The following is a 57671-nucleotide window of genomic DNA, read 5'->3' on the forward strand; positions in this document are numbered from 1 at the left end:
AGCCCCCGCTGAAGCCCCCGCCACCGCCGCCGAAACCTCCACCGCCGAAACCGCCCCCTGAACTGCCTCGGCCACCGCCGCCGCTGGGCAGGATACCGAGCATCTGGCAGACGAAAATCGTCAGGATGAACAGCAACACCAGGAACACGAACACGCCCGGATGGCGGGATACGAAATCGTCGCCCTCATCCCCTCTCGGCTCATAAACCGTCGACGGTTCATCCAGCGGATTGCCGCCCAGCACCACCAGCATCGCGGCGACCCCGTCGCTGATGCCCTTGCTGAAGTTGCCGGTCTTGAACGCTGGCGTGATCACCTGGTTGATGATCACCGAGCTCTGCGCATCGGTCAGGCGATCTTCCAGGCCGTAACCGACTTCGATGCGCAATTTACGATCATCGCGCGCAACGATCAGCAACGCGCCGGTGTTTTTATCCTTCTGGCCGATGCCCCAGTAGCGCCCCAGCTGATAGCCGAAATCGGCAATGTCGGTGCCCTGCAAGTTCGGCAACGTCACCACGACCAACTGCTCGCCCGTGGCTTTTTCATGGGCCTGGAGCTGCTGCGTCAGTTGCTCACGAACCGACGGCTCGATCATCTGGGCGTTATCCACCACCCGTCCGGTCAGCTGCGGAAACTTCAACTCGGCCTGGGCTGTCAGGGCAAACACCCACAGCACCAGCACCAGGCCCACTTTCAACACGCGCATTGGCAACCTCATCCGTGGTGATGCGTCAAGCCGATCAGAACTTCACTTCTGGCGCTTTTTCGGCATCGGGGCTGGTGGCCTCGAAGGTTTCGCGGATCGGCAAATCGCTGTACATCACCGTGTGCCACAGGCGACCCGGGAAGGTGCGGATTTCAGTGTTGTACTTCTGCACCGCGAGGATAAAGTCGCGACGCGCCACGGCGATGCGATTCTCGGTGCCCTCGAGCTGCGATTGCAACGCAAGGAAATTCTGGTTGGCCTTGAGGTCCGGGTAACGTTCGGACACCACCATCAAACGGCTCAAGGCGCCGGTCAGCTGATCCTGCGCCTGCTGGAACTGCTTGAGTTTTTCCGGGTTGTCCAGGGTGCTGGCATCCACCTGGATCGAGGTCGCCTTGGCTCGGGCTTCGATCACCGCGGTCAGGGTTTCTTCCTCATGTTTGGCGTAGCCCTTGACGGTTTCCACCAGGTTGGGGATCAGGTCGGCGCGGCGCTGGTACTGGTTCTGCACCTGGCCCCAGGCAGCCTTGGCCTGTTCGTCGAGGGTAGGAATGTTGTTGATGCCGCAGCCCGCCAGCAGCGTGGTGAGCAACATCAAGGCTGCAACCTGCAGGCTCGACCGAGTGTGGTGTCGTACATTCATCTGGTTGACGCTCCCTTGCACCTTCCGTTGAAAAACAACCAGCGACCTTCTGAGCGGTCTCTTGGGGCATAATCTGCCCCCGCCACTGGATTGCATCGAGCCAATGGGCTAAAAGATGCCCCAGCGCCAAACGCTGCAGAAGTGTGCTGCATTTACCTGAACAACAATAGTCGCTCCCTAAATTTTGGCTGATCGGCGCGTATTCACTGCCGTTTAGGCCTTTGAGAAAACTATTCATGAAGAAGCTGTGTTTGCTGGGCCTGTTCGTCAGCCTGGCCAGTCATACCGTATTGGCCGCCACGACGCCCGCACCTTTGGAGAACAAGGACGCTTTCATCACTGACCTGATGAAACAAATGACCCTCGATGAAAAGATCGGCCAGTTGCGCCTGATCAGCATCGGCCCTGAGATGCCTCGGGAGATGATCCGCAAGGAAATCGCCGCCGGCAACATCGGCGGTACCTTCAATTCGATCACGCGCGCGGAAAACCGTCCGATGCAGGACGCGGCCATGCGCAGCCGGTTGAAGATCCCGATGTTCTTCGCCTATGACGTGATCCACGGTCACCGCACGATTTTCCCAATCCCGATTGCCCTGGCCTCGAGCTGGGACATGGACGCCATCGGTCTGTCCGGGCGCATCGCCGCCAAGGAAGCCGCGGCAGACAGCCTCGACATCACGTTCGCGCCGATGGTCGACATTTCCCGCGACCCACGTTGGGGCCGCACCTCCGAAGGCTTCGGCGAAGACACGTACCTGGTGTCGCGCATTGCCGGCGTGATGGTCCGGGCCTTCCAGGGCACCGGCGCGAACGCGGCCGATAGCATCATGGCCAGCGTCAAGCACTTTGCCCTGTACGGTGCGGTCGAGGGCGGTCGCGACTACAACGTCGTCGACATGAGCCCGGTCAAAATGTACCAGGACTACCTGCCACCGTACCGCGCCGCCATCGACGCGGGCGCGGGTGGCGTGATGGTTGCGCTGAACTCGATCAACGGCGTGCCGGCCACCGCCAACACCTGGCTGATGAACGACCTGCTGCGCAAGGATTGGGGCTTCAAGGGCCTGGCGGTCAGTGACCACGGGGCGATTTTCGAGCTGATCAAGCATGGCGTCGCTCGTGACGGTCGCGAAGCCGCGAAGCTGGCGATCAAGGCCGGCATCGACATGAGCATGAACGACACCCTGTACGGCAAAGAGCTGCCGGGGCTGTTGAAGGCCGGCGAGATCGAACAGAAAGACATCGATAACGCTGTCCGAGAAGTGCTCGCCGCCAAGTACGACATGGGCCTGTTCAAGGACCCGTACCTGCGCATCGGCAAGGCTGAAGACGATCCGGCCGACACCTACGCCGAAAGCCGTCTGCACCGCGCCGAGGCCCGTGACGTCGCGCGCCGCAGCCTGGTGTTGCTGAAGAACCAGGGCGAGACCCTGCCGCTGAAGAAAACCGCGAAGATCGTGCTGGTCGGTCCGTTGGCCAAGGCGCCAATCGACATGATGGGCAGCTGGGCCGCCGCTGGCCGTCCGGCTCAATCGGTCACCTTGTTCGACGGCATGAACGCCGCTGTTTCAGACAAATCGAAGCTGATCTACGCCCGTGGCGCCAATATCACCAGCGACAAGAAAGTGCTGGATTACCTGAACTTCCTCAACTTCGATGCGCCGGAAGTGGTGGATGATCCGCGTTCCGCCCAAGTGCTGATCGACGAAGCGGTGAAGGCCGCCAAAGATGCTGATGTCGTGGTTGCCGCTGTCGGCGAGTCCCGTGGCATGTCCCACGAATCGTCGAGCCGCACCGACCTGAACATCCCGGCCAACCAGCGCGACCTGATCAAGGCGCTGAAAGCCACCGGCAAACCGCTGGTGCTGGTGTTGATGAACGGCCGCCCGCTGTCGATTCTCGAAGAGAAGGAACAGGCTGACGCGATTCTGGAAACCTGGTTCAGCGGCACCGAAGGCGGCAACGCCATCGCGGACGTGCTGTTCGGCGACTACAACCCATCGGGCAAACTGCCGATCACCTTCCCGCGTTCGGTGGGCCAGATTCCGACCTACTACAACCACCTGAGCATTGGCCGGCCGTTCACGCCGGGCAAACCGGGCAACTACACCTCGCAGTATTTCGATGACACCACCGGCCCGCTGTTTCCGTTCGGTTTCGGCCTGAGCTACACCGATTTCAGCCTGAGCGACATGGCCTTGTCGTCGACCACGCTGAACAAGACCGGCAAGCTCGACGCCAGCGTCATGGTGAAAAACACCGGCAAGCGCGACGGCGAAACCGTGGTGCAGCTGTACATCCAGGACGTGACCGGCTCGATGATCCGCCCCGTCAAGGAACTGAAGAACTTCCAGAAAATCACGCTGAAGGCCGGCGAACAGAAAGTCGTGCACTTCACCATCACCGAAGACGACCTGAAGTTCTTCAATGCCCAGCTCAAATACGCAGCGGAGCCAGGCAAGTTCAACGTGCAGATCGGCCTGGATTCCCAGGACGTGACGCAGCAGAGCTTTGAATTGCTGTAACCCCTGACACACCGCAATAAACCTGTGGGAGCGAGCCTGCTCGCGATGAGGGCATAACATTCAACATCTTTGTTGGCTGTTACACCGCCATCGCGAGCAGGCTCGCTCCCACAGTGATTTTGGGTGTGACGACTATCCGCGTCGATCCAGCAGATTCACCACCAGCCGATCCACCCATCCCCAAACCCTTTGCTTGACCCGCCGCCACAGTGGCCGGCTTTGCCATGCCTCCAGGCTCACTTCCTGGCTCTGCGCAAAGTCCTTCTCGAAACTCGCCACTACCGCACGCGTCAACCCTGGGTCTAGCGCTTCAAGGTTGGCTTCCAGATTGAAGCGCAGATTCCAGTGATCGAAATTGCATGAGCCGATGCTCACCCAGTCATCGATCAAGACCATTTTCAGGTGCAGGAAACACGGCTGGTATTCGAAGATCTTCACCCCGGACTTGAGCAATCGCGGGTAATAACGATGCCCGGCGTAGCGCACCGACGGGTGATCGGTGCGTGGCCCGGTCAGCAGCAGACGCACATCGACGCCTCGGCCGGCAGCCCTGCGCAATGAACGGCGGACTTTCCAGGTCGGCAGAAAGTACGGCGTGGCCAGCCAGACCCGCCGCTGACCGCTGTTCAGCGCTCGAATCAGCGATTGCAGGATGTCGCGGTGCTGGCGGGCGTCGGCATAGGCCACCCGCCCCATCCCTTCGCCCATGGACGGCACCCGTGGCAGACGCGGCAGGCCGAAGTGCGCCGCAGGTCTCCAGGCGCGGCGATGGCGGTTGGCGATCCATTGCCGGTCGAACAGCAGCTGCCAGTCGATGACCAAGGGGCCGGTGATTTCCACCATCACTTCATGCCATTCGCTGGTGTCTTCGCCCGGCGTCCAGAACTCGTCCGTGACGCCCGTGCCGCCGACCACCGCCAGACTCTGATCGACCAGCAACAGCTTGCGGTGATCGCGGTAAAAGTTACCGACCCAGCGTCGCCAGCTCAGGCGATTGTAGAAACGCAGTTCCACACCCGCCGCCATCAGGCGCTGACGCAAGGTCAAGGTGAATGCAAGGCTGCCGTAGTCATCGAACAGACAGCGCACACGCACGCCGCGCTCGGCGGCCTGCACCAACGCCTGCACCATGGCCTCGGCACAGGCGCCCGCTTCCACCAGATACAACTCCAGCTCGACCTGTTCTTCGGCGCGGGCAATCGCGACCAACATGCGCGGGAAAAACTCCGGGCCGTCGATCAGCAGTTCAAAGTGGTTGCCTGCACGCCAGGGAAAGATTGCACCGGCCATGTCAGCGCGCCGTGAAAATCAGTACCGCACCCACCGGCACCGACAGGCTGATGGCCGACAATCCAGCGACCTTGCGCAAACTTTCCAGGCCCGGTGCCAGATCGAAGTCTTCGGCATTGATGATAATCGGCTCGAGGGTCACCACCTGGAAGCGCCGGTCATCAAGACGGGTCGCCAGCAGTTCGGCGTTGTATTCGTGGGTTTTACCGTGAAGGTTGACGGTCAGCGGCAAGCGCAGCTCCAGTTGGGCACCGGGCGCGAGATCGCTGATCGGGCGCAGATCGATCTGCGCGGTGATCAGCGCTTCAGGGAAGGTCTGGATCTCAAACAGTTCCTTGCGCATGCGTTCGTCGCGCAGCGGGATGCCGCTGTTCACCGACTCCATCTCGACTTCCACCTCGGCCAGGCCCTTGGGGCTGACTTTGCCGTGCAACACCAGGAAGCGCTGCACTTCGGAAATGTTGGCGTTTTTGGTGCTGATGAAGGACAGCCGAGAGGACTCGCCATCGAGATACCAATTGGCCTCGGCCGACAACGAAGCGCCGGCCAGAAGCAGGAAGGCGAGGGTTTTGGAAAGGGACCGCTTGAACATAGAGACTCATGGGGCAAATAAACCTGAGCGAACCTTAACCGCCCTGAGGCAGGTTGCAAACTCTAATGCCACAACAGCCCTGCACCACAAGTAATTCCAGCGTGTTCAGGGTTGCAGGCGGCAGCCTTGGTGTTCGCCGATCCATTGCGCGCTGTTGCTGCGGCCCATGCCGCTGACGGTCACGCGCTGGCTGGCGGGGTCTTCGGTGAAACCGCTGGTGGGCAACCACTGCTTCACGTAGCGGTGGCAATACTCGGCGTCGTTCTTCATCACGTACCGGCACGAGCAATATTCCTTGGCGGTGTAGCCGCTGATGATGTCGGGGAACGCCCGCAACGCCACTCGCTCCTGCCAGATCCAGCCGAGCAAAGCTATCAGCGCTACTAACATCAGCGCGCTAAACGGTCGGCGACGAACAAAACGGTGGCGGTTCATGGCTGCACCTTCCCGGCAAAGGCCTTGAGCGCGAGCTTGAGCAATTCGTTGTGCTGATAGATCTCGTCGCGGTCATCGCCGTAGCGCACGATCACCAGCTGTTCGCCGGGAATCACGTACATCGCCTGCCCCCAATGGCCCAAAGCGGCAAAGGTGTCGGCCGGAGCATCCGGCCAGGGTCGGGCAGCGCCCTCCACCGCGCGATTGAGCCACCAATGACCGCCGGGGACCGCATCATCCTGATTGGCTTGATAACGGGCGAAGGGTTCGCGGTTGAAGGCGACCCAGTCTTTGGGCAGCAGCTGTCGATCACCCCAACGACCGTCACGCGCCATCAGCAGGCCGACGCGCGCCAGGTCCCGGGCGGTGAGGTAGGCATAAGAGGACGCGACGAAAGTGCCCGTGGCATCGGTTTCCCAGACGGCATGGCGAATTCCTAGCGGCTCGAACAATGCTGTCCATGGATAGTCCGGGTAACGGGCCGGGCCGACGATGGTTTTCAGCGCGGCGGCCAGCAGATTGCTGTCGCCACTGGAGTACCGAAAGGCCTGGCCAGGTTTGGCGTACTCAGCGTGATCGGCGGTGAACGCCGCCATGTCGTGATGCCCCAGGGTGTAGAGCATGGCGACCACCGAGGACTTCAACGGGGCGTATTCGTAGTCTTCCTGCCAGTCCAGGCCTGAAGCCCAGTGCAACAGGTCGGCCAGGGTCATTGCCGGGTGTTTCGCCAACGGTGGGTAAAACCGCACCGCTGGGTCCTCAAGTTTGAAAAGGCCCTCGCCATAGGCCACACCCAGGACCGTGGCCATCAGGCTTTTGCTGATGGACCAGGTCAGGTGCGCGGTGTCGGCCGTGGTCGGGCCGGCGTAGCGTTCGTAGATTAGTTGGCCGTCGCGGATTACCAGCAAGGCATCGGTGCGGATGCCTTTTCGAGTGGTGTCATCGCGAGGCGGAAAGGCGTAAGTCTCCAGGGCTTGAAGTGCGGGGCCGGAGACGTTCGGGCCGGTCGACCATTGCTCGGCGGGCCAGATTTCGGCGTGGGCCGTAAGGCAGAGCAGCAGCGTGAAAATCAGGGGCAAGCCTTTGAACATGGCGGGGGCTCGGCGGGGTGGGCTTGCTGAGCCTAGTCGAGGTTGATGACAGTTTTGGAATGTGTGTCGCCTATGCTGCCGCCTTCGCGGGCAAGCCTCGCTCCTACAGGAGTTCGCGATCCAATATAGGAGCGAGCGGTGCGGCGATCCGACTTGCCCGCGAAGAGGCCCTTGAGCCTTACGACAATCCCGCCAACGCCTTGGCCAATCGCTTGCCTCTGGCCCCCGCCGCCAGATCCATCACACTCTGATCACGCTGCCACATCGCCGCCCAGTGCTGCGGGCCATCAGCCATAGCCTCGTTCAGCTCAGCCTTGAGCCCCTCGAATTGCGCAAACAATCCCCCCAGCAGCACATGCCCGGCCAGATTGTTCGGCGCCTGCCGGCTGACTTCCGCGCACCCGGCCAGCAGCGCCAGCAACCGCAATTGCAGGGCCTGCGGCCAGTCACTGTCCTGCCCCACCCCATACAGCCACGCGGTCATCGCGCTCAATACATAGATGTCTTCCAGCGTGCGGAACGGTTTGACGTAGGCATCCCAGCCATCCCCCGCGAGTAGTTCGCACTGGGCGTTGTCCAGAAACAACCGACCGTGGCTGATGTCCGGCATCAGCGCGATGGCCGGGAGTTTTTCCAGGCGCACGCCCGGTTCATCGGGATAGACCACCGCCAGACTCAAGCGCGGCGTTTCGCCGGACGCTTCACTGCGCGCGGCAACCAGCAGCCAGTCGGCCGCATCGCCAGCGGTGACGAAATCCTTGCGCCCACTCACGCGTAAATCGCTCAGACGCGTCTGCATGTCTGCCACCCGCAGACTGCGCTGTTCGGTGGCACACAACGCGCCGAGGCTCAGCGGCGCGCTCGGCCAGAGCATGCGCAGCGCCGCCTGATAGCCCACCAGAAACGCCAGCCCCGGCGTCGACATCAAACGCCCGCCGACCACCGCCAGTTCCAATGGCGTGACCGTGCCCAACGCGTGCAACAAGGTCGCGAACCCCTCCGCCAGGTCCGGGTTGACGGGCAGGCGATCGCGGCGATTCAACAGGTTTTGCCAGGGCATAAGAGGCTCCTTGTGGGCTGTCATGTAAGCATCACCAAAGCTTCATGGCGATGACACCGGGGCTACATAGCCTGACTTTGCACAACACGGCTGCATAAAGAAAGTCGATCGGCTTTAACCCAAGACGGGTTGACCAGCCCGCACGGAGATTCCCATGACTCAGATCGCCCGCATCAGCGACACCGGCAATGAACGCCGCCTGCAAGCCGAACGCCTGGTGGGCGCCGAGGCCTTGCAGGAAGCCCAGGCCTTGCGCTTCAACGTCTTCAGCGGCGAGTTCAACGCCAAGCTCAAAGGCGCGGAGTTGGGTCTGGACATGGACGACTATGATGTTCACTGCGCCCACATTGGCGTGCGTGACTTGAACACCGGGCGCCTGGTGGCGACCACCCGTTTGCTCGATCACACGGCCGCGAGCAGCCTGGGCAAGTTCTACAGCGAAGAAGAGTTCAGCCTCCATGGTCTGGTCCACTTGAAAGGCCCGATCCTGGAAATCGGCCGCACCTGCGTCGACCCGGCTTATCGCAACGGCGGCACCATCGCGGTGCTCTGGGGCGAACTGGCCGAAGTGCTGAATCAGGGCGGCTACAGCTATTTGATGGGTTGCGCGAGCATTCCGATGCAAGACGGCGGGATTCAGGCCCACGCGATCATGCAGCGTCTGCGGGAACGTTATCTGTGCACCGAACACCTGCGGGCCGAGCCGAAAAAACCCCTGCCGGTCCTGGACCTCCCGTCCAACGTGATCGCCGAAATGCCGCCGCTGCTCAAGGCCTACATGCGTCTGGGCGCGAAGATCTGCGGTGAGCCGTGCTGGGACGAAGACTTCCAGGTCGCCGACGTGTTCATCCTGCTCAAGCGCGACGAACTCTGCCCACGTTATGCCAAGCACTTCAAGGCGGCAGTCTGATGAGCCGGTTGCGGGTGTACGCGCGGATTGCGCGAGTGCTGGTGGTGGTCGCGCTGGGGTTGAGCATGGCCAGCGTGTTCGGGCTTTTCGAGCGGCTGGGCATTGCCCATTCGATGGTCCGCCGCCAACGCTGGTCGCGGTTTTTCATGGCGCGGTTGAGCAACGCCCTGCCCTTTCGCGTGACAGTTCACGGTGAACTGCCGAAGGAGCCGATGCTTTGGGTCAGCAATCACGTGTCGTGGACCGACATTCCGTTGCTGGGCATGCTCACGCCAATGTCGTTTCTGTCCAAGGCCGAAGTGCGCACCTGGCCGGTGGCCGGTTGGTTGGCGGCCAAGGCCGGCAGCCTGTTTATCCGTCGCGGCTCGGGTGACAGCCAGCTGATTCGCAAACAGATGACGCGCCACCTGGCGCAGGCACACCCATTGCTGATGTTCCCTGAAGGCACCACCACCAATGGACGTTCGTTGCGTACCTTTCATGGTCGCTTGTTGTCAGCAGCGATTGATTCTGAAGTGAAGCTGCAGCCGGTGGCGATTCGTTATCTACGTGACGGTGAACTCGACTCACTGGCGCCGTTCATTGGCGATGATGATTTGCTGTCGCACTTGATGCGGTTGTTCGCCAATGATCGCGGGGAAGTGGAAATCAAAGTGCTCAAGCCGATCGCTTGCGAAGGCCGGGAGCGTGCGGCGCTGGCGTTCGAGGCACAGCAGGCGGTGCAGAAATCGTTGTTTGGGGCCATCCCTCAGGCGCAATCGGAACCGCTGCGCCCCGCGATCGCGGCGTGAAACAAATTCCCTGAAGAAACACCAAAAACCTTGTGGGAGCGAGCCTGCTCGCGATAGCGGTTTTACATTCAACAATGATGCTGAATGACACACCGCTATCGCGAGCAGGCTCACTCCTACAAGGGGTTTAGGGTGCTGGGTAGTTTTGGGCGAAATCCTGAAGCTGCGGATAGAACAACCGGAAATCCTCACTGAGCGGTTCGTACAGCCGACGCAATTCCTGCATCGCCCCCGCCAGTTCCTCAGGCCGGGTCAACCGCCGCGAAATCCCCCGCAGCACTTGGTCCAGCACATCAAACTCCTGATAAGACCCCAACCAGTCATTCGCCACCATGTGCGGCGCGATCCTCGCCAACCGCTCCGGCAATTGAGGCTCAGTCGACAGCACCCGATACACATCCGAGGTGAACCGCTCCAGCGGCTGGTCCGAGTAGAGGGTCCAGTCCCGCGCCAGGCAGTGGTCGAAAAACACGTCGAGCACGATCCCGGCGTAACGCCGGCGTGTGGTGGAAAATCGCGACAGCGAGGCATCCACCAACGGATGGCGGTCGGTGAAGACGTCGATGCTGCGATGTAGCTGGATGGCCGCTTCAATCTCCGGGTTGAACTGCCCTTGCAGCCGTCCCTTGACGAAATCGCCATACAGACTGCCGAGCAATTGACCGGGGCGCTGGCCACCGAGGTGAAGATGGGCGAGATAGTTCATGAGCGCAGCTTAGCATTGCGCCTTCGAATGTTGACACTCACCGTATCGTTATAACCCGATATAGCGATTTATGCGCTCATCAGACCAAAATCATATTTGTATATCGCGATCTACCGATTTAAAGTTCGCCACATCGCGATATAGCGTTTTACTCATCACGAGCCCAAACCCATGACCATCGACCTCGACGAAATAATAAAAGCCCTGGCACACCCAGTCCGCCGAGACATCCTCATCTGGCTGAAAGACCCCAAGACCCAGTTCCCGGAACAGATCCACAACCACGAGTACGGCATTTGCGCCGGACAGATCGATCAACGCTGCGGCCTGTCGCAGTCGACCGTGTCCGCCCATTTGGCGACCTTGCAACGTGCGGGACTGATCAGCAGCCAGAAAGCCGGTCAATGGCACTTCTTCAAGCGCAACGAGGACGTGATCCAGGCGTTCCTCGCGGCCATCGTCAAGGAGCTCAGCGCTCCGACAAGGAATTAACCAATGCCCCTCTCGCTTCTCATTCTGGCCTTGAGCGCCTTCGCCATCGGCACCACCGAGTTCGTCATCATGGGCTTGTTGCCCGATGTGGCGGCTGACCTCGGCGTGTCGATCCCGGGCGCTGGCTGGCTGGTGACCGGTTACGCCCTGGGCGTGGCCATCGGTGCGCCGTTCATGGCACTGGCCACCTCCCGATTACCGCGCAAGGCTGCACTGGTAGCGTTGATGGGCATTTTCATCATCGGCAACCTGCTCTGTGCCATGGCGACCGATTACAACGTGCTGATGTTTGCCCGTGTGGTCACGGCCCTCTGCCACGGTGCGTTCTTCGGTATCGGTTCGGTGGTGGCGGCAGGTCTGGTTCCGGCGAACAAACGTGCCTCCGCCGTAGCCTTGATGTTCACCGGCCTGACCCTGGCCAACGTGCTCGGCGTTCCGTTGGGCACCGCGCTCGGTCAGGAAGCCGGCTGGCGCTCGACCTTCTGGGCAGTGACCGTGATTGGTGTGATCGCGTTGATTGGCCTGATTCGCTTCCTGCCGGCCAAGCGCGATGAAGAGAAACTCGACATGCGCGCCGAACTGCGCGCCCTCAAAGGCGCCGGGATCTGGCTGTCGCTGAGCATGACGGCGCTGTTCGCTGCGTCGGTATTCACCCTGTTCACTTATGTCGCCCCGCTGCTCGGTGATGTCACCGGCGTCTCGCCCAAAGGCGTGACCTGGACCCTGATGCTCATCGGCCTGGGCCTGACGGTCGGCAACATCATCGGCGGCAAGCTGGCTGACAAAGGCCTGGCCGCAACGCTGATTGGCGTCTTCATCTCGATGGCCGTGATCTCGACCGTACTGACCTGGACCAGCGTCGCGCTGATCCCGGCCGAAATCACCCTGTTCCTCTGGGCCACCGCGTGCTTCGCCGCCGTCCCCGCCCTGCAAGTGAACGTGGTGACCTACGGCAAGGCCGCGCCGAACCTGGTGTCGACCCTGAACATCGGCGCTTTCAACATCGGCAACGCCTTGGGCGCCTGGGTCGGCGGCAGCGTCATCGCCCACGGTTTCGGCTTGACCAGCGTTCCACTCGCGGCAGCAGCACTGGCAGTACTCGCCCTGCTGGTGACCCTGATTACTTTCCGTCAGCGCGGTAATCCCGAACTGGCCCCTGCTATCAACTGATACTTCACGAGGGTTGTACTTAAATGACGACTATTTTCGATCCGATCAAACTGGGCGACATCGAGCTGGCCAACCGCATCATTATGGCGCCGCTGACCCGCTGCCGCGCCGACGAAGGCCGGGTGCCAAACGCCCTGATGGCCGAATACTACGTACAACGCGCCTCGGCCGGCCTGATCCTCAGCGAAGCCACGTCGGTCACGCCGATGGGCGTCGGCTACCCGGACACTCCGGGTATCTGGTCCAACGATCAGGTGCGTGGCTGGGCTAATGTGACCAAAGCGATCCACGGTGCGGGCGGCAAGATTTTCCTGCAACTGTGGCACGTCGGCCGGGTTTCCCACGAGTCGTACCTGAACGGTGAAGCACCAGTCGCACCGAGCGCCATCCAGCCAAAGGGTCACGTCAGCCTGGTTCGCCCATTGTCCGACTACCCAACCCCGCGCGCACTGGAAACCGCTGAAATCGCCGACATCGTCGACGCCTACCGCACCGGTGCCGAGAACGCCAAGGCTGCCGGTTTTGACGGCGTGGAAATCCACGGTGCCAATGGTTACCTGCTCGATCAGTTCCTGCAAAGCAGCACCAACCAGCGCACCGATAACTACGGTGGTTCCCTGGAAAACCGAGCGCGCCTGTTGCTGGAAGTAACCGACGCCGCAATCGAAGTCTGGGGCGCTGGCCGCGTCGGCGTGCACTTGTCTCCGCGTGCCGACTCCCACGACATGGGCGATGACAACCTGGCCGAGACCTTCACTTACGTCGCTCGCGAACTGGGCAAGCGTGGCATCGCGTTCATTTGCTCCCGTGAGAAAGAAGCCGGCGACAGCCTGGGTCCACAATTGAAAGAAGCGTTCGGCGGCCCGTACATCGTCAACGAACGCTTCACCAAGGACAGCGCCAACGCTTGGCTGGCCAGCGGCAAGGCAGATGCAGTCGCCTTCGGCGTTCCGTTCATTGCCAACCCGGACCTGCCGGCACGCTTGAAGGCGGATGCGCCGCTTAACGAAGCGCGTCCCGAGCTGTTCTACGCCAAGGGGCCCGTGGGTTACATCGACTATCCCGTGATGTAAGCATCTCCCTTGAAATGCAAAAGCCCCGACTCGAAAGAGCCGGGGCTTTTTGTTGCGCCATGTTTATTCACAGGGCTTCACACCGATTCACACGCACGACACAAAATCACTACAAAATACGTAGCTCGCTACCTTTCAACCTGACGAGCGTGCGTATATAAAAGCATCCCGGTGCATTAAGGCGAACATTGAAGGGATCAACGCTCGCCTTAATGGTTGACATAAACGGATCCAATTACGCATTTTGTTTTATTTGCGCAGGCTGGGGCTCAGGCGCAGCATGTCCAATCCTGTATTGACCCATCGCTCGGCTTCGGTGTGCAGTTGAAAACTGTCCGGGGCCAATAGCCACTGGTACAGCATGCCATCGATGTAGGCGTGCAGGCTGATGGCCGCGCGGACTGTGTCGAGGTCCTCAGGCATTTGCCCCCGATTCACCGCATTACTCAGGGCCAGGGCGATTCGCACATTGCAATCGAGGCTGACTTCACGACGCTGCTGACGCAGATCGCACATTTCATCGGTGAATTCGCACTTATGAAACAAAATCTCATTGATGCGTCGGGTCTTCGGATCCAGGGCAACTTGATGAAACAAATGAATCAGCAGTTTGCGCATGCAGCCCAGCGGATCGAGCTCATCTTCGCTTTCACTGGCCCTGGCCATTTCATCCAGCGGCTCTTTCAAGCTATCGAGCATGGCCTGCACCAGATCCGCCTTATTGCTGAAATGCCAGTAGATGGCGCCGCGAGTCACGCCGGCCAGAGTCGCGATGTCCGCCAGCGTAGTGCGCGCCACGCCTCTTTCATAAAAGGCTTTCTCTGCCGCTTCCAGTATCTGGCTGCGGGTTTCTTGAGCTTCCTCTTTGGTACGACGGACCATGGCAGTAAAACCTCAATCGGGATGCTTCAGCGATGTCTGAACAGCCGCTGAACAAAAGTGGGGCGAGCGCTCTTGGGACTCGTCCCCGGCTTACAATTCGAACCTTTGACGGGCGTTGGTAACGGGGTGGATACGCAGTCAAGGTGTTTACAAACAACCATGAACGTAAGTATATTCCTTAGCAAGCTACTTATCCACTCAGCACTCATTTTTTACCCTTTCACATTTCTAGTGCGTTTCTTGCGCGCCTGACCCGAGGATTTTCATGCAATTCAAGCCAGCTGTTACCGCTCTGGTCGCCGCCGTCGCCCTGGCATCACTGCTCAGCGGATGCAAAAAGGAAGAAGCGGCACCCGCCGCACCGCCTCCTCAGGTCGGCGTGGTCACCCTGCAACCTCAAGCCTTTACCCTGACGTCCGAACTGCCGGGGCGCACCAGTGCGTTCCGCATCGCCGAAGTTCGCCCACAGGTCAATGGCATCATTCTCAAACGTCTGTTCAAGGAAGGCGGTGACGTCAAGGCCGGCCAGCAGCTGTATCAGATCGATCCGTCGGTCTATGACGCTACGCTGAAAAGCGCCCAAGCCAACCTGCAACAGACGAAGTCGATCTCGGATCGCTACAAGCAGTTGGTCAACGAACAGGCCGTCAGCCGTCAGGAATACGACACGGCCGTGGCCAACCGCATGCAATCGGAAGCCGCGCTGCAAACCGCTCAGATCAATGTGCGGTACACCAAGGTCTACGCGCCGATTTCCGGCCGCATCGGCCGCTCGAACGTGACCGAGGGTGCGCTGGTCAGCAACGGCCAGGTCGATGCCATGGCGGTGATCCAGCAACTCGATCCGATTTACGTCGACGTCACCCAGTCTTCGGTCGAGCTGCTTGAGCTGCGTCGCGAACTGGAAAGCGGTCGCCTGCAAAAGGCTGGCGACACGGCAGCGGCGGTCAAGCTGACGCTCGAAGACGGCAGCCAGTACAAACAGGAAGGCAAGCTCGAATTCTCCGAAGTCTCGGTTGACCAGACCACCGGCTCCGTGACCTTGCGTGCAGTGTTCCCGAACCCGGATCACACGCTGCTTCCGGGCATGTTCGTACACGCTCAGCTCAAATCCGGTGTGAACGCCGCTGCCATTCTGGCGCCGCAACAAGGCGTAACCCGCGACCTCAAAGGCTCGCCGACCGCACTGGTCGTCGGTGCGGACAACAAGGTCGAACTGCGTCAGCTCAAGGCCAGCCGCACCGTCGGCAACCAATGGCTGATCGAAGACGGCCTGAAGGCCGGCGATCGTCTGATCACCGAAGGACTGCAATTCGTCAAACCTGGCGTCGAAGTCAAAGCCAGTGAAGCGACTAACGTTGGCGCAAAGAACCCGGCCCCCGCACAGGCAGCTGACAAGGCTTCCAGCGGCAAAGGGGAGTAAACCATGTCGAAATTTTTTATCGACCGTCCGATTTTCGCTTGGGTAATTGCCCTGGTGATCATGCTGGTCGGGGCACTCTCGATTCTCAAACTTCCGATCAACCAATACCCGAGCATTGCGCCTCCGGCCATTGCGATCCAGGTCACCTACCCAGGCGCGTCCGCACAAACCGTGCAGGACACCGTGGTGCAGGTCATCGAACAACAGCTCAACGGTATCGATAACCTGCGTTATGTCTCCTCGGAAAGTAACTCCGACGGCAGCATGACCATTACCGCGACCTTCGAGCAGGGCACCAACTCCGATACCGCGCAGGTTCAGGTCCAGAACAAACTGAACCTGGCCACCCCGCTGCTGCCGCAAGAAGTGCAGCAACAGGGTATCCGCGTGACCAAGGCAGTGAAAAACTTCCTGTTGGTGATCGGCGTGGTATCTCGCGACGGCAGCATGACCAAGGACGACCTGTCCAACTACATCGTGTCGAACATGCAGGACCCGATCTCGCGGACCGCCGGTGTCGGTGACTTCCAGGTCTTCGGTTCCCAGTACGCGATGCGTGTCTGGCTCGACCCTGCCAAGCTGAACAACTTCAACCTGACGCCAGTGGACGTAAAAGCGGCCATCGCGGCGCAGAACATCCAGGTGTCCTCCGGTCAACTGGGCGGCCTGCCTGCTGCGCCCGGCCAGCAGTTGAACGCCACCATCATCGGCAAGACCCGTCTGCAGACTGCCGAGCAGTTCAACAAGATCCTGCTCAAAGTCAACAAGGACGGCTCGCAAGTACGCCTGTCCGATGTCGCCGATGTAGGCCTGGGCGGTGAAAACTACAGCATCAACGCCCAGTTCAACGGCGCACCGGCTTCCGGTCTGGCGGTGAAACTGGCCAACGGTGCCAACGCCCTCGACACCGCGAAAGCGCTGCGCAACACCATCAACACGCTCAAGCCGTTCTTCCCGCAAGGCATGGAAGTGGTGTTCCCGTACGACACCACCCCGGTGGTGACCGAGTCGATCAAGGGCGTGGTTGAAACCCTGGTCGAAGCGATCGTGCTGGTGTTCCTGGTGATGTTCCTGTTCCTGCAGAACTTCCGCGCCACCGTCATCACCACGATGACCGTGCCGGTGGTGTTGTTGGGGACATTCGGGATCCTCGCGGCGTTCGGTTTCAGCATCAACACCCTGACCATGTTCGGCATGGTGCTGGCCATCGGCTTGCTGGTGGACGATGCCATTGTCGTGGTGGAAAACGTCGAACGGGTCATGAGCGAAGAAGGCCTGTCACCCAAGGAGGCCACCAAGAAATCCATGGGGCAGATCCAGGGTGCACTGGTCGGTATCGCCCTGGTGCTGTCGGCGGTACTGCTGCCGATGGCGTTCTTCAGTGGCTCTACCGGTGTGATCTACAAGCAATTCTCGATCACCATCGTCTCGGCCATGGCCCTGTCGGTACTGGTTGCGCTGATCTTCACCCCGGCACTGTGCGCCACCATGCTCAAGGCAATTCCGAAAGGCGAGCACGGCACGCCGAAACGCGGCTTCTTCGGCTGGTTCAACCGCAGCTTTGACCGTGGCGTCAAAAGCTACGAGCGTGGCGTGGGCAACATGCTGACGCACAAGGCGCCGTACCTGCTGGCCTACTTGATCATTGTCGTCGGCATGATCTGGCTGTTCACCCGCATTCCAACGGCGTTCCTCCCGGAAGAAGACCAAGGCGTGCTGTTTGCCCAGGTGCAGACCCCGGCCGGCTCCAGCGCCGAACGCACGCAGGTGGTGATCGATGAGATGCGCTCCTACCTGCTGGACAAGGAATCGAGCGCCGTGGCCTCGGTGTTTACCGTCAACGGCTTCAACTTCGCCGGTCGCGGCCAAAGCTCGGGCCTGGCGTTCATCATGCTCAAGCCGTGGGATCAGCGGGATGCGGAAAACAGCGTGTTCAAACTCGCCGCCCGCGCCCAGCAGCACTTCTTCACCTTCCGCGATGCGATGGTGTTCGCCTTTGCGCCACCGGCGGTATTGGAGCTGGGTAACGCCACCGGTTTCGACGTATTCCTGCAAGACCGCGCCGGCATCGGTCACGACAAGTTGATGGAGGCTCGCAACCAGTTCCTCGGCATGGCGGCACAGAGCAAGGTGCTTTATCAGGTGCGTCCGAACGGCCTGAACGACGAGCCGCAATACCAGCTGGAAATCGATGACGAGAAAGCCAGTGCACTGGGCCTGACCCTCACCGACATCAACAGCACCCTGTCGATTGCCTTGGGTAGTAGCTACGTCAACGACTTCATCGACCGTGGTCGGGTGAAGAAGGTCTACGTGCAAGGTCAACCCGGTTCGCGGATGAGCCCGGAAGACATCAAGAAATGGTATGTGCGCAACGCCGCCGGAACCATGGTGCCCTTCTCCGCCTTCGCCAAGGGCGAGTGGATTTACGGTGCACCGAAGCTCTCGCGTTACAACGGCGTAGAAGCGATGGAAATCCTCGGTGCCCCGGCCCCGGGCTATTCCACCGGTGAAGCCATGGCGGAAGTCGAAGCCCTGGCCAAGAAACTGCCGGCCGGTGTCGGTATTTCCTGGACCGGTCTGTCATACGAAGAACGGCTATCGGGCTCACAGGCGCCGGCGCTGTATGCGTTGTCGCTGCTGATGGTGTTCCTGTGCCTGGCTGCGCTGTACGAAAGCTGGTCGATTCCGATCGCGGTGATGCTGGTGGTGCCGTTGGGGATCATCGGGGCACTGTTGGCCACCAGTCTGCGGGGACTCTCCAATGACGTTTACTTCCAGGTGGGCCTGTTGACAACCATCGGTCTGGCAGCGAAAAACGCCATTCTGATCGTCGAGTTCGCCAAGGAACTGCATGAGCAAGGGCGTAGCCTTCGCGAAGCGGCGATTGAAGCGTGCCGGATGCGTTTGCGACCGATCATCATGACCTCGCTGGCCTTCGTGCTCGGTGTGGTACCGCTGGCGATTTCCACGGGCGCCGGTTCAGGTAGCCAGCATGCAATCGGTACGGGCGTTATTGGCGGTATGATCACCGCCACCGTCCTGGCGATCTTCTGGGTCCCACTGTTCTTCGTTACCGTGTCGTCCATTGGCCAGCGCAAAAAAGCCGACCAGGATGACGCAATTGAACCTTCTAAAGAGGCTGGCCAATGAGCAAGTCGCTACTCTCCATCGCCGTTGCCGCCTTCGTGCTGAGCGGCTGCTCGCTGATTCCCGACTATCAGCAACCTGAGGCACCGGTGGCGGGCCAATACCCGCAAGGTCCGGCGTACTCGTCGGCCCAGGCGCCGAATCAGGCCGCTGCGGAACAGGGCTGGAAGCAGTTTTTCCATGACCCGGCACTGCAACAGCTGATTCAGGTGTCGCTGGAAAACAACCGTGACCTGCGTGTTGCGGCCCTGAACATCGACGCGTTCGCGGCTCAATACCGCATCCAGCGCGCCGATCTGTTCCCGGCCGTTTCGGCCAATGGCACCGGCAGCCGTCAGCGTCTTCCGGCTGACGCGTCGCAGACCGGTCAAGCGGGCATCAGCAGTTCCTACTCCGCTACGGTCGGTATCAGTGCTTATGAACTCGACCTGTTCGGTCGGGTTCGCAGCCTCAGCGAAGAAGCCCTTCAGAAGTACTTCGCGACAGAAGAAGGCCGTCGCAGCACGCAGATCAGTCTGGTGGCCAGCGTGGCCAATGCCTACCTGACCTGGCAGGCCGACAAGGAACTGCTGAAACTCACCCAGGACACCCTCGGTGCGTTCGAGGAGAGCTACAAGCTCACCGCGCGCAGCAACGAAGTCGGTGTGGCCTCGGCCCTGGACCTGGCCCAGTCGCGCACCTCGGTGGAAAACGCCCGGGCGCAACTGGCCAAGTACACCCGTCAGGTGGCGCAGGACGAAAACAGCCTGGTGCTGCTGCTCGGCACCGGCATCCCGGCCAATCTGCGAGAAGCCAAACCGCTGTCTGACGACCTGCTGAGCGACGTACCGCCCGGTCTGCCATCGGACTTGCTGCAACGTCGTCCGGATATTCTCCAGGCCGAGTACAACCTGAAAGCTGCCAACGCCAACATCGGCGCGGCACGGGCGGCGTTCTTCCCGAGCATCAGCCTGACGGCCAATGCCGGGACCCTGAGCCCGGACTTGTCCGGTCTGTTCAAGGGCGGCTCGGGCACCTGGTTGTTCTCGCCGCAGATCAACCTGCCGATCTTCAATGCCGGCAGCCTGCGCGCCAGCCTGGATTACTCGAAAATCCAGAAAGACATCGGCGTGGCGAACTACGAGAAGTCCATTCAAACGGCCTTCCAGGAAGTCGCCGACGGCCTGGCCGCCCGCCAGACCTACACCGATCAGCTGCAGGCGCAGCGTGATTTCGTCACCGCCAACCAGGACTACTACCGTCTGGCCGAGCGTCGCTACCGTATCGGTGTCGACAGCAACCTGACCTTCCTCGACGCCCAGCGTCAGTTGTTCAGCGCCCAGCAGGTGCTGATCACTGATCGTCTGGCGCAGCTGATCAGTGCGGTCAATCTGTACAAGGCACTGGGTGGTGGCTGGAACGAGCAGACGGCGAAAGTCGAACCGCTGAAAGAAGAAGCGCCGAAGATGAAGTTGTTCTGATAGCGCTGTAAGACAAGAGGCCCACCTTTTGGTGGGCTTTTTGTTGCCTGCGGGAAAAGGTGTGGTGTCAGTAATGGCCTCTTCGCGGTCAAGCCTCGCTCCTGCAGTGTCCGCGCCGAATCATATTCCATGAAACCCGCACACCCCGTAGGAGCGAGGCTTGCCCGCGAAGACGCCAGCCCATAAACACAAAAACCTCAGACCAACATGCGTTCGATAACCGCCCAAAACCCGCTTTCCCCGATTGAACCCTCCAGCCCATCCCCCGCACCATTCGTCGCACAAGACCAATAACATCAGGTTCGACACCATGCCCCCGCGCCCTGCCCTGTCCGGCTGACCCCACCCCGTTTTTCACGATATCGAATCCCTTGTCTGCAACGTCCACGTTGCGGCAGCGCACCGTTTCATCCCTAACAATTAGAGAGACCCGAGCCCATGACGCCTTCCACCACGCCGTACTACTTCCCAAGCCTGATAGCCATCGCCTTGGCCTGCGCGGCCCTGCCTGCCATGGCCGAGGAGTCGGGTTTTGTCGAAGGTGCCAAGGTCAACCTGAACCTGCGCAATTTCTACATCAACCGCAACTTCACCAACCCGACCAAAGCCCAGGGCAAGGCTGAAGAATGGACACAAAGTTTCATTCTCGACGCCAAATCCGGCTTCACCCAAGGCACCGTCGGCTTCGGCATGGATGTGCTGGGCTTGTATTCGGTGAAGCTCGACGGCGGCAAAGGCACGGGCGGGACTCAGTTGCTGCCGCTGGATCACGACGGTCGCCCGGCGGACAGCTTTGGTCGCACCAACGTGGCGTTCAAGGCCAGGTTGTCGCAGACCGAAATCAAGGTCGGTGAATGGATGCCGGTGCTGCCGATCCTGCGCTCGGACGACGGTCGCTCCCTGCCGCAAACCTTTCGTGGCGGCCAGATCACCTCGAAAGAAATCGCCGGCCTGACGCTCTACGGCGGCCAGTTCCGCGCCAACAGCCCCCGTGACGACAGCAGCATGAGCGATATGTCGATGACCGGAAAACCGGCGTTTACCTCCGACCGCTTCAACTTCCAGGGCGGCGAATACGCCTTCAACGACAAGCGCACCCAGATCGGTGTGTGGAACGCCGAACTCAAGGACATCTACAGCCAGCAGTACGTGAACCTGATTCACAGCCAGCCCCTCGGCGACTGGACCCTCGGCGCCAACCTGGGTTTCTTCTATGGCAAGGACGATGGCAGTGCCCGGGCCGGCGATCTGGACAACAAGACCTGGTCGGGCCTGTTCTCGGCCAAATACGGCGGCCACACCTTCTACGTCGGCCTGCAAAAACTCACCGGCGACAGCGCCTGGATGCGGGTCAATGGCACCAGCGGCGGCACCCTGGCCAACGACAGTTACAACGCCAGTTATGACAATGCGAAAGAAAAATCCTGGCAGGTACGGCATGACTACAACTTCGTCGCCCTCGGCATCCCCGGTCTGACCCTGATGAACCGCTACATCAGCGGCGACAACGTGCACACCGGCACAATCACCGACGGCAAGGAGTGGGGCCGCGAAAGCGAATTGGGCTACACCGTGCAAAGCGGCGCGCTCAAAGACCTCAACGTCAAATGGCGCAACTCGACCATTCGTCGGGACTTCAGCAACAACGAGTTCGATGAGAACCGGTTGATCGTCAGCTATCCGATCAGTTTGTTGTAACCGCACCCTGGCAGCGGTCGAAATCAAAAGGCCGCTGCCTGTAACCACCTGTCGGCTTGCCTGGCGTTTTGCGAGTGGGCAGATACAGTCAAAAAGCGTATTTAATTCTCCATCACTGCTGTAGGAGCCCCTGTTTTCTTCCGTTATCTCCGGATGCTGTACGCGAAGCTGCCATGACCCAGGAGGTCAGGTATGAGCAAGCGAATAGTTATCGTCGGTGGCGGCGTTGGTGGAACCATGCTGGCCAATCAACTGGCCAGCAAGCTGTATCCGGAAATCCTGCGCGGCGAAGTCTCGATTGCACTGCTGTCCAATTCCCCCGATCACTTCTATAAACCTGCGTTCATGTACGTGGCGTTCAACCTGTTCTTTGAAGAAGAACTCAAGCGCCCGGAACGTTCACTGTTGCGCCCGGAAATCGAGTTCCATGTCGATGAAGTCGTGCGTTTCGATTTCAACCGACAACACCTGCAAACCCGCAGCGGCAAGCGGTACGGCTATGACTTTTTAGTCATCGCCACCGGATGCGTGCCGGCCCCGGAACGTATCGAAGGCTTGAAAGAAGCCGGCGATCATTTCTATCAGTACGCGCCCGCCAGACAACTGGCGCAAAAACTGAGCACGATCGAAAAAGGCCGCATCTTCATTACCGTGTCCTTCCCGAAAACACCCAATGTCCCGCATCAATGCGGTATCGCGCCCGTCGAAACCACATTGATGCTCGATGATTTCTTGCGGCGTCGTGGGGTGAGAGACCAGGTGGAAATCGTCTACACCTACCCGACCACGGCTCAACTACTGCGCAACTGCCTGTTCCTGCAACGCCCGACCGGGGAAATTCTGCCGGGTATCTTTGAACAGAAAAATATTCGCTTTCAACGCGGCTTCACGCTCAAACGAGTCGATCCGGATAAAAAAATCGCGTACTCCGAGGAAGGTGACGAGCAACCCTTCGACATTCTGATGGCGACACCACCGATCAGGGCCGTGGACGCTGTGCTTGAGTCCGGCGCCTCGCAAGCGCCCAACGACGAAGGCTGGCTGCCGACCCACCATGAAACGTTGCAGGTCTACGGCCTGGAAAACGTCTACGTCATCGGTGATACCGTCGACTTGCCTGTCAGCAAAGCCGGCGGGGCATGCCATAACCAGGCGCCGGTGATCGCCAACAACATCGCTGCCGAAATTCGTCTGGGCACCCCCATCGCCGTCTACGACGGACGTGTTCAGGCCGTGGCACAAATGGGCCTGGATGCCGGCATGCCGCTTTGGTACGACTACCAGCACGATGTCCGGCCCACCCCGGCCACCAAGCTCGGCGGGTTGCTCAGAAACGGATTCAACCGTGGACTGTACTGGGCGGTTGCCCGCGCAATGCTTTGATCGGCCCGGGGAGAGGAGTAAATCGTAATGAACGTCTCAAATGAATCAATCACACCCCCCATCAGCCCTGGATCAGACGCGCTGATGGAAAAGCTCAAACCGTTGATTGACGGCGGTCGACTGGACAACCTGGTGGACCTGCTTTCACTGATCAGCGACCTCGTCGATCTACTGGACCCGGCCATGGTGGAGAAACTGGCGCGGCTGTTCGAAGGCGCGACCGAGGCAACCTGGAGCGTCAGCAATGCCGTGCGCATGGCAAAAGCCGATAGCACAGCAAACGAGCAGCCCCCTGGCTTTTACCAGCTACTGAAATTGTTGCGCGAACCCGACACACGACGAGGGGTGGGGTTTGCACTCAAAACCCTCAACGTCATTGGAAGACAACTTTGAACGTCCAGAGAGGACAACCTCATGAGCACCAAACTGCAAAGAGCAAGGACGGCTGACTGGGACGCCACGGCCTACCAGCAATTCTCCCGGCTTCGACAACGACCGGTTAACGAGCTGATCAACCGCGTCAACCTTGAAAACCCCAAACGCATCTACGACCTCGGCTGTGGCACCGGCATTGCGACTCAAGCTTTGGCCAAACGCTGGCCTCGTGCGCACCTGATGGGCATCGACAGTTCGGAGCAAATGCTTCAGGAGGCCAGAGGCTTGCCGATCAAGGCGCTGTGGAAGCAGTGCGATCTACAGAACTGGCAGCCGGAGCAACCCGCCGACCTGCTCTTTGCCGCCGCCGTGCTGCACTTCATCGACAGTCACGAACAGTTGCTGCCGCGCTTGCTCGATTATCTCAACCCGGGTGGTTGTCTGGCGGCGCACATGCCCGACTGGCGGGATGCGGTGTGGTATCAGCTGGTGCTCGACACCCTCAACGATGGAGGCTCCGACGGCAAACCGCTCGGCTCCCCGCAAGTGCGCGAGAGGATGGCGGCGCGGCCGTTGCTGTCACTGGAAAATTACCACCGGTTGCTCGCACCGATTACCCGGACGCTGGACATCTGGGAAACCGAGCAGTTGCAGGTCGTGGACGGCAAGTCGCCGATTTATGACTGGATCAAGGTCTCGGCCTTGCGGGCGGTGATGCAAGGCTTGAAGGATGACGAACAGGCGCGGTTCATTTATCACTTCATGATGCGGGTGCATGCGCATTACCCGCGAGAATACGATGGGCGCACGCTGTTTCCGTTCAAGCGGATCTTCATTGTCGCCACCGTTTGACCCTGTGGTCGCCGCGCTTGCCCGCGATGGCGGTGTGTCATTCACCATCAATGCAAGCCGACCCACCGCGATCGCGAGCAGGCTCGCTCCCACACGGGTCCTGTGTGAACACAAGTCATGTACTCACCGGACATCGCCCGCAGGAGCGAGCCGGCTCGCGATGGCGTCAGCTCAGACACCGCAAATCGCCAGGATCACTCCCGCGATTCAACCCCAAGCTCATCCCACACCGACTCCGCCAAATGGAACGTCGCATTGGCCGCCGGGATGCCGCAGTAGATCGCGCTCTGCATGATCACTTCCTTGATCTCGCCGCGGGTCACGCCGTTGTTGGCGGCGGCGCGCAGGTGCAGTTTGAGTTCTTCGTTGCGGTTCATGCCGATCAGCATGGCGATGGTGATCAGGCTGCGGGTATGGCGTGGCAGGCCCGGCCGGGTCCAGATGTCGCCCCACGCGTGGCGGGTGATCATTTCCTGGAACTCCGAGTTGAACTCGGTCAGGGCATTCAGGCTGCGATCGACATGGGCGTCGCCGAGCACCGCGCGACGGACTTCCAGGCCTTCGTCGTAACGTTGTTTCTCGTCCACAACAATCCCCTTAATCAGCTGACAAAAACGTCAGGACCCGGTCACTGAACGCAGCACCGGCCTGAACGTTGGACAAGTGCGCGGCGTAGAACTCGGCGTATTCGGCGCCCGGCACATGCTCCTGAATAAAGTGCCCTCCGGACGGTGGCGTGACCGCGTCTTCGGTGCCGGCAATGACCAGCAGCGGCACCTTGATCGCGGACAGCTGATCACGGAAGTCGGCGTCGCGCACGGCGGCGCAGTTGGCGGCATAACCCTCTGGCGAAGTGGCCGCGAGCATGTCGGTAATCCGCTTCGCGGCGGCCGGGTTAGCCTCGGCAAAGTCAGGGGTAAACCAGCGCGCAATCGACGCATCGCGCAAGGCGACCATGGCCGCCTGACCGTCACGCAGCACGGTTTCGATCCGTGGATTCCACACCGATGGATCGCCGATTTTCGCGGCGGTGTTGCACACCACCAACTTATTCAATCGATCACCGGCATTGATGCCCAGCCATTGGCCGATCAGGCCACCCATGGACAGACCGCAAAAATGCGCGCGTTCGATGTGCAGCGCATCCAGCAGCGCCAGCACGTCGTGGCCCAGTTGCTCGATGCTGTATGGCCCCGGCGTGACCAGCGATTTTCCGTGGCCACGGGTGTCGAAACGCAGCACCCGGAAATGCTCGGAGAACGCGGCGATCTGCGCGTCCCACATGTGCAGGTCGGTGCCCAGCGAGTTGGACAGCACCAGCACCGGTGCATCCGCCGGGCCATCAAGTTGGTAATGCAGTTCGCCCTCGGCGAGTTGTACAAAAGCCACAGCAATCTCCTTCAGGCAGTCAACGCAGAATGTTCAGCCACCGCTCGCTCGACCCAGGTATGGGCCTGACCAAGGTAATGGGCGGGGTCCAGCAGATGATCGAGTTCCAGGGCCGACAACTCGGCGGTCACTTGCGGCTCTTCGCCGAGCACCGCTCGCAGATGACGTTGCTCGGCCACCGCACGTTTGCAGCAGCGCTCCAGCAGATGGTGCGCAGTGTCGCGGCCAACCCGTTGGGCGAGGACGATGCTCACCGCCTCGGCCAGCACCAGGCCTTGGGTCAGGTCGAGGTTGCGGGCCATGCGGTCGGCGTCCACTTCCAGCCCGTCCGCCACCAGCAGCGCTTGCTTGAGGCTGCCGGACACCAGGCAGCAAATCTCCGGCAGGGTTTCCCATTCGGCATGCCACAGGCCCAGGCTGCGCTCGTGTTCCTGAGGCATGGCGCTGAACAGGGTCGAGAGCAGGCCGGGAACGCGGGTCGCCGCACCGATCAGCACCGCGGCGCCTACGGGGTTGCGTTTGTGCGGCATGGTCGAGGAACCGCCCTTGCCCGGTGCCGACGGCTCGAACACTTCGCCGGCTTCGGTCTGCATCAACAGACTGATGTCGCGGCCGAGTTTGCCGAGGCTGCCGGCGATCAAACCGAGTACCGCGCCGAACTCCACCAACCGGTCTCGCTGGGTGTGCCAGGGTTGGTCCGGCAGGGTCAGTTGCAGCTCACCGGCCAAGGCTTCGGCAATCGGCATCGCTTGCTCGCCGAGGGCTGCCAGGGTTCCGGAGGCGCCGCCAAATTGCAGCACCAGCAACCGAGGTTTAAGTTCTTGCAGACGTTGGCGGCTGCGAGTGACGGCGCCCAGCCAACCGGCGATTTTCATGCCGAGGGTGACGGGTGTGGCGTGCTGCAACCAGGTGCGCCCGGCCAGCGGCGTGGCGACGAAGCGTAACGCCTGGGTCGCCAAGGTTTCGCCCAGTTGCGCCAGATCGCTTTCGATCAGCGCCAGCGCGCGGCGCAGTTGCAGCACCAGGCCCGTGTCCATTACGTCCTGACTGGTGGCGCCCAGATGCACGTAGCGTTCTGCTTCGGCATCGTTGGCGGCGATCTGTTTACCCAACGCCTTGACCAACGGAATCGCCGAATTGCCCGCTGTGGCAATCGCCTCGCCGAGTGCTGAAAAGTCGTAATGCCCAGCCTGACAAGCCGCTGCGATCGAGGCGGCAGCCGACAGCGGAATCAAACCCGCGCTCGCCTCGGCCCGCGCCAGTGCCGCTTCGAAATCAAGCATGGCCTGCACCCGGCCTTGATCACAAAACACCTCACGCATATCGCGTGCCGTGAAATAGGCATCGAACAATTGATTGCCCGGTCGCTGATTCATAGACAGTCCCTGAAGGCGTGGGCCGGTCGGGCCCACGCGGATGGATCAAAGGTCGTGGTGCAAATACTTGGCCTGTTTCGGCAGGCGCAGGCTGAACAGGAACGCCACCGCCATCATCACCGTCACGTACCAGTAGAAGGAGTTTTCAATGCCCGCGGCTTTAAGGCTCAGGGCGACGTATTCCGCCGAACCACCGAAGATCGCGTTGGCCACCGCATACGCCAGGCCGACACCGAGTGCGCGCACTTCCGGCGGGAACATCTCGGCTTTTACCAGGCCACTGATGGAGGTGTAGAAACTGACGATCGCCAGCGCCACGGTAATCAGCACAAAGGCCAGGAACGGACTGCTGACACTTTTCAGGCTCAGCAGAATCGGCACAGTACACAACGTACCCAATGCACCGAACCACAGCATCGAGTTACGGCGGCCGATCTTGTCCGCGAGCATGCCGAACAGCGGCTGCATGCACATATAAAGGAACAGCGTGCCGGTCATGATGTAACTGGCGGTCTTGGCGTGCATGCCGGCGGTGTTCACCAGGTACTTCTGCATGTACGTGGTGAACGTGTAGAAAATCAGCGAGCCACCGGCGGTGTAACCGAGCACGGTAATAAAGGCCGCTTTATGGTCGCGGAACAACGCGCGAATGCTGCCGGCGTCCTTGTTTTCACGCATTTCCTTGCTGGTGGTTTCCTTGAGCGAACGACGCAGGAACAGCGAGATCAATGCAGCCACTGCGCCGACCACAAACGGGATCCGCCAGCCGTAGGCACGCAGGTCATCTTCAGTGAGGAACTGTTGCAGGACCACCACCAGCGACACCGCCAGCAACTGCCCGCCAATCAGCGTCACGTACTGGAACGAGGCGAAGAACCCGCGCTGGCCCTTGAGGGCGACTTCGCTCATGTAGGTTGCGGTGGTGCCGTACTCACCGCCCACCGACAAGCCCTGCAGCAAACGGGCGAACAACAGCATGATCGGCGCCCAGACGCCGATGTCCTTGTAGGTCGGCAGGCAGGCGATGAGCAACGAACCGAAACACATCATCAGAATCGAGATCAGCATCGAATTCTTGCGCCCGTGCTTGTCCGCGACACGGCCGAAAATCCAGCCGCCAATCGGCCGCATCAGAAACCCGGCCGCAAACACGCCGGCGGTATTCACCAACTGCACAGTCGGGTTATCGGACGGGAAAAAGGCCGGCGCAAAGTAGATCGCACAAAAGGCGTAGACGTAGAAGTCGAACCATTCAACGAGGTTGCCGGACGAGGCGCCGACAATGGCGAAGATCCGTTTGCTGCGCTCTTCGCCGGTGTAGTGCGCTGGAATAGCGGTAGGAGTTGTCATTGTTTTTCACTCTTTGGGGACCATGACATTCTAGACACACTTTGCAACAGTCCCGTTCCACAGTTGGCAATACTGTCCTCTGTAAGGAGTGAGCCTGCTCGCGATGGCGGAGTGTCATTCAGCACTGAAGGCACTGATACACCGCCATCGCGAGCAGGCTCACTCCTACAGGGATCTGCGGTGTTTTCAGTAGTCGAAGAACACAGTCTCGGCATCGGTACCTTGCAGGATCACATTCCACTGATAAACACCCGACGCATCCTGCTTCGCCAGCAACGTACCCCGGCGCTCGGCCGGCACACACTCCAGCAACGGGTCGTCGACGTTCGCCGGTTCGCCCTCAAAGTAAATCCGCGTCAGCAAGTGCTTCACCAACCCGCGAGCGAACACCAGCACCACCAGGTGCGGCGCCTGGGTCGAGCCCTTCAGGCCTTCCACCGTTCCGGGTTTGATCGTGGTGAAACGAAAGCGCCCTTCGGCGTCCACCGGCACCCGGCCGAAGCCTTCGAAATTCGGGTCCAGGGGTTTGGCCTGGTCGTCTTCGGGGTGGTCGTACTTGCCGGCGGCGTTGGCCTGCCAGACTTCCAGCATCGCGTCGTTAACGAAATCGCCATTGCCATCGACGACTTGCCCGGTGATCGCCACGCGCTCGCCCAGGGTTTGTTCGACCGTCAGGTCTTCGCGGTTCAGCCAGGTCAAACCAATGTGGTAATACGGCCCGACGGTGTGGGATGTGGTCGCGTTCAGCGTCATCTTATTTCTCCATCGGCGTGGCTTCACGGCCGCGCAAGACGATGTCCCAGCGATAGCCGAGTGCATAGGAAGGGATGGTTTTTTCCAGGTCGAAACTGGCGATCAAACGCTCTTTGGCGCTGGTGTCCGGTACGCAGTTGTAGATCGGGTCATAAGCCAGCAGCGGGTCGCCGGGGAAATACATCTGCGTGACCAGCCGCGTCAGGATGCTCGGCCCAAACAGCGAGAAATGAATGTGCGCCGGACGCCAGGCGTTGTGGTGGTTGCCCCACGGGTAAGCGCCGGGCTTGATGGTCTGGAATTGATACCAACCATCGGCGTCGGTCACGGTGCGACCGGTACCGGTGAAGTTCGGGTCCAGCGGCGCGTCGTGCAGGTCGCGGGCATGGTTGTAGCGCCCGGCGGCATTGGCCTGCCAGATCTCCACCAGAATCCCCGGCACCGGCAAGCCGTCTTCATCCAGCACGCGGCCGTGGATGATGATGCGCTCGCCCAACGGTTCGCCCGCGTGCTGCACCGTCAGGTCGTTGTCCTTCTCGTTGATACGCTCGGCGCCGATTGTCGGGCCGGTAATTTCCGACAACGAATGCGGCAAAAACACCAACGGCTTGGACGGCGCGCGAAGGTTGGTGGATTGATAAGTCGGGTGCAGGTAGTCCGGCTGGGTGCCTTCCTGCGGGCGACGGTAACCAGGCTTGTCAGTCATTTCGCTTTCCTCTGTTCTTATTAGTCTGCCGGGCGTCAGACGCGTTCGATGGCCAAGGCCAGACCCTGGCCGACACCGACGCACATGGTCGCCAGGCCTTTGTTGCCGCCCGTTTTTTCAAGCTGATGCAACGCGGTCAGGACCAGGCGCGCACCGCTCATGCCCAACGGATGGCCCAAGGCAATGGCGCCACCGTTCGGGTTGACCTGGGCCGCGTCGTCCGCCAAGCCCAGCTCACGCAGTACCGCTAACCCTTGGCTGGCAAAGGCTTCATTGAGTTCGATCACATCGAAATCGCTGACGGCCAGCCCGAGGCGCTCGGTCAATTTGCGCACCGCCGGCACCGGGCCGATGCCCATTACCCGTGGCGCGACACCGGCGCTCGCCATACCCAGCACTTTGGCGCGGGCGGTCAGGCCGTGTTTCTTCACTGCTTCAGCGGAGGCCAGAATCAACGCCGCTGCGCCGTCGTTCACACCGGAAGCGTTGCCGGCGGTGACGGTTTTGCCTGGACCGTTGACGGGCTTCAGCTTGGCCAGGGTTTCCAGCGTGGTGTCGGCACGAGGATGCTCATCCTGGCTGACGACGGTTTCGCCGTTCTTGTGGGCAACCCGCACTTCGACGATTTCTTCAGCGAAAAATCCTGCAGCTTGCGCGGCGGCTGTGCGCTGCTGGCTGCGCAGGGCGAAAGCGTCCTGATCCTCGCGAGACACTTCGTAATCGTCGGCCACGTTGTCGGCGGTCTGCGGCATCGCATCGACGCCGTATTGCGCTTTCATCAACGGGTTGATGAAGCGCCAGCCGATGGTGGTGTCTTCCAGCTTCATGTTGCGCGAGAACGCCGCATCGGCCTTGCCCATCACGAAGGGTGCGCGGGACATCGACTCGACGCCGCCGGCAATTGCCAGTTCCATTTCGCCACTGGCGATTGCGCGGAAGGCAGTGCCGATCGCATCCATACCCGAGGCGCAGAGGCGATTGAGCGTGACGCCGGGAATGCTTTCCGGCAGCCCGGCCAGCAACAGCGCCATGCGGGCGACGTTGCGGTTGTCTTCGCCGGCCTGGTTGGCGCAGCCGAGGAACACCTCGTCCACTGCGTTCCAGTCCACCGACGGGTTGCGTTCCATCAAGGCCTTGATCGGCACGGCGGCGAGGTCGTCTGCACGCACCGCTGACAAGCCGCCGCCGAAACGGCCGATGGGGGTGCGAATCGCATCGCAGATATAAACGTCGCGCATCACGCTTCTCCCGGTGTCTGGTCGTGGGCGGCGGCGGTGCGGGCTTCCAGATCCCTGAGCGCCTTAAGCTCAACATCCGTTGGCTCAGCCGTATTTTCGACATTTCCTGCGAAGCGAATTGCCCAACCGGTGGCGGCAATCACTTGCTCGCGAGTCACGCCCGGGTGCAGCGCGGTGACCACGAATTCATGGGTGTCCGCTTCGGGCTCCATGATGCACAGGTCGGTAATGATGCCGACTGGCCCGGCGCCCGGAAGGCCGAGACGCTTGCGCGAATCACCGCCCTCGCCATGACCGACCGAGGTGATGAAGTCGAGTTTGTCGACGAAGGAGCGCGCCGATTGCTTGAGAATGATGAGTACGCTTTTCGCCGAGCCGGCAATTTCCGGCGCGCCACCGGCACCGGGCAGGCGGACTTTCGGTGCGTGGTAATCACCGACCACGGTGGTGTTGATGTTGCCGAAGCGGTCGACCTGCGCGGCGCCGAGAAAACCGACGTCAATGCGCCCGCCCTGCAACCAGTAGCGAAAAATCTCACCGGTCGGGACGACAGTGTCGGCGGTTTCCGCCAGTTCGCCGTCACCGATCGACAGCGGCAGTACGCTTGGCTTGGCACCGATCGGACCCGATTCGTAGATCAGGACCACATCCGGCGAAGACGTCAGGCGCGCCAGGTTGGCGGCTTTCGACGGCAGGCCGATGCCGACGAAGCACACCGAACCGTTCTTCAGGCGGCGGGCAGCGGCGACGGTCATCATTTCGTTGGTGGTGTAAGTCATTACTTGGCCTCCGAAGCAGCGGCCAGTTTGGCCTGGAACTCGCTGAAGTCAGCGCAGCCGTGGATGTATTCGTCGATCCACGCGGTGAAGGTTTCACGGTCGCGGGCAATCGGGTCCCAAGCCTGGTAGAAACGATTGTCGCGCTCGTTGTAACCGTGGGCGTAGGACGGATGCGCGCCGCCAGGCACATGGCAGACCGCGCTCAAGGCCCAGGTCGGCAGCACGCAAGAATTCATTGGTGCATTGAGGTCGTCGACGATTTCCTCGACGGTGACGATGCAACGCTTGGCCGCCAGCGCGGCTTCTTTTTGAACGCCGAGAATGCCCCACAGCAGCACGTTGCCTTTGCGGTCGGCTTTCTGCGCGTGAATCACGGTGATGTCCGGGCGTACCGAAGGCACGGCGGCCAACACTTCGCCGGTGAACGGGCAGGTGACGGTTTTGATCAGCGGGTTGACCTTCGGCAAGTCGGAACCGGCGTAGGCACGCAGTACCGCGAACGGCAGGCCGGAGGCGCCAGCGACGTAGGCATTGGCCAGGTCGGCGTGGCTATGCTCTTCGATTTCCAGCGCGTGCGGCCACTGCTTCTCGACCGCGTCACGCAGACGATGCAGCGAACCGACACCCGGGTTGCCGCCCCAGGAGAAAATCAGCTTGCGAGCACAACCGGCGCCGATCAACTGGTCGTAGATCAGGTCCGGCGTCATCCGCACCAGCGTCAGATCTTTCTTGCCCTGGCGAATGATTTCGTGACCGGCCGCCGTAGGGATCAGGTGAGTGAAGCCTTCGAGCGCGACGGTATCGCCGTCGTTGACGAATTGCTTCACCGCGTCGTGCAGCGAAAGGATTTCAGCCATGGGGCAGGCTCCCGTTTGTGATGAACCGACAGTGGTAGAAAAAGGCGCGATGCGCAGCGCCGGAATGACTGAAGGTTAAGCCTGTGCAAAACGCCAAACAATCCGATAATCGACTAAGTGTTCGTTTATCGAACATATTGTTGTCTCACTATCGATCCCAAAAAGCATCGTCGGAACGCCGCCCGGAGCCGGCTCACTCCTACAGGAGAACGCGATTGACTGTAGGACCGAGCCTGCCCGCGAAGAGGCCATCAAACCCGCCGAGGATTCCGGAGCCTGGACTCAGGTCGCATCCGCATGACTGACCATGCCCTTGATCACCACCGCCATGGTTGCCACCGCCGCCGGAATCACCAGCGCCGTCAGCACCTGTTCAAAGTTCCAGCCCAGGCCCAGCAATGTCGCACCCATCCAGGCCCCGAGAATCGCGCCGAAACGGCCAATCCCGAGCATCCACGACACCCCGGTCGCTCGCCCTTGAGTCGGATAAAACCGCGCTGCCAGCGACGGCATCGCCGATTGCGCACCGTTGACGCACATCCCGGCCACCAGCACCAATGTCGCCAAAATCGTGATATTGCCCAGGCTCTGCCCTACCGCGTAGGCAAACACCCCGGCCAGCAGGTAGAAAATGCCGATGACCTTGTGCGGATTGAACCGGTCCATCGCCCAGCCCACGCCCACTGCGCTCAACACCCCGCCAAACTGGAACAGGGCACCAATGAATGCCGCTTGTTCCATGCTCGCGCCACTGTCACGCATCAGTGTCGGCAGCCAACTGGTCAGCAGGTAAACAATCACCAGCCCCATGAAGTAGGTCAGCCACAACAGCAAGGTGCCGGTGCTATAGGTGCCAGAGAAGATCACCGCGAACACGTTGCGCGCCTTCACGGTTTTCTGCTCCGGTACGCTGAAGCTCGACGCCTGAGCGACGACGGTCGGATCGATCGGTGCGAGAGCCTTGCGCACTTTGTCGGTGCCACGGTTGCGCACGACCAGGTAACGCGCCGATTCGGGCAGCCAGAACAGCAAGACGACGGTCAGGATCAACGGCAGAATCCCGCCGATCAGTAGCAGACTGTGCCAGCCGAAGGCCGGAATCAGCTTGGCCGAGATAAACCCGCCACCGGCCATGCCGAGGTTGAAGCCGCAGAACATGCTGGTCACCAGCAGGGATTTTTTGCGCTCCGGGGTGTATTCCGACAACAGCGTGGTGGCGTTCGGCATCCCGGCGCCAAGGCCCAGGCCGGTGAGGAAGCGCAGCACCAGCAGTTGATCGACGTTAGTGCTGTACGCCGAGGCCAGGCTGAAAGCCCCGAACAACAATACCGCGCCGACCAGTACGACTTTTCGCCCAAAGCGGTCAGCCAAGGGACCGGAGCCCAGTGCGCCGAAGACCATGCCGATCAGCGCGGCACTCATCACCGGGCCGAGACTGGCGCGATCAATGCCCCAGTCCTGGGACAGGGCCGGCGCGATGAAGCCCATGGCCGCGGTATCGAGGCCATCAAGGAAGACAATCAGGAAACACAGGATCACCACTCGCCACTGGTAGCGCGAGATGGGTTGAGCATTGATGAAGGACTGCACGTCGAGGCAGTTTCCTACAGCAGACTGAGGCTGGTTCATTATTTTTATTCCACGCAAGAACGCAGTCGGACAGGTGCCAGCTCAGGGCTGGCGCTGCCGCGACAGTAATGATCCCGGGGAAACAGCGTCAATTCGATAAACGCGAGTCTGTGCGTTTATCGAACAGCTTAGGCAAACAACTGGGCGCTGAGGTCACGGCTGGCACTTAACAAACCGGGCAAGAAACGCTGCTCCAGCTCGTTGCGGCTGACTCGTCCGGCGTGGGTGCTGACGTTGAGCGCGGCCACCACCTGGCCCGAAGCGTCGTACACCGGAACGGCAATCGAACGCAGGCCCTGCTCCAGTTCCTGATCGACGATGCACCAGCCTTGTTGCCGCACTTCCTGCAGACATTCGAGCAACGCCTCGGGTGTGTGCAAGGTTCGGCTGGTCTTGGCCTGGAACTCCGCATGGTCGAGGTATTCGCGCAGCGAGGTGTCGTCCAGTGCCGCAAGAAGAATCCGGCCCATCGACGTGCAATACGCTGGCAACCGCCCGCCCACCGACAGGTCGACGGAAATCAGGCGTTGGGTGGTCGCCGAGCGAGCGATGTACAAAATGTCGTCGCCCTCCAGCGTGGCCATGTTGCAGGCCTCGTGAAGTTGCTCACTCATACGGTCCAGATACGGCTGGGCGGACACCGCCAAAGGCGTTGAGGACAAATAGGCATGGCCGAGCGTCAGCACTTTGGGCAGCAGCGAATAGGTGCGACCGTCGGTGGTGGCGTAGCCGAGTTTGATCAGGGTGTGCAGGCAACGTCGCACAGCGGCGCGGGGAATTTCCGTGCGGTGGCTGATCTGGGCAATGGTCAGGTGCCGTTTGCGCTCCTGGAACGCTTGAACCACCGCCAATCCCCGAGCCAGGGACGTCATGAAATCCGGATCGCCGGTCAGGGCCTGGATTCGCTTGGCGGGCGAGGCCACGATCGGCGGCGCCACTGAAGCGAAGGAATTGCGCATTTGATCGTTCATATCAGGTCCTTTTCCCACACGGATCAGCGGCTATTACAAGCGGCTTCGGGTCCGGCACACAAGCCACAGGCCGCAAGATTGGGCGATTATCGAACCATCGACCGATAATCGCAATCGACCTCACAGACGATGGCTACCTGCGCGCGCTGATTTGCGCAGCGCCCGCAACATGCTTTTATTCTTTACTGATTAAGGGCTGATGTAGTGGGATTAACTTGTTCGACTTTATGGCGTCAGAAAGACATCGTTGCACTGTGACATCACCCACACCCTAGTTACCTCTGAAAGTTGTGAGTAACAAAACAATCACACAGGTAGAACTACTTTTAACTCTCAAGCGATAGTGTTCTTCGGATCGACCGCTATAATGCACCTCAGTGGCGAAGCGGTTTTTACGTGCCGATCCCGCTACCCGGCAGCCCGGTATTCTATCGTCGCTGCCTGCAGCAAGCGCTTGACGCTCATTTCATATGCTCCGCCAACGCGCTCGCTGAAACAGGTAACTGATGCTACGTCAGCTGTTTTTCTCTGGTGCCGTGGCCGCCTGCAACATGGAAGTATTTTTCGCACGCCGTAGAAACGATGCCTTTATCGGGTATTGGCCTTTCGACGGGTGTGGTCAATAGGTTCCATGCAGCGCGTTTCACCAGAATTTATCTCAACTCATACAGGTAGCACTGTGACGAAAGACGAACTGCGCGCGGAACTTGAGCGCCAGGAACAACGTTACAAGGAAGTTTACGGCGGGGAAGTCACCACCTACGCCGCTCAGCCCGAACCCGAACGCAAACCCTGGCGTAAACGCGCCACCGTTCAGGATCAGGCATTCACCCAGGAATTGCAGAAGATGGAAAAGGAACTCAAAGCCGAAGAACCCTGAATACCTCGGCCTGAATCCTTCAAGGGTCTGCATCGGCACCCGTTAAAAGCGGGGTGTTCTGATGATGCCTTTCGCGCCCGCTACAAGCGGGCAGCGGTCACCTCACCCTATGGATGAGGCAAATGGCACTTGCCTGACCCTCTTCTCAGATATTTCACACAAGTGTTCAAGCCTCTCGGTCTCACGAGAGAAACCCTTGTGGCTGCGGCCTTTTCATCTGAATTCAATGACTTGCAAAACCCGGTAAAAACCTCGGCGATAGGCCATCGTCACAAATTAATTCGTTGAAGAATGTTACCGATGAGCACCTAGTGCATCGATTTGCAGTCTTTTCTGGCATAATCGCGCCCCCTTATGACCGGGTCAGAAAACCTTCATGATCGATTTATTCAGCGGACTTGATGCTTGGGTGCTTGTGAGCCTCTTGCTCGCCCTGGCCTTTGTCCTCGCCTTCGAGTTCATCAACGGCTTTCATGACACCGCTAACGCGGTGGCCACCGTTATCTACACCAAAGCCATGCCGCCTCATCTGGCGGTGTTCTTTTCCGGTGTGTTCAACTTTCTCGGCGTACTGCTGGGCGGTGTCGGCGTGGCGTATGCCATCGTCCACCTGCTGCCGGTAGAGCTGCTGATCAATGTGAACACCGGTCACGGGCTGGCCATGGTGTTCTCGCTGCTCGCCGCCGCCATCACCTGGAACCTGGGCACCTGGTACTTCGGTATCCCGGCCTCCAGCTCCCACACGCTGATCGGTTCGATCCTCGGTGTCGGCCTGGCCAACGCGTTGATCAACGACATTGCGTTGGCCGATGGCGTGAACTGGCAGAAAGCGATCGACATCGGGGCGTCCCTGGTGTTCTCGCCGATGGCGGGTTTCCTGGTCGCAGCGCTGATATTGATCGGTCTTAAATGGTGGCGTCCTCTGTCGAAGATGCACAAGACACCGGAACAGCGCCGCAAGATCGACGACAAGAAACACCCGCCGTTCTGGAATCGCCTGGTGCTGGTGATCTCGGCCATGGCCGTGAGCTTCGTGCACGGTTCCAACGATGGCCAGAAAGGTATCGGCCTGATCATGCTGGTGCTGATCGGTATCGTGCCGGCGCAGTTCGTTCTCGACCTGGGCAGCACGACCTACCAGATCGAACGGACCCGCGATGCGACGTTGCACCTGAGCCAGTTCTACAAGCGTAACGCCGACACCTTGGGCGAGTACCTGGCCCTGGGCAAAAGCGTGGAAGGCGATCTGCCGGAGAAATTCCGTTGCAACCCGCAACAGACCGAACCGACCATCACCGCCCTCCTCGACACCCTTAAAGGTGTAGCGGATTACCACTCGCTGTCGCCGGAAAGCCGCATCGAAGTGCGTCGTTATCTGCTCTGCCTGGATGACACGGCGAAGAAAGTCGGCAAGCTGCCTGGCCTCGCTGCCCGTGAAAAGGCTGACCTGGACAAACTGCGCAAAGACCTGACCACCACCACCGAATACGCCCCGTTCTGGGTGATTCTGGCGGTCGCCCTGGCCCTGGGCCTGGGGACCATGGTCGGCTGGAAACGCGTGGTGCTGACCATCGGCGAGAAGATCGGCAAGCAGGGCATGACTTACTCCCAAGGCATGTCGGCACAGATCACCACCGCGAGCCTGATCGGCATGGCCAACATCTTCAGCCTGCCGGTCTCCACCACCCACGTCCTGTCCTCGGGTGTGGCGGGCACCATGGTCGCCAATAAAAGCGGCCTGCAAGGCGGCACCGTGAGAACCATCCTGCTGGCCTGGGTCCTGACCCTGCCCGCGACAGTGGCCTTGTCGGCCGGCCTGTTCTGGCTGGCATCGAAGGCACTGGGCAGCTGATACATGGCTGCGACAAAGAGGCGCGTTCCGTAAGGTTCGCGCCTTTTTTATGGCCTGCAGTCCGGCATTGCCGGGGCTGTTGAAAGAGATGGTTGGCCGTGAGGACGCCTTCGCGGGCAAGCCTCGCTCCTACAAGGGGTTCGGTGTACCCGCTTCGCTCCTCACCACTCATTAGGCCGAGCGTTAGCTCGCCTGCTCTTGATCTGCCCGCCCCTTCGGGAGGCTGAGTGGAGGCGTTCATCTGGGGGGGGGGCGCGTAGCGCCGTGCGGCGAAGCCGCACACATCGAGAGGAGGTCGAAGCGAAGCCGACCGGAGGCGATGCCCCCAGATGAAGGGGCGAGCCTTTTTTTGCTTACTTTTTTTTGGCGTTTGAAAAAAAAGTGAGTCGCCGTAAGGGCGAAACCATAAGCGGCCGTTACCGCAGGAATGGATATGTACACCACGCAGAGACAGGTCGGCTATCAGGCCGCCTTCGCAAACAGGCTCCACAGCCCCCCCATCCCCAAATCGCAGGCGAAAAAAAGGGCAACCGAAGTTGCCCAAAATGCCTTGCGTGCTCATTACATCCAGAAAGAACTACGGCTTACGCTTATGCGAATCCTTCCAGATAAAAAATCCGAACCCTGCGAAAAACAGAACCATGAGGCCGACTGTCAGCACCCCTGCGATCACCACGTTGTCGAAAAACATGACGGCTCTCCTGCACTTGCCCTGTTGCGATAGGGCTAAGTTAACCAATCAGGCAGAAGAGAAAATTGACCAGGATCAATGTCGCCCAAGACAGGGCGTAAAGGAGGGGAAATAACTGACCTGCATCAACGGATGCAGGGTGTTTCAGCGCTTTTTCGGCTTGTTCTTCGGTTTCTTCTTGGCTTTACCCAACGGCATCGCCTGCTCAAACGCCTGACGCACTTCATTCAGACGCTTTTCATTAAGGTCATGAACCCGCTTGGCGCGTTCGGAATTGAGATCAATCAGCTTGTCGTCTTGGCTCATGGTGCTCAGTACATCGTATGGCAGGGTTGTCACAATAATGCGGTCTCACGGCAGCGCTGACCAGCCACAACCTCAAATCTGGATATCGACCCACAACCCCTGGCGCGGCTGATCTTCCATCAACGGCGCCACCGGCACGGTATTGTCGGCATTGAGCTCGTTACCGGGAATCGCCAGATGCTCTTCCGGATCTTCATCAGCCTCACGACGACGCCGTTCCCGCTCCTGCTTGCGCCGCTGTTCCTCGCGCAGCTGAAAAGCCGCTTCTTCGGGATCTCGCTGTTGCAGGTCGATGGTGTTTTCGTTGGAGCTTTCCTGCACCGGCACGACAGGCGGAATATCCGGGCGCTGGCGGATCGGGTCCTGCTGTGACGTGATCGGCACGGCACTCAAAGGGAGCATCGGTGGCAGCATAATTATCAGTCTCCTGTCAGCAGGCTGTCGGCTGCGGGGATGGCGACTTGAGCCATCGGTCGCAAACTGTGACCGGTTTGGCACCAATTGGTGCCCCGACCTGCAAGCATCGCGTCGCTGGGCTAACGTAAGAGTGCGAGTTTTTATGAGAGTCCTTTGGCCCTGAAGCCCTCATTCCGTTAAGATAGCCCGCTTTTTCAAGGTGGGAGTCAGGCAGCATGGCGCAGCAGTATCAACCGGGGCAACGCTGGATCAGTGACAGCGAAGCCGAGCTGGGTTTAGGCACCGTTCTGGCACAGGACGGCCGCTTGTTGACCGTGCTCTATCCGGCCACTGGCGAGACTCGCCAGTACGCGCTACGGAATGCGCCCCTCACCCGCGTGCGATTTTCGCCGGGCGACTCCATCACTCACTTCGAAGGCTGGAAGCTGACCGTCCAGGAAGTCGACGACGTCGATGGCCTGCTGGTCTACCACGGCCTCAACGCGCAGAACGAAGTGGTTACCCTGCCGGAAACCCAACTGTCGAACTTCATTCAGTTCCGCCTGGCCAGCGACCGTTTGTTCGCCGGGCAGATCGACCCGCTGGCCTGGTTCTCCCTGCGCTACAACACCCTGGAACACACCAGCCGCCAATTGCAGTCCGCGCTTTGGGGCCTCGGTGGCGTACGCGCGCAACCGATCGCGCACCAGTTGCACATCGCCCGCGAAGTCGCCGACCGCATTGCGCCGCGGGTTCTGCTGGCCGATGAAGTGGGCCTGGGCAAAACCATCGAAGCCGGCCTGGTGATCCATCGCCAACTGCTCTCGGGCCGCGCCAACCGCGTGCTGATCCTGGTGCCGGAGAACCTGCAGCACCAGTGGCTGGTCGAGATGCGCCGCCGCTTTAACCTGCAAGTCGCGCTGTTCGACGAAGAACGCTTCATCGAAAGCGATGCCGCCAACCCATTTGAAGACACCCAGCTCGCGCTGGTTGCACTCGAGTGGCTGGTGGACGACGAAAAGGCCCAGGACGCGCTGTTCGCCGCCGGTTGGGACCTGCTGGTGGTCGACGAAGCGCACCACCTGGTGTGGCACGAAGACAAGGCCAGCCCTGAATACACCTTGGTCGAGCAACTGGCCGAAGTCATTCCCGGCGTCCTGTTGCTGACCGCGACCCCGGAACAACTGGGTCAGGACAGCCACTTTGCGCGCCTGCGCCTGCTTGACCCGAACCGTTTCCATGACCTGCACGCCTTCCGCGCCGAGAGCGAAAACTATCGCCCGGTGGCCGAAGCCGTTCAGGAGCTGCTGGACAAAGGGCGCCTGTCGCCGGAAGCGCACAAGACCATTCACGGTTTCCTCGGCAACGAAGGCGAAGCGCTGCTGACCGCCGTCAACGATGGCGACATCGAAGCCAGCGCCCGCCTGGTCCGCGAACTGCTGGACCGCCACGGCACCGGCCGCGTGCTGTTTCGCAACACCCGCGCCGCCGTGCAGGGTTTCCCGGAGCGCAAACTGCATCCGTACCCGCTGCCGTGCCCGGACGAATACCTCGAACTGCCGCTGGGCGATCACGCCGAGCTGTACCCGGAAGTCAGCTTCCAGGCCCAGCCGGACGCCAACGAAGAAGAACGCTGGTGGAAATTCGACCCGCGCGTCGAGTGGCTGATCGATCAGCTGAAGATGCTCAAACGCACCAAAGTGCTGGTGATCTGCGCCCACGCTGAAACCGCCATGGACCTGGAAGACGCCCTGCGTGTGCGCTCCGGTATTCCGGCCACTGTCTTCCACGAAGGCATGAACATCCTTGAGCGTGACCGCGCCGCGGCCTACTTCGCCGACGAAGAATTTGGCGCACAGGTGCTGATCTGCTCGGAAATCGGCAGTGAAGGTCGTAACTTCCAGTTCTCGCACCACCTGGTGCTGTTCGATCTGCCATCCCACCCGGACTTGCTCGAGCAGCGTATCGGTCGTCTGGACCGGATCGGCCAGAAGCACATCATCGAACTGCACGTGCCGTATCTGGAAACCAGCCCTCAAGAACGGCTGTTCCAGTGGTATCACGAGGCGCTGAACGCGTTCCTCAACACCTGCCCGACCGGCAACGCCTTGCAGCATCAGTTCGGCCCGCGCCTGCTGCCACTGCTGGAAAATGCCGACGATGGCGAGTGGCAAGCGCTGATCGACGAAGCCCGCGCCGAGCGTGAGCGCCTGGAAGCCGAACTGCACACCGGCCGTGACCGCTTGCTGGAACTCAACTCCGGCGGCGCTGGCGAAGGTGATGCGCTGGTCGAGGACATTCTCGAACAAGACGATCAGTTCGCCCTGCCGATCTACATGGAAACCCTGTTCGACGCATTCGGCATCGACAGCGAAGACCATTCGGAAAACGCCCTGATCCTCAAGCCGAGCGAAAAAATGCTCGACGCCAGTTTCCCGCTGGGCGACGACGAAGGCGTGACCATCACTTACGACCGTAACCAGGCGCTGTCTCGCGAAGACATGCAGTTCATCACCTGGGAACACCCGATGGTGCAAGGCGGCATGGACCTGGTCTTGTCCGGTTCAATGGGCAACACCGCCGTGGCGCTGATCAAGAACAAGGCGCTGAAACCGGGCACCGTGTTGCTGGAACTGCTCTACGTCAGCGAAGTGGTTGCGCCGCGCTCGCTGCAACTGGGCCGTTACCTGCCGCCGGCCGCCCTGCGCTGCCTGCTCGATGCCAATGGCAACGACCTGTCGGCACGGGTGTCGTTCGAGACCTTGAACGATCAACTGGAAAGCGTACCCCGCGCCAGCGCCAACAAGTTCATCCAGGCTCAGCGCGATCAACTGACGCCACGGATCAACGCCGGCGAAGAGAAGATCTTCCCGCGTCACGCCGAACGGGTTGCCGAAGCGCAACGTCGTCTGGCGGCCGATACCGACGAAGAGCTGGCACGTTTGACCGCACTGCAAGCGGTCAACCCGACCGTGCGCGACAGCGAACTGGTTGCCCTGCGCAAACAACGCGAGCAGGGTCTGGCGATGCTGGATAAAGCCGCGTTGCGGCTGGAAGCGATTCGGGTGTTGGTGGCGGGTTAAACCGCCCTGCTCCACCACTGAAAACAAGAAGGCCCGCAGTGATGCGGGCCTTTTTTATTGCCTGAAATTTGAGGCAGTGATGCTGATGGCCGCATCGCTGGCAGGAGCAGGCTAGCGCCCACCGGGGATTTGTTAACGCTGTAGATCCAATGTGGGGGCCAGCCTGCTGGCGATAGCGATTATGCAGTCGCCACTGCAACATCAGATTCACCCACAGCGACCAACCCTTCCTTCATCCGCTTCGAATCCCGAACAAAACACCGCGAAGCCAAAAACAGAAACACCATGGTGAAAAACAGCGCCACCGGGATCAAGTACATCGCGTCATGCAAGCCGACCGCCTTGAACGCCTCGGTCATTTGCTCGGTGCCTGCCGCGGCCATCGCCGTGTGCGCGAAGTGGTCGGACAAACCACCCACCACCACCGGTCCCAAACCACCGCCCAGCAAGTACAACCCGGCGAAGAACAGCGCCATCGCCGTGGCCCGCAAGCGCGGTTCGACCACGTCCTGAATCGCCGTGTAAACGCAGGTATAGAAGTTGTAAGCAAACAGCCAACCCACGCTGAACACTGCCACGAACACCCCGATCTCGATCCGCCCGGCATGCAGCGCCCACGCGGTACAGACCGTCGAGATGATCAGGCTGAACGCCGCAAACAGCAGGCGCCCATTGGCCACTCGCTGGTGAATCTTGTCGGCGACCCAGCCACCGAGCGTCAATCCGAACAAACCGGTCACGCCGACGATCACGCCGGTCGCCACCGCCGCTTCCTGCAACGGCATCAGGAAGTAACGCTGCAACATCGGCACCAGAAACGAGTTGCAGGCATAAGTAGCGAAGTTGAAGCACAACCCGGCCATGACCAGCCAAAGAAAGGTCGGCACTGCCAGAATTCGCCGGATCGGCTTGTCGACTTTCTCTTGCGAGACCTGCACGGTTTCTGCCGCGCCACGCTTCGGCTCTTTGATGAAGAACATGAAGATAGCGAGGATCAGCCCCGGCACCGCCGCGATGAAGAACGGTGCACGCCAGCTGTCGAACGCTTTGACCATTGCGCCAATGGTGAAGAACGCCAGCAGCAGGCCCAGTGGCAGACCGAGCATGAAAATGCCCATGGCCCGCGCGCGACGATGCGCCGGGAACAGGTCGCCGATCAGCGAGTTGGCGGCCGGCGCGTAACTGGCTTCGCCGACGCCGACGCCCATGCGCACGATCAGGAACGCCCAGAAATTGCCCACCAGACCATTGACCGCCGTCAGACCGCTCCACGCTGCCAGGCCCCAGCCCATCAGCTTGCTGCGCGAACCGGTATCGGCCATGCGCCCCAGGGGCAAGCCGGCAATGGCGTAGACGATGGTGAATGCAGTACCGATGATCCCCAGCTGAAAGTCGCTGAGGTGCCATTCCATGCGGATGGGTTCGATGATGATGGCCGGGATGGTGCGATCGAAGAAGTTGAACAGATTGGCCAGGAACAGCAGGAACAGAATGCGCCAGGCATTCGCCGCTTGGGTCGAGTTCTGCATGGGGGTCCGTCTCTTTTATTGTTATTGGGGCTTCGCTGTCCCCGGAACCTCCAATCTAGACAGGCCCGCCGGAGCTGTCTGTAATTATTCGTAATGCTGATATCAACCCATGGAGCCAAATCCAAACCTGTGGGAGCGAGCTGCTAGCGAAGAGGCCGGCACATTCAATACAGAGGGTGACTGATCCGCCGCTTTCGCGAGCAGGCTCGCTCCCACAAGGGATTCTGCAAGGCAAGTATTTCTCGCCATTGGTCACATGAAAAAATACTTTTTCGCCCCCTTCCCAAGTTCAAAGCGAAGCCTAGAATAGCGGCCTTGCCTGCCCCACCAATCCCCTATCCCTCTTTGATTATCGCCCATGTCCGAAGCCAGTCCGTGTCTGAATTGCGGTGCCTGCTGTTCTCATTTTCGCGTGTCTTTTTTCTGGGGTGAATGCACCTCGGCCGGGGGAACGGTGCCTGACGAGCTAGTCGCCCCCATCAGCCCCAGCCGGGTGGCCATGCTGGGCACGGACTGCAAACCCACTCGCTGCGTCGGGCTGGTCGGCGAAGTCGGCAGCACCGTGCAATGCTCGATTTACGACCAACGTTCCAGCACCTGTCGGGAGTTCGACGCCTCCTGGGCCAACGGCGAGGCAAATGTGGATTGCGATGCGGCACGGGCAGCGTTCGGATTGCCGGCCCTGCAACCGGAATTCGAGTTCCCTTATGAGCAGATCGCCTGAATACCGGCGCCTGTAATTACAAAATGTTCGAATGCAATGTGCCACTACCGTTTGCACTCTTTGTGTGACCTCTATACTCCAAGACATTCGCCAGGGTTCATGGTGTCGGCTGGATAAATACGAGGCGTCCGATGGAGTGGCCAGCTTTATATTTCACGACTCAACTGCCTGAGACTGGCCAGGTCATCCTCAATTGCACCCATAACCCCTTTCTGGTGTTGCTGGCCTATGTGGTCGCCTGTGCGACCGGCTTCGCCACACTGGACATCACCGAGCGGATCGGCCATGCCGAAAAAGCGGCGTCCCAACGTCTGTGGCGCTGGGTTGGTGCCGGGTGTCTGGCGGGCGGTATCTGGGCCATGCACTTTGTCAGCATGCTGGCCTTCCAGGCCCCGATCGAAATCCATTATCAGTTACCCGTCACCCTGATCTCGTTGCTGTTTGCACTGACAGCTTCTTGGCTGGCGATGCATACCCTCAGCCATCCTCATCTGACTTTCTGGAAAACACTGCGGGCCGCGGTATGGATCGGCCTGGGTATCGCGACCATGCATTACGTGGGTATGGCCGCGATGCGCTCCTACGCGACGGCCTATTACAACCCTGCCCTGTTCGCGCTCTCTATCGTGATCGCAATTGGCGCCAGCCTGGCGGCCCTGTTGATTTCCCGTCACCTGTGCGAGGGCAGCGGCGTGGTTCATCAACTGCTCAAATACACCGCCAGCCTGGTGCTCGGAGCCGGCATCGTCAGCATGCATTTCACTGGCATGGCGGCGCTCAACCTGGTGCTTCCCATCGATAGCCCCCAGCCACTGCCCGACGACAACACCCACCTGCAACTGGGGCTGACGGTGGCGGTAATGACCTTGCTGATCATCGGCAGCAGCATCAGCGCGGCATTGGCCGACAAGAAGCTGCAACACAAGGAATCCGACCTGAAGCGGGTCAACATCCTGCTCAGCCAACTGGATCAGGCGCGCTTGTCGCTGCAACAGGTGGCGCACTACGACGCGCTGACCAACCTGATCAACCGCCGCGGCTTCAATCAGATTTTCGCCGAAAAACTGCTCGAAAAGACCAACGAAGGCGGGATGCTTGCCGTGATGTTCCTCGACATCGACCACTTCAAGCGGATCAACGACAGCCTGGGCCATGACGCCGGCGATGAATTGCTCAAGGTCCTGGCCAGCCATATCAAGGATTCGGTACGCAGCCATGACGATGTGGTGGCGCGCTTTGGCGGGGACGAGTTCTGCATCCTCATCGGGCTGCATGAGCTTGAAGAAGCCCGGAGCATGGCCCAACGCATCATGCTGAAGATGAAGGAGCCCATCGAGCTGTCCGGCCGCAGCATGGTCATGACCACCAGCATCGGCATCAGCGTTTTTCCGCAAGATGGAACGACCTGCGAGGAGCTGCTGAAAAACGCCGACCTGGCGCTTTACCAGTCCAAGGGCAGCGGGCGCAACGGGCTGCATTTTTTCAGTCCACACATGAAAAACCGTGCCACGCTGGAGCTGCAACTCGAAGAAGAACTGCGGTACGCCCTGCGCAACGACGCCGGTCTGATCCTCTATTACCAACCGATCTACGACCTGAAAAGCGGCCAGGTCACCAAACTCGAAGCGCTGATTCGCTGGCAACACCCGGTTCACGGGTTGCTGGCACCGGATCGGTTCATTGCCATTGCCGAGGCCAACGGCCTGATCAACGAACTGGATAACTGGGTATTGCACAAGGCCTGTGAGGACCTTGGAGTGCTGTCTCGCCAGGGGCGCGAAGAACTCAAGATCGCCGTGAACTGCTCGCCGCTGAACCTCGCCCGGGAAGAGTTGGCCGATGAAATCGAAAACGCCCTGCGCATCGCCGGAGTGTCACCACAACGGCTGGAACTCGAAGTCACCGAAAACGCGCTGATGGGCAATCTCGCCAACACCCTGGCGTTGTTGAAGCAGATCCGTTCTCTCGGCGTCTCGCTCTCGATCGACGACTTCGGCACGGGCTATTCATCCCTGGCCTACCTCAAGCGCCTGCCGCTGAACACACTGAAAATCGACCGCTCGTTCATTCAGGACATCCCCAAGGCTACCCAGGACATGGAAATCGTCCACGCCATTATCATCATGGCCCACACCCTGCATTTACAGGTCGTCAGCGAGGGCGTCGAAACGCCCGAGCAACATGACTTTCTCGAACGCCAGGGCTGCGACCTGGTTCAAGGCCACCTGCTCAGCCGCCCGGTACCGCTGGCCGAGCTGCCTGCGGTGCTGGCCGAAATCAATCAGCGCAAACATTCACGCAGTGTCAGTTCTCTGAGCCTGGCTACGGTACAACTGCACTAACGTCGACGGATCCTTTTCCAAAAAGCCCTGCCCCCCATGCAGGCGCATCAGTTGTGCGGCCAAGCCGCTGATCGGCGTGGCCGAGCCCTGTTCGCGGGAGAATTTCACCGCGGTGTCGAGGTCTTTGAGCAGCGTACGCACGTGCCACTTCACCGGCTCGAAACGACTCTCGGCCATTTGCGGGGCGAGGATCTGCAGCGGTTTTGAATCGGCGAACCCTCCCGCCAGCGCCTCGGCGATCAGGCTGGCGTCAACCCCGGAGCGCTCGGCCAGTGCCACCACTTCAGCAATCACCAGTGCATTGCAGGCAACGATCATCTGATTGCAGGCCTTGGTCACCTGCCCGGCGCCGACACCGCCCATGTGAGTCACCCGCTGACCGAGGTTCAACAGCACCGGCCTGACTCGCTCAAGGTCTGCCGCTTCGCCGCCGACCATAATGGCCAGGCTACCGGCCTCGGCACCGACGACACCTCCGGACACCGGCGCGTCCAGCCAACGCATGCCGCATTGGTCGACAAGCGCCGATGCCATGTCCCGCGTCGCCGTCGGTTCCAGACTGGAAAAGTCCACCAGCAACTGACCGCTTTTAGCGCCCTCGGCAATCCCTGCCGGACCGAAAACCACCTCGCGCACCACCGCCGTGTCCGCCAGGCACAGCATCACCACATCAGCGTGCTGACCCAATTCAGCCGCCGTTGCCACTTGCCGGGCGCCGGCCTCGACCAATGCTGCGCACTTGGCCGGGTTGCGATTCCATACCGTCAGCGGATACCCCGCCGCCAACAGGCGGCGGCACATGGGCAAGCCCATCAGGCCGATTCCGGCAAAACTCAACGAAGGTAGCGTTGACATCATTTAGCCTTCTTTTTGATTAAAGATCGCAGAATATTGGCCGATTCATCATGACTAAGGAAAGGATTCCCCCGAGCGTCGCTCAGGCTTAGTCCCTGACGCTTGGGCAAAATACGCGCTAAAAAAGTCGCGAGTTCCTATTCCGTGAAGGTTCGACGACACCGTGTCGCCGAGCTAACCAGCCCAGGTACATGGCGCCCAATGACCTCTAAAAATAATCCGGCCACTACGGTTTCCGACCTGACACTGAGCCCCGCGGCGAACAGCCCCTCATCGTCGAAGCCATTGATCCCGTCACGTCCTCTGGCCAGTCAGCAATACCTGTATTTCACCGAAACCAACACCGACCGCATCCTCGATAACCTCGATGGCCTGCGCGACATGGTGTTCCCGCGCCCACCGCACCTGGAAGGCGACAACGAACAGCACAGCGATCAGGAATTCCCGTCGGTGTGCCTGATCGGCCTGGGACGTTGCGGATCGAACATTGCGCTGGACGTCGCGGAGCTGGTGTACAACGCCCGCAAGTTCTACCTCAACGAATTCAACAACGAAGACCGCCTGTCGCCGGACAAACGCTACGCCGAAAAGGGCTACAGCCCGGCGCAGTGGATTCGCAACAACCTGCGCCTGGGGCCGAACAAGGCCACCAAACCGGTGTTCCTGGTCGAGCCGCTGGTGATGCTCGGCGACCTGGACAAAGACATCGCCGGTCGCATCCGTTTCTCGCGCAAGGGCGAAAAGAGTGGCTTCCTGCGCGACTACAGCAAAATGAAGATCATGGACTTGTCGGAAGTCCACGCCGGTGGCGCCGGTAACGCGCCGATCCTCGGTCAGTACCTGGCCAAGATCATCCTGAACAAGGACACCCAGCGTTTCTCCAGCCCGGACTGGAAAATGATTCACTCGTACCTGATCGACAGCTGTGGGATCAAGGCCAACCAGTCGCGCCTGTATTTCTCGATCTTCAGTGCTGGCGGCGGTACCGGTTCGGGCATGGCCTCGGAATTCGGCCTGGCCCAGCAACACTCGTACATGAACAAGACGTTCGACACCAAGCCGATGGATGAGCACGACGGCAAGAGCGGTCACTCCTTCGTCTTCGAGCCGATCTTCACCAGCGGCATCTGCGTGCTGCCGAACATTTCCGATCACCGCAGCGAAATGTCCGAGGCGCTGCACATCAACGCCGGTCGCCTGCTGTGCAAATACCTGTCGGAAGAGTGGGACTTCTCCTATAACTTCGCCAACGAAGACAGCAGCGAAGCCAGCGTCATGGGCCGGATCCGCCCATGGAACGCCATGATGCTGATCTCCAACGACATCATGCGGTATGCCGAAGAAAGCGATGACGGCAACATTCAGAACATCGACGTCAACGCGATGGAAAAGCACGCCAACCAATACATCTCGCAGCAGATTTTCAACATTCTGACGGCGCAGGCGGTCACGACTGACTACGACCAGAACTATTTCCGTCGCGCTGGCATCGACATCGGCGAAACCATTCGCCTCGACGCCAACGACCTGTTCATGAGCCTGGCCGGCCCGGTGGCGATTGCCTACGCCGAGTCCGTGGTGCCGGAAACCCCGCCGCCGAGCAGCGACAAGTTCAAGGTGTTCGAGAAAGAGCCACAGCGTCTGAACATCGACGACCTGTTCTTCCGTTCCATCGACCTGCCGCACTTCAACAAAGTGACCCAGGCAATCGAAGGCATCAGCCTGTTGCCGATCGAGTCCAAGCGCTATCGGGCCTCGCTGGAGCAGTACAAGAATTCCGGTTATGACGCGGCCGCGTTGCACGACCTGCACTTCTTCAAGAACTGCTCGTCGGTGGTGTCGATTGTCTCGCTGCCGAAAGACTACAAGCTGTCCTACATGGACTTGAACCGGTTGAAGACCCACCTCAACAGCCTGTTCCCCAACACTACGCTCAAGCGTTATGCCCTGGTGATCGGCGCTTCGGCCAACTTGTCGCTGACCACCCTGATCGCCAAGAGCCCGTGCCTGTCGGACGATTTCCTGACGCTGATCGTGGCCTTCATCAAGCGCTGCTTCGCGAAGAACCCGTACCGCTTCGACGACACCCTGGATAACTCGATCCTCGACTTCATCATCAATGAAGACTTCGACGAAGACCTGATCGACGATCTGCTGAACGAGTTCGAGAACCCGGCGAAGATCCTCGACACCAACTGGTACGCGATCAAACCGATGTACGAGAAGAAGTACCGCGAGCTGATCAACGACAAGGACAAATTCGTCTCGATCAACGACATTCGCCTGTCGCGCGACTGCGTGAAGAAGGCGATCAAGTACCTGCGTGAGATCTACCGTCACCGGATTGGCAAGACCAAGGTTATTTCGCTGAATAACCATACCGGTAAAACCTTCTAAAACCGCGTCGCGCCCAATCGCGAGCAGGCTCGCTCCCACAAGGACCGCATTTCTTCTGAAGAAACGCGGTTAAATGTGGGAGCGAGCCTGCTCGCGATGGCGGCATCGGATTCACCGAAAAACCCAACATCCAGAAACAATTAAGCAGCCCGAAGGCTGCTCAATAAACTGTTCCCGTTACGTTTACGTCACCCTCGCCAAGACCCTTCTGTGGCCTTTCTCTACGGCAACATGCCATCACGCTACTCACCTACACACTTTTGGTCGCCCGCCAGGCGCACCAATAAAGTGCGGACAGTCAGCTCGTCGCCCTTTCCTGGATCAGAATCCACGGTGAAACCACCACAGCCCACAGCTGCGGGTCGCGTTCAAAAAGATCCAGCGCCCGCGTTTCAGACAGCTTGGCGACCTTGTCGGCAGCCAGCCAGGCAGCCACTTTCTCACCTTCATCCGTCGCAACAGCTTGGGCAGCAGCGATCAAATCCAGGCCGGGATCGACCCACAATAGGGCACCCTTGGCAAAGAAGGGCTCCAACTCTTTCCACGTAATAGATGCGGTTTCACCAAGCAGCTTGGCATAGAGGGTGCTAGGTTCTTCATTCATGGGCACTGTCCGGAAAAGAAATCGACGCGAATGATAACGTCGGTGGTCTGGCAGAAAAACCCGGATGCAATTGAGTCACCGAAAGAAAAGAGCAGGAAAGCCAGGGAATGCTGCTGAATCAAGCAATTAGCCAGCTAACATCCCGCCGCTATTCTGTCTTTTTCTTTCAATTAAGCGACACCCTCAGGTTTTGCCCCCCGGCGCCAGCTTCCCAGGCTAACAATTGGCGCTCTACACTGTACCGGTACAGTTGTCGGGGGCATTTTCCGGAGGATATCGAAGATATCTGACCCGGTTCTGCTGCTACGGCGCCAGGACTATAAAAACTACAACAGTAAGAGTGGAGCACTATGACTAAGGCTACTAAGCAGATTTCCAAACTGTTTGCCGCTATGGTTCTGGCCGGGGTTGCCAGCCATTCGTTCGCAGCTGACACCATCAAGATCGGCATCGCCGGCCCTAAAACCGGCCCTGTAGCCCAATACGGCGACATGCAGTTCAGTGGCGCCAAAATGGCCATCGAACAGATCAACGCCAAAGGCGGCGTAGACGGCAAGAAACTCGAAGCCGTTGAATACGATGACGCCTGTGATCCAAAACAAGCGGTAGCTGTCGCGAACAAAGTCGTCAACGACGGCGTCAAGTTCGTGGTCGGTCACCTGTGCTCCAGCTCCACCCAACCGGCTTCGGACATTTACGAAGACGAAGGCGTGATCATGATCACCCCGGCTGCCACCAGCCCGGACATCACCGCCCGTGGTTACAAAATGGTGTTCCGCACCATCGGTCTGGACAGCGCCCAAGGCCCTGCCGCCGGTAACTACATCGCCGACTTCGTAAAACCGAAGATCGTTGCTGTCCTGCACGACAAACAGCAATACGGTGAAGGCATCGCCACCGCCGTTAAACAAACCCTCGAGAAAAAAGGCACCAAGGTTGCCGTGTTCGAAGGCATCAACGCCGGCGACAAGGACTTCTCGTCGATCATCCAGAAACTCAAGCAAGCCAACGTCGACTTCGTTTACTACGGTGGCTACCACCCTGAGCTGGGTCTGATCCTGCGCCAGGCGGATGAAAAAGGCCTGAAAGCCAAGTTCATGGGTCCGGAAGGCGTGGGTAACGACTCGATCTCGCAGATCGCTCAGAAAGCTTCGGAAGGTCTGCTGGTGACGCTGCCGAAATCCTTCGACCAGGATCCGGCCAACATCGCCCTGGCTGATGCGTTCAAAGCGAAGAAAGAAGACCCGAGCGGTCCGTTCGTGTTCCCGGCCTACTCGGCTGTGGAAGTGATTGCCGAAGGCATCAAGGCCGCCAAGTCCGAAGACACTGCCAAAGTGGCTGCTGCCATCCACGCAGGCACCTTCAAGACGCCTACCGGCGACCTGAGCTTCGACGACAAGGGCGACCTGAAAGACTTCAAATTTGTGGTTTACGAGTGGCACTTCGGCAAACCAAAAACTGAAGCCAAGCCTCAGTAAGGCGTTGCCTGACTGACTGCCAATAAAGCCCACGGCGTGCCGTGGGCTTTGTTTTACGAATGTATTGGGCCGCGCTGGCGTGATCCGCCAGTCTCCCCACCTGAAAATCTCAAAACCGTCATCAGCGGTTCGCTGGCAAACCTCGCGTTCGAAGTGGATGCAGATCCACGGGGCTCGAGCGGGAAAATGACTCCACCAGTGAAATGCGTATCAGGTTTTTAGGAGCGCTGTAATGCCTGACATCTATCACTTCCTCCAACAGCTGGTTAATGGCCTGACCATTGGCAGTACGTATGCCCTGATCGCCATCGGCTATACGATGGTTTACGGCATCATTGGAATGATCAACTTCGCCCACGGCGAGGTGTACATGATCGGCTCCTACGTGGCGTTCATCGCCATCGCCGGGTTGGCCATGCTGGGACTCGACAGCGTTCCGCTGTTGATTACCGCTGCTTTCATCGCGACCATCGTCGTGACCAGTGCCTACGGTTACAGCATCGAACGCGTCGCCTACCGCCCTTTGCGCGGCAGCAACCGTCTGATCCCGCTGATTTCCGCCATCGGCATGTCGATCTTCCTGCAGAACACGGTTCTGTTGGCGCAAGACTCCAAGGACAAATCCATAGCCAACCTGATCCCCGGCAGCTTCACCTTCGGGCCAGGTGGCGCACATGAAGTGCTGATTTCCTACATGCAAATCGTGGTATTCGTGGTGACCTTCGTCGCCATGCTCGGCTTGACAATGTTCATCTCCCGCTCTCGTCTCGGACGTGCCTGCCGCGCCTGTGCCGAAGACATCAAGATGGCCAACTTGCTGGGCATCAATACCAACAACATCATCGCCCTGACCTTCGTCATCGGTGCCGCATTGGCGGCCATCGCGGCCGTCTTGTTGAGCATGCAATACGGTGTGATCAACCCGAACGCCGGGTTCCTCGTTGGACTCAAGGCGTTCACCGCAGCGGTACTGGGCGGTATCGGCAGCATCCCGGGAGCCATGCTCGGCGGGCTGGTATTAGGGGTGGCGGAAGCCTTTGGTGCCGATATCTTCGGCGACCAGTACAAGGACGTCGTGGCTTTCGGCTTGTTGGTTCTGGTTCTGTTGTTCCGGCCGACCGGCATCCTTGGCCGTCCGGAGGTTGAAAAAGTATGACTAGGAATCTTAAACAGGCACTGTTCAGTGCTTTGCTGGTGTGGGCCGTGGCCTACCCGGTACTGGGTCTGAAACTGACCATCGTCGGCATCCACCTCGAAGTGCACGGCACCAGCAGCGCCACACTGATCACTATCGCGGTGTGCTCGGTGCTGATGTTCCTGCGGGTGCTGTTCGATCAACAGATCAGCTCGGCTTGGCGTTCCTCGCCCAACATGCCGCTGATTCCGGCCAAGGCCAGTAACTTCCTGACCCTGCCGACCACCCAACGCTGGATCATCATTGCGCTGATCGCCGGTGCCCTGGTCTGGCCGTTCTTCGGCTCTCGCGGTGCGGTGGATATCGCCACGCTGGTGCTGATCTACGTGATGCTCGGCCTCGGCCTGAACATCGTGGTCGGCCTGGCCGGCCTGCTCGACCTGGGTTACGTCGGCTTCTATGCCGTCGGGGCGTACAGCTATGCATTGCTGTCGCACTATCTGGGTCTGGGCTTCTGGATCTGTCTGCCGATCGCCGGCCTGATGGCGGCCACTTTCGGTTTCCTGCTCGGCTTCCCGGTACTGCGTCTGCGCGGCGACTACCTGGCGATCGTGACCCTGGGCTTTGGTGAAATCATCCGTCTGTTCCTGCGTAACCTCACCGATATCACTGGTGGCCCGAACGGCATCAGCAACATCGAGAAGCCGACGTTCTTCGGACTCACCTTCGAGCGCAAAGCGGCAGAGGGCATGCAGACGTTCCACGAGTACTTCGGCCTGGCCTATAACTCGATCAACAAGGTGATTTTCCTGTACCTGGTTGCACTGTTGCTGGCCCTGGCTGCGCTGTTCGTGATCAACCGTTTGCTGCGCATGCCGATCGGCCGTGCGTGGGAAGCGTTGCGTGAAGACGAGATCGCCTGCCGTGCGCTGGGTCTGAATCCTACGGTCATCAAGCTTTCCGCCTTCACCCTGGGCGCCGCCTTCGCAGGTTTCGCCGGCAGTTTCTTCGCTGCCCGTCAGGGCCTGGTGACACCGGAGTCGTTCACCTTCATCGAGTCGGCGATCATCCTCGCCATCGTCGTATTGGGTGGCATGGGCTCGCAGTTGGGTGTGATCCTCGCGGCCGTGGTGATGATCCTGCTGCCGGAAATGATGCGTGAGTTCAGTGAGTACCGTATGTTGATGTTCGGCGCCTTGATGGTGCTGATGATGATCTGGCGTCCTCAAGGCCTGCTGCCCATGCAACGTCCTCACATGGAGCTGCGCAAATGAGCCGCGAGATCCTTAAAGTCGAAAATCTGAGCATGCGCTTCGGCGGCTTGCTGGCGGTCAACGGCGTGGCCCTGACCGTGAAAGAAAAACAGGTGGTTGCATTGATCGGCCCTAACGGCGCCGGCAAAACCACGGTGTTCAACTGCCTGACCGGTTTTTACAAGCCGAGTGGTGGCAGCATCCTGCTGGACGGCGAGCCGATCGAAGGCCTGCCGGGCCACAAGATCGCCCTCAAAGGCGTGGTGCGCACCTTCCAGAACGTGCGGTTGTTCAAGGACATGACCGCGGTCGAGAACCTCTTGATCGCGCAACACCGTCACCTGAACACCAACTTCCTGTCTGGTCTGTTCAAGACCCCGGCATTCCGCAAAAGCGAACGCGAGGCCATGGAGTTTGCCGAGTTCTGGCTGGACAAGGTCAACCTCACGCAGTTCGCCAACCGCCCGGCCGGCACCCTGGCCTACGGTCAGCAACGCCGTCTGGAAATCGCTCGCTGCATGATGACCCGCCCGCGGATCCTCATGCTCGACGAACCGGCCGCCGGCCTGAACCCGAAGGAAACCGAGGACCTCAAGGCGCTGATCAGCATGCTGCGTGAAGAGCATAACGTCACCGTGCTGCTGATCGAACACGACATGAAACTGGTCATGAGCATTTCCGACCACATCGTCGTGATCAACCAGGGCACGCCTCTGGCCGACGGCACGCCGGAACAGATCCGCGACAATCCTGAAGTGATCAAAGCCTACCTGGGGGAAGCGTAAATGCTGCAATTTGAAAACGTTTCCACCTTCTACGGCAAGATCCAGGCGCTGCACAGCGTCAACGTCGAAGTCCGCCAGGGCGAGATCGTGACCCTGATCGGCGCCAACGGTGCCGGCAAGTCGACCTTGCTGATGACCCTCTGCGGTTCGCCGCAAGCCCACAGCGGCAGCATCCGCTACATGGGTGAAGAGCTCGTCGGCCAAGACTCGTCGCAGATCATGCGTAAAAGCATTGCGGTCGTGCCGGAAGGTCGTCGAGTGTTCGCCCGCCTGACCGTGGAAGAGAACCTGTCCATGGGCGGATTCTTTACCAGCAAGGGCGATTATCAGGAACAGATGGACAAGGTTCTCGGACTTTTCCCACGCCTGAAAGAACGCTTTGCCCAACGCGGCGGCACCATGTCCGGCGGCGAACAGCAAATGCTCGCCATCGGCCGTGCGCTGATGAGCAAACCCAAACTGCTGCTGCTCGACGAGCCATCGTTGGGCCTGGCACCGATCATCATCCAGCAGATCTTCGACATCATCGAACAGCTGCGCAAGGATGGCGTGACGGTGTTTCTGGTAGAGCAGAACGCCAACCAGGCGCTGAAAATTGCCGACCGTGCCTACGTTCTGGAGAACGGCCGGGTGGTGATGACCGGCACGGGGGAAGCACTGCTGACTGATCCGAAAGTGCGCGAAGCGTATCTCGGCGGCTAAGCAATTGCGGTAAACAAAAAACGGCCTTCGGGCCGTTTTTTTGTGCCCGCCATAAACCTTCACGGCAATAAAGACCCCCTGTGGGAGCGAACCTGCTCGCGATAGCGGAGTGTCAGTCAACAAAACCGTTGAAGGCGAAACAGCTATCGCGAGCAGGCTCACTCCCACAAGGGCTCGGTGGTGTTTTGAGGTTTTTAAAAAAGTTTTGCACTGGGCTGTAACGCATCGCGATGACCTCTCTCTAGAGGGGTAAGCCAGCACACACGCGGCTTACCAAAACTCAAACAACGGAGAAACATCATGACTGCTACCACCCGCACCCTGTCCGCCACCGCCCTCGTTCTGGCCCTTGGTTCTGCGCTGAGCATGGCCGCTGTCTCCACCGTCCAGGCCGCCGACAACAGCAACATGGAAAAATGCTTCGGCGTGGCCATGAAAGGTCATAACGATTGCGCCGCAGGTGCAGGCACCACCTGCGCCGGTACTGCCAAGATGGACCACCAGGCAAACGCCTGGAAACTCGTTCCGAAAGGCACGTGCGCCACCACCGAAAGCAAAACCTCGCCGACCGGTTTCGGTCAGATGGAAGCCTTCAAAGCCAAAGCCTGATCCGCCTCCCAGCCTGAGTGTCGACCATGAACAATTCACTGTTCGGGCTCCCGCCCCGCGCCGGGCTGGGGCTCAAGACCGGGCACTTGCGTGAAGTGCTCGGTTCAAAGCCGGACATCGGCTTCTTCGAAGTCCACGCCGAAAACTACATGGTGGCCGGCGGCCCTTTTCATCATTACCTGGGGTTGATCCGCGAGCAGTATCCGCTGTCGCTGCATGGCGTTGGCCTGTCCATCGGTGCCGAAGGTCCGCTGGATGTGCAACACCTGCAACGCCTTGCCGAACTGAT

General features: G+C 60.0%; 52 protein-coding genes (1 of these 52 running past the window's edge). 26 read left to right on the forward strand and 26 right to left on the reverse strand.

The window, feature by feature from the left end; all coding sequences use genetic code 11:
- Nucleotides 1–709 (reverse strand): TPM domain-containing protein (locus tag FHL16_RS24575; RefSeq protein WP_077749542.1); only part of this gene is annotated, 709 nt, incomplete at its 3' end.
- 34 nt (nucleotides 710–743) lie between these two features.
- On the reverse strand, nucleotides 744–1352 hold the full coding sequence (locus FHL16_RS24580; protein ID WP_010462493.1) for a LemA family protein: 609 nt from the start codon (nucleotides 1350–1352) through the stop codon (nucleotides 744–746).
- A gap of 236 nt (nucleotides 1353–1588) precedes the next feature.
- Here FHL16_RS24580 and bglX point away from each other — a divergent pair, with 236 nt between their 5' ends.
- Nucleotides 1589–3880, forward strand: coding sequence for a beta-glucosidase BglX (gene bglX / locus FHL16_RS24585; protein WP_077749543.1), 2292 nt, complete (start codon nucleotides 1589–1591; stop codon nucleotides 3878–3880).
- 132 nt (nucleotides 3881–4012) lie between these two features.
- On the opposite strand, the gene FHL16_RS24590 is transcribed toward bglX, so the two are convergent.
- The 5 genes from FHL16_RS24590 to FHL16_RS24610 form a co-directional block, all read right to left on the reverse strand.
- A complete protein-coding gene (locus FHL16_RS24590; protein WP_077749544.1) occupies nucleotides 4013–5170 on the reverse strand; it encodes a phospholipase D-like domain-containing protein in 1158 nt (385 codons plus the stop codon).
- A gap of 1 nt (nucleotide 5171) precedes the next feature.
- The gene (locus FHL16_RS24595; protein ID WP_010462496.1) at nucleotides 5172–5762 is read right to left on the reverse strand and encodes a YceI family protein; all 591 of its coding nucleotides are present in this window, start codon (nucleotides 5760–5762) and stop codon (nucleotides 5172–5174) included.
- A gap of 105 nt (nucleotides 5763–5867) precedes the next feature.
- Nucleotides 5868–6197, reverse strand: a complete 330-nt coding sequence (locus FHL16_RS24600; RefSeq protein WP_077749545.1) for an amidase — start codon at nucleotides 6195–6197, stop codon at nucleotides 5868–5870.
- A complete protein-coding gene (locus FHL16_RS24605; RefSeq protein ID WP_077749546.1) occupies nucleotides 6194–7288 on the reverse strand; it encodes a serine hydrolase domain-containing protein in 1095 nt (364 codons plus the stop codon). Before FHL16_RS24605 ends, FHL16_RS24600 begins: the two co-directional genes overlap by 4 nt.
- A 178-nt stretch (nucleotides 7289–7466) precedes the next feature.
- Nucleotides 7467–8348 (reverse strand): acyl-CoA dehydrogenase family protein, encoded by an 882-nt coding sequence (locus tag FHL16_RS24610; RefSeq protein WP_077749547.1) that lies wholly within the window; start codon nucleotides 8346–8348, stop codon nucleotides 7467–7469.
- Nucleotides 8349–8502: 154 nt separating this feature from the next.
- Here FHL16_RS24610 and olsB point away from each other — a divergent pair, with 154 nt between their 5' ends.
- Both olsB and FHL16_RS24620 read left to right on the forward strand, forming a co-directional pair.
- Nucleotides 8503–9258, forward strand: coding sequence for an L-ornithine N(alpha)-acyltransferase (olsB, locus tag FHL16_RS24615; protein ID WP_010462503.1), 756 nt, complete (start codon nucleotides 8503–8505; stop codon nucleotides 9256–9258).
- Complete coding sequence (locus FHL16_RS24620; RefSeq protein ID WP_077749548.1) at nucleotides 9258–10049, forward strand: lysophospholipid acyltransferase family protein; 792 nt, start codon at nucleotides 9258–9260, stop codon at nucleotides 10047–10049. Before olsB ends, FHL16_RS24620 begins: the two co-directional genes overlap by 1 nt.
- A 127-nt stretch (nucleotides 10050–10176) precedes the next feature.
- Here the strand turns inward: FHL16_RS24620 and FHL16_RS24625 are convergent, their stop codons facing one another.
- Nucleotides 10177–10755, reverse strand: a complete 579-nt coding sequence (locus FHL16_RS24625) for an acyl carrier protein phosphodiesterase (protein WP_010462507.1) — start codon at nucleotides 10753–10755, stop codon at nucleotides 10177–10179.
- A gap of 171 nt (nucleotides 10756–10926) precedes the next feature.
- Between FHL16_RS24625 and FHL16_RS24630 the strand changes: the two genes are divergently transcribed.
- Genes FHL16_RS24630 through FHL16_RS24640 form a run of 3 tightly spaced genes read left to right on the forward strand, consistent with a single transcriptional unit; the run spans nucleotide 10927 to nucleotide 13490 of the window.
- Nucleotides 10927–11247: an ArsR/SmtB family transcription factor gene (locus FHL16_RS24630; protein ID WP_010462509.1), complete on the forward strand. Its 321-nt coding sequence runs from the start codon at nucleotides 10927–10929 to the stop codon at nucleotides 11245–11247.
- A gap of 3 nt (nucleotides 11248–11250) precedes the next feature.
- Nucleotides 11251–12417 (forward strand): MFS transporter, encoded by a 1167-nt coding sequence (locus FHL16_RS24635; RefSeq protein WP_077749549.1) that lies wholly within the window; start codon nucleotides 11251–11253, stop codon nucleotides 12415–12417.
- Nucleotides 12418–12440: 23 nt separating this feature from the next.
- The gene (locus FHL16_RS24640) at nucleotides 12441–13490 is read left to right on the forward strand and encodes an alkene reductase (RefSeq protein WP_010462513.1); all 1050 of its coding nucleotides are present in this window, start codon (nucleotides 12441–12443) and stop codon (nucleotides 13488–13490) included.
- Between the two features lie 249 nt (nucleotides 13491–13739).
- Here FHL16_RS24640 and emhR read toward each other — a convergent pair whose 3' ends face one another.
- On the reverse strand, nucleotides 13740–14372 hold the full coding sequence (emhR, locus tag FHL16_RS24645; protein WP_010462515.1) for an efflux system transcriptional repressor EmhR: 633 nt from the start codon (nucleotides 14370–14372) through the stop codon (nucleotides 13740–13742).
- Nucleotides 14373–14637: 265 nt separating this feature from the next.
- Here emhR and FHL16_RS24650 point away from each other — a divergent pair, with 265 nt between their 5' ends.
- From FHL16_RS24650 to FHL16_RS24680, 7 genes are all read left to right on the forward strand, one after another.
- Nucleotides 14638–15795, forward strand: coding sequence for an efflux RND transporter periplasmic adaptor subunit (locus FHL16_RS24650; RefSeq protein WP_010462517.1), 1158 nt, complete (start codon nucleotides 14638–14640; stop codon nucleotides 15793–15795).
- A 3-nt stretch (nucleotides 15796–15798) separates the two neighbouring features.
- Nucleotides 15799–18948 (forward strand): efflux RND transporter permease subunit EmhB, encoded by a 3150-nt coding sequence (emhB, locus tag FHL16_RS24655; protein ID WP_010462519.1) that lies wholly within the window; start codon nucleotides 15799–15801, stop codon nucleotides 18946–18948.
- Complete coding sequence (emhC, locus tag FHL16_RS24660; protein ID WP_077749550.1) at nucleotides 18945–20405, forward strand: efflux RND transporter outer membrane subunit EmhC; 1461 nt, start codon at nucleotides 18945–18947, stop codon at nucleotides 20403–20405. The genes emhB and emhC overlap by 4 nt, the downstream gene beginning before the upstream one ends.
- A 438-nt stretch (nucleotides 20406–20843) precedes the next feature.
- Nucleotides 20844–22103 (forward strand): OprD family porin, encoded by a 1260-nt coding sequence (locus FHL16_RS24665; protein ID WP_077749551.1) that lies wholly within the window; start codon nucleotides 20844–20846, stop codon nucleotides 22101–22103.
- A 192-nt stretch (nucleotides 22104–22295) separates the two neighbouring features.
- Nucleotides 22296–23486 (forward strand): NAD(P)/FAD-dependent oxidoreductase, encoded by a 1191-nt coding sequence (locus tag FHL16_RS24670; protein ID WP_077749552.1) that lies wholly within the window; start codon nucleotides 22296–22298, stop codon nucleotides 23484–23486.
- Nucleotides 23487–23513: 27 nt separating this feature from the next.
- Entirely contained in the window at nucleotides 23514–23879 is a 366-nt protein-coding gene (locus FHL16_RS24675; protein ID WP_077749553.1) for a DUF1641 domain-containing protein, read from the forward strand.
- Between the two features lie 21 nt (nucleotides 23880–23900).
- Entirely contained in the window at nucleotides 23901–24713 is an 813-nt protein-coding gene (locus tag FHL16_RS24680) for a methyltransferase domain-containing protein (RefSeq protein WP_077749554.1), read from the forward strand.
- 194 nt (nucleotides 24714–24907) lie between these two features.
- Here the strand turns inward: FHL16_RS24680 and pcaC are convergent, their stop codons facing one another.
- From pcaC to pcaR, 11 genes are all read right to left on the reverse strand, one after another.
- The gene (gene pcaC, locus FHL16_RS24685; RefSeq protein WP_010462533.1) at nucleotides 24908–25300 is read right to left on the reverse strand and encodes a 4-carboxymuconolactone decarboxylase; all 393 of its coding nucleotides are present in this window, start codon (nucleotides 25298–25300) and stop codon (nucleotides 24908–24910) included.
- Nucleotides 25301–25310: 10 nt separating this feature from the next.
- Entirely contained in the window at nucleotides 25311–26102 is a 792-nt protein-coding gene (pcaD, locus tag FHL16_RS24690) for a 3-oxoadipate enol-lactonase (RefSeq protein ID WP_010462535.1), read from the reverse strand.
- 11 nt (nucleotides 26103–26113) lie between these two features.
- The gene (locus FHL16_RS24695) at nucleotides 26114–27478 is read right to left on the reverse strand and encodes a 3-carboxy-cis,cis-muconate cycloisomerase (protein WP_077749555.1); all 1365 of its coding nucleotides are present in this window, start codon (nucleotides 27476–27478) and stop codon (nucleotides 26114–26116) included.
- 45 nt (nucleotides 27479–27523) lie between these two features.
- The gene (locus FHL16_RS24700) at nucleotides 27524–28828 is read right to left on the reverse strand and encodes an MFS family transporter (RefSeq protein ID WP_077749556.1); all 1305 of its coding nucleotides are present in this window, start codon (nucleotides 28826–28828) and stop codon (nucleotides 27524–27526) included.
- A gap of 186 nt (nucleotides 28829–29014) precedes the next feature.
- Nucleotides 29015–29581: a protocatechuate 3,4-dioxygenase subunit alpha gene (gene pcaG, locus FHL16_RS24705; RefSeq protein ID WP_077749557.1), complete on the reverse strand. Its 567-nt coding sequence runs from the start codon at nucleotides 29579–29581 to the stop codon at nucleotides 29015–29017.
- Nucleotide 29582: 1 nt separating this feature from the next.
- The gene (gene pcaH, locus FHL16_RS24710) at nucleotides 29583–30287 is read right to left on the reverse strand and encodes a protocatechuate 3,4-dioxygenase subunit beta (RefSeq protein WP_010462543.1); all 705 of its coding nucleotides are present in this window, start codon (nucleotides 30285–30287) and stop codon (nucleotides 29583–29585) included.
- A 35-nt stretch (nucleotides 30288–30322) separates the two neighbouring features.
- Nucleotides 30323–31528, reverse strand: coding sequence for a 3-oxoadipyl-CoA thiolase (gene pcaF / locus FHL16_RS24715; RefSeq protein WP_177346253.1), 1206 nt, complete (start codon nucleotides 31526–31528; stop codon nucleotides 30323–30325).
- The gene (locus FHL16_RS24720) at nucleotides 31525–32304 is read right to left on the reverse strand and encodes a CoA-transferase subunit beta (RefSeq protein ID WP_077749559.1); all 780 of its coding nucleotides are present in this window, start codon (nucleotides 32302–32304) and stop codon (nucleotides 31525–31527) included. Before FHL16_RS24720 ends, pcaF begins: the two co-directional genes overlap by 4 nt.
- Nucleotides 32304–33161 carry a CoA transferase subunit A gene (locus FHL16_RS24725; protein ID WP_010462548.1) on the reverse strand — a complete coding sequence of 286 codons (858 nt, stop codon included), beginning with the start codon at nucleotides 33159–33161 and terminating at the stop codon, nucleotides 32304–32306. Before FHL16_RS24725 ends, FHL16_RS24720 begins: the two co-directional genes overlap by 1 nt.
- 282 nt (nucleotides 33162–33443) lie before the next feature.
- The gene (locus FHL16_RS24730; RefSeq protein WP_010462550.1) at nucleotides 33444–34790 is read right to left on the reverse strand and encodes an MFS transporter; all 1347 of its coding nucleotides are present in this window, start codon (nucleotides 34788–34790) and stop codon (nucleotides 33444–33446) included.
- Nucleotides 34791–34918: 128 nt separating this feature from the next.
- On the reverse strand, nucleotides 34919–35761 hold the full coding sequence (gene pcaR / locus FHL16_RS24735) for a pca regulon transcriptional regulator PcaR (protein ID WP_010462552.1): 843 nt from the start codon (nucleotides 35759–35761) through the stop codon (nucleotides 34919–34921).
- Between the two features lie 679 nt (nucleotides 35762–36440).
- On the opposite strand from pcaR, the gene FHL16_RS24740 reads away from it, so the two are divergent.
- Nucleotides 36441–36641, forward strand: a complete 201-nt coding sequence (locus FHL16_RS24740; protein ID WP_007935837.1) for a hypothetical protein — start codon at nucleotides 36441–36443, stop codon at nucleotides 36639–36641.
- A gap of 376 nt (nucleotides 36642–37017) precedes the next feature.
- Complete coding sequence (locus tag FHL16_RS24745; protein ID WP_010462556.1) at nucleotides 37018–38493, forward strand: inorganic phosphate transporter; 1476 nt, start codon at nucleotides 37018–37020, stop codon at nucleotides 38491–38493.
- A 577-nt stretch (nucleotides 38494–39070) separates the two neighbouring features.
- Here FHL16_RS24745 and ccoM read toward each other — a convergent pair.
- The 3 genes from ccoM to FHL16_RS24750 form a co-directional block, all read right to left on the reverse strand.
- The gene (gene ccoM / locus FHL16_RS34825) at nucleotides 39071–39184 is read right to left on the reverse strand and encodes a cytochrome c oxidase subunit CcoM (protein WP_010462558.1); all 114 of its coding nucleotides are present in this window, start codon (nucleotides 39182–39184) and stop codon (nucleotides 39071–39073) included.
- 144 nt (nucleotides 39185–39328) lie between these two features.
- Nucleotides 39329–39490 carry a hypothetical protein gene (locus FHL16_RS34125; protein WP_007935839.1) on the reverse strand — a complete coding sequence of 54 codons (162 nt, stop codon included), beginning with the start codon at nucleotides 39488–39490 and terminating at the stop codon, nucleotides 39329–39331.
- Nucleotides 39491–39562: 72 nt separating this feature from the next.
- Nucleotides 39563–39904: a hypothetical protein gene (locus tag FHL16_RS24750; RefSeq protein WP_010462560.1), complete on the reverse strand. Its 342-nt coding sequence runs from the start codon at nucleotides 39902–39904 to the stop codon at nucleotides 39563–39565.
- 218 nt (nucleotides 39905–40122) lie between these two features.
- Here FHL16_RS24750 and rapA point away from each other — a divergent pair, with 218 nt between their 5' ends.
- Nucleotides 40123–42969 (forward strand): RNA polymerase-associated protein RapA, encoded by a 2847-nt coding sequence (rapA, locus tag FHL16_RS24755; protein WP_010462562.1) that lies wholly within the window; start codon nucleotides 40123–40125, stop codon nucleotides 42967–42969.
- 179 nt (nucleotides 42970–43148) lie between these two features.
- Here the strand turns inward: rapA and FHL16_RS24760 are convergent, their stop codons facing one another.
- The gene (locus FHL16_RS24760) at nucleotides 43149–44498 is read right to left on the reverse strand and encodes a spinster family MFS transporter (protein ID WP_077749560.1); all 1350 of its coding nucleotides are present in this window, start codon (nucleotides 44496–44498) and stop codon (nucleotides 43149–43151) included.
- A gap of 358 nt (nucleotides 44499–44856) precedes the next feature.
- Between FHL16_RS24760 and FHL16_RS24765 the strand changes: the two genes are divergently transcribed.
- Both FHL16_RS24765 and FHL16_RS24770 read left to right on the forward strand, forming a co-directional pair.
- Entirely contained in the window at nucleotides 44857–45222 is a 366-nt protein-coding gene (locus FHL16_RS24765) for a YkgJ family cysteine cluster protein (protein WP_042932325.1), read from the forward strand.
- A 131-nt stretch (nucleotides 45223–45353) separates the two neighbouring features.
- Nucleotides 45354–47564, forward strand: a complete 2211-nt coding sequence (locus tag FHL16_RS24770; protein ID WP_010462568.1) for a putative bifunctional diguanylate cyclase/phosphodiesterase — start codon at nucleotides 45354–45356, stop codon at nucleotides 47562–47564.
- On the opposite strand, the gene FHL16_RS24775 is transcribed toward FHL16_RS24770, so the two are convergent.
- Nucleotides 47517–48422, reverse strand: a complete 906-nt coding sequence (locus tag FHL16_RS24775) for an NAD(P)-dependent oxidoreductase (protein WP_172962155.1) — start codon at nucleotides 48420–48422, stop codon at nucleotides 47517–47519. The two genes, FHL16_RS24770 and FHL16_RS24775, sit on opposite strands and share 48 nt — an antisense overlap.
- Nucleotides 48423–48620: 198 nt before the next feature.
- Between FHL16_RS24775 and FHL16_RS24780 the strand changes: the two genes are divergently transcribed.
- The gene (locus FHL16_RS24780; protein ID WP_077749561.1) at nucleotides 48621–50816 is read left to right on the forward strand and encodes a hypothetical protein; all 2196 of its coding nucleotides are present in this window, start codon (nucleotides 48621–48623) and stop codon (nucleotides 50814–50816) included.
- Between the two features lie 298 nt (nucleotides 50817–51114).
- Here FHL16_RS24780 and FHL16_RS24785 read toward each other — a convergent pair whose 3' ends face one another.
- A complete protein-coding gene (locus FHL16_RS24785) occupies nucleotides 51115–51420 on the reverse strand; it encodes a DUF2288 domain-containing protein (protein WP_010462574.1) in 306 nt (101 codons plus the stop codon).
- 350 nt (nucleotides 51421–51770) lie between these two features.
- On the opposite strand from FHL16_RS24785, the gene FHL16_RS24790 reads away from it, so the two are divergent.
- The 7 genes from FHL16_RS24790 to bufB form a co-directional block, all read left to right on the forward strand.
- Nucleotides 51771–52898, forward strand: a complete 1128-nt coding sequence (locus tag FHL16_RS24790; RefSeq protein WP_010462576.1) for a branched-chain amino acid ABC transporter substrate-binding protein — start codon at nucleotides 51771–51773, stop codon at nucleotides 52896–52898.
- Between the two features lie 232 nt (nucleotides 52899–53130).
- Nucleotides 53131–54054 (forward strand): high-affinity branched-chain amino acid ABC transporter permease LivH, encoded by a 924-nt coding sequence (livH, locus tag FHL16_RS24795; protein WP_010462578.1) that lies wholly within the window; start codon nucleotides 53131–53133, stop codon nucleotides 54052–54054.
- On the forward strand, nucleotides 54051–55307 hold the full coding sequence (locus tag FHL16_RS24800; protein ID WP_010462580.1) for a high-affinity branched-chain amino acid ABC transporter permease LivM: 1257 nt from the start codon (nucleotides 54051–54053) through the stop codon (nucleotides 55305–55307). The genes livH and FHL16_RS24800 overlap by 4 nt, the downstream gene beginning before the upstream one ends.
- Nucleotides 55304–56071, forward strand: coding sequence for a high-affinity branched-chain amino acid ABC transporter ATP-binding protein LivG (gene livG, locus FHL16_RS24805; protein WP_010462581.1), 768 nt, complete (start codon nucleotides 55304–55306; stop codon nucleotides 56069–56071). Before FHL16_RS24800 ends, livG begins: the two co-directional genes overlap by 4 nt.
- Entirely contained in the window at nucleotides 56072–56773 is a 702-nt protein-coding gene (locus FHL16_RS24810) for an ABC transporter ATP-binding protein (RefSeq protein ID WP_010462583.1), read from the forward strand.
- Between the two features lie 300 nt (nucleotides 56774–57073).
- Nucleotides 57074–57382 (forward strand): BufA1 family periplasmic bufferin-type metallophore, encoded by a 309-nt coding sequence (locus FHL16_RS24815; RefSeq protein WP_010462585.1) that lies wholly within the window; start codon nucleotides 57074–57076, stop codon nucleotides 57380–57382.
- A gap of 26 nt (nucleotides 57383–57408) precedes the next feature.
- Nucleotides 57409–57671, forward strand: partial view of an MNIO family bufferin maturase gene (gene bufB / locus FHL16_RS24820; protein WP_077749562.1) — the 5' portion only. Its footprint extends 592 nt past the window's final position; the window shows 263 of its 855 coding nt (coding positions 1–263); its start codon is at nucleotides 57409–57411; its stop codon lies beyond the right edge, outside the window.

This window comes from Pseudomonas sp. FSL W5-0299 (assembly GCF_005930655.1).
Lineage (GTDB): Bacteria > Pseudomonadota > Gammaproteobacteria > Pseudomonadales > Pseudomonadaceae > Aquipseudomonas > Aquipseudomonas mandelii.

Coding starts and splice junctions, on each gene's coding strand:
- FHL16_RS24580 (WP_010462493.1), bottom strand. CDS start 1,352: ATGAATGTACGACACCACACTCGGTCGAGCCTGCAGGTTGCAGCCTTG.
- bglX (WP_077749543.1), top strand. CDS start 1,589: ATGAAGAAGCTGTGTTTGCTGGGCCTGTTCGTCAGCCTGGCCAGTCAT.
- FHL16_RS24590 (WP_077749544.1), bottom strand. CDS start 5,170: ATGGCCGGTGCAATCTTTCCCTGGCGTGCAGGCAACCACTTTGAACTG.
- FHL16_RS24595 (WP_010462496.1), bottom strand. CDS start 5,762: ATGTTCAAGCGGTCCCTTTCCAAAACCCTCGCCTTCCTGCTTCTGGCC.
- FHL16_RS24600 (WP_077749545.1), bottom strand. CDS start 6,197: ATGAACCGCCACCGTTTTGTTCGTCGCCGACCGTTTAGCGCGCTGATG.
- FHL16_RS24605 (WP_077749546.1), bottom strand. CDS start 7,288: ATGTTCAAAGGCTTGCCCCTGATTTTCACGCTGCTGCTCTGCCTTACG.
- FHL16_RS24610 (WP_077749547.1), bottom strand. CDS start 8,348: ATGCCCTGGCAAAACCTGTTGAATCGCCGCGATCGCCTGCCCGTCAAC.
- olsB (WP_010462503.1), top strand. CDS start 8,503: ATGACTCAGATCGCCCGCATCAGCGACACCGGCAATGAACGCCGCCTG.
- FHL16_RS24620 (WP_077749548.1), top strand. CDS start 9,258: ATGAGCCGGTTGCGGGTGTACGCGCGGATTGCGCGAGTGCTGGTGGTG.
- FHL16_RS24625 (WP_010462507.1), bottom strand. CDS start 10,755: ATGAACTATCTCGCCCATCTTCACCTCGGTGGCCAGCGCCCCGGTCAA.
- FHL16_RS24630 (WP_010462509.1), top strand. CDS start 10,927: ATGACCATCGACCTCGACGAAATAATAAAAGCCCTGGCACACCCAGTC.
- FHL16_RS24635 (WP_077749549.1), top strand. CDS start 11,251: ATGCCCCTCTCGCTTCTCATTCTGGCCTTGAGCGCCTTCGCCATCGGC.
- FHL16_RS24640 (WP_010462513.1), top strand. CDS start 12,441: ATGACGACTATTTTCGATCCGATCAAACTGGGCGACATCGAGCTGGCC.
- emhR (WP_010462515.1), bottom strand. CDS start 14,372: ATGGTCCGTCGTACCAAAGAGGAAGCTCAAGAAACCCGCAGCCAGATA.
- FHL16_RS24650 (WP_010462517.1), top strand. CDS start 14,638: ATGCAATTCAAGCCAGCTGTTACCGCTCTGGTCGCCGCCGTCGCCCTG.
- emhB (WP_010462519.1), top strand. CDS start 15,799: ATGTCGAAATTTTTTATCGACCGTCCGATTTTCGCTTGGGTAATTGCC.
- emhC (WP_077749550.1), top strand. CDS start 18,945: ATGAGCAAGTCGCTACTCTCCATCGCCGTTGCCGCCTTCGTGCTGAGC.
- FHL16_RS24665 (WP_077749551.1), top strand. CDS start 20,844: ATGACGCCTTCCACCACGCCGTACTACTTCCCAAGCCTGATAGCCATC.
- FHL16_RS24670 (WP_077749552.1), top strand. CDS start 22,296: ATGAGCAAGCGAATAGTTATCGTCGGTGGCGGCGTTGGTGGAACCATG.
- FHL16_RS24675 (WP_077749553.1), top strand. CDS start 23,514: ATGAACGTCTCAAATGAATCAATCACACCCCCCATCAGCCCTGGATCA.
- FHL16_RS24680 (WP_077749554.1), top strand. CDS start 23,901: ATGAGCACCAAACTGCAAAGAGCAAGGACGGCTGACTGGGACGCCACG.
- FHL16_RS24695 (WP_077749555.1), bottom strand. CDS start 27,478: ATGAATCAGCGACCGGGCAATCAATTGTTCGATGCCTATTTCACGGCA.
- FHL16_RS24700 (WP_077749556.1), bottom strand. CDS start 28,828: ATGACAACTCCTACCGCTATTCCAGCGCACTACACCGGCGAAGAGCGC.
- pcaG (WP_077749557.1), bottom strand. CDS start 29,581: ATGACGCTGAACGCGACCACATCCCACACCGTCGGGCCGTATTACCAC.
- pcaH (WP_010462543.1), bottom strand. CDS start 30,287: ATGACTGACAAGCCTGGTTACCGTCGCCCGCAGGAAGGCACCCAGCCG.
- FHL16_RS24720 (WP_077749559.1), bottom strand. CDS start 32,304: ATGACTTACACCACCAACGAAATGATGACCGTCGCCGCTGCCCGCCGC.
- FHL16_RS24725 (WP_010462548.1), bottom strand. CDS start 33,161: ATGGCTGAAATCCTTTCGCTGCACGACGCGGTGAAGCAATTCGTCAAC.
- FHL16_RS24730 (WP_010462550.1), bottom strand. CDS start 34,790: ATGAACCAGCCTCAGTCTGCTGTAGGAAACTGCCTCGACGTGCAGTCC.
- pcaR (WP_010462552.1), bottom strand. CDS start 35,761: ATGAACGATCAAATGCGCAATTCCTTCGCTTCAGTGGCGCCGCCGATC.
- FHL16_RS24745 (WP_010462556.1), top strand. CDS start 37,018: ATGATCGATTTATTCAGCGGACTTGATGCTTGGGTGCTTGTGAGCCTC.
- ccoM (WP_010462558.1), bottom strand. CDS start 39,184: ATGTTTTTCGACAACGTGGTGATCGCAGGGGTGCTGACAGTCGGCCTC.
- FHL16_RS34125 (WP_007935839.1), bottom strand. CDS start 39,490: ATGAGCCAAGACGACAAGCTGATTGATCTCAATTCCGAACGCGCCAAG.
- FHL16_RS24750 (WP_010462560.1), bottom strand. CDS start 39,904: ATGCTGCCACCGATGCTCCCTTTGAGTGCCGTGCCGATCACGTCACAG.
- rapA (WP_010462562.1), top strand. CDS start 40,123: ATGGCGCAGCAGTATCAACCGGGGCAACGCTGGATCAGTGACAGCGAA.
- FHL16_RS24760 (WP_077749560.1), bottom strand. CDS start 44,498: ATGCAGAACTCGACCCAAGCGGCGAATGCCTGGCGCATTCTGTTCCTG.
- FHL16_RS24765 (WP_042932325.1), top strand. CDS start 44,857: ATGTCCGAAGCCAGTCCGTGTCTGAATTGCGGTGCCTGCTGTTCTCAT.
- FHL16_RS24770 (WP_010462568.1), top strand. CDS start 45,354: ATGGAGTGGCCAGCTTTATATTTCACGACTCAACTGCCTGAGACTGGC.
- FHL16_RS24775 (WP_172962155.1), bottom strand. CDS start 48,422: ATGATGTCAACGCTACCTTCGTTGAGTTTTGCCGGAATCGGCCTGATG.
- FHL16_RS24780 (WP_077749561.1), top strand. CDS start 48,621: ATGACCTCTAAAAATAATCCGGCCACTACGGTTTCCGACCTGACACTG.
- FHL16_RS24785 (WP_010462574.1), bottom strand. CDS start 51,420: ATGAATGAAGAACCTAGCACCCTCTATGCCAAGCTGCTTGGTGAAACC.
- FHL16_RS24790 (WP_010462576.1), top strand. CDS start 51,771: ATGACTAAGGCTACTAAGCAGATTTCCAAACTGTTTGCCGCTATGGTT.
- livH (WP_010462578.1), top strand. CDS start 53,131: ATGCCTGACATCTATCACTTCCTCCAACAGCTGGTTAATGGCCTGACC.
- FHL16_RS24800 (WP_010462580.1), top strand. CDS start 54,051: ATGACTAGGAATCTTAAACAGGCACTGTTCAGTGCTTTGCTGGTGTGG.
- livG (WP_010462581.1), top strand. CDS start 55,304: ATGAGCCGCGAGATCCTTAAAGTCGAAAATCTGAGCATGCGCTTCGGC.
- FHL16_RS24810 (WP_010462583.1), top strand. CDS start 56,072: ATGCTGCAATTTGAAAACGTTTCCACCTTCTACGGCAAGATCCAGGCG.
- FHL16_RS24815 (WP_010462585.1), top strand. CDS start 57,074: ATGACTGCTACCACCCGCACCCTGTCCGCCACCGCCCTCGTTCTGGCC.